Source organism: Rossellomorea vietnamensis, assembly GCF_001305855.1.
GTDB lineage: Bacteria > Bacillota > Bacilli > Bacillales > Bacillaceae_B > Rossellomorea > Rossellomorea vietnamensis_A.
Map to the genome: position 1 here is coordinate 1 of NZ_LIXZ01000014.1, position 57,671 is coordinate 57,671.

A 57,671-nucleotide genomic window follows, 5' to 3' on the forward strand; every position below is an offset into this window, starting at 1 on the left:
CGTTCTGCCCAAACACTAAAGAATTGGCAAAATGAAATATTGAATAGCTTTCGATATAACTATTCAAACGGGTTTTTAGAGGGCATAAACAACTTAACGAAAGTGATGAAACGAAACGCATTTGGCTTTAGAAGCTTTCTTCGTTTTCGAGCAAAGATTTTACTGACACATAAGTATAAAAGAATGGGCACGCATATTGGATAAGGGTGAAGCAAAACTCACTTCACCCCAACAATTGACGTTGAACCAAATATATCTTCAAGGAAATGGGATACTCCCTATCCTTGCAACTGATTCTATATAATATTCGACCATAGATATGGAGGCAATGATATGAAAAAATACAATATACCCGTAGAAGCTTCCTTGGAAGTGATCGGTGGCAAGTGGAAGGTCGTCATCCTCTGTCATTTGATCAAAAGCAAGCGGAGAACAAGTGAACTAAAACGTTTGATGCCTGGAATAACCCAGAAGATGTTGACCCAGCAATTGAGGGAACTTGAAGCAGATGGAGTCATAAACCGGATCATTTATAATCAGGTCCCTCCAAAGGTGGAGTACGAACTGACAGAATACGGATGGTCGTTAAAAGAGCCTCTCGATATGCTATGTGCATGGGGTGAACAGCATATCGAAAAGACCTATCCCGACAAAAGTGAAGTCCTCTTGGAAAGCGAATAAGTTTGAGCTGTACTTACAAAAAGAGTGGGCATCTATGCCCACTCTTTTTGTATTCGTTATTTTTCTAATTGACGCTGGACGGAAGAAAGCTTTCCTTCCATGGTCGTTTGCTTATCCCTGCGGTCATCAATTCTGATATTGGTTGCCACACGCTGGATCCCTTGTTGGAATGGGGATTCGTGAATGTCTTGTATCACTTGGAAAAGAACGGGCAGATCCCCTTCTATAATCGTATTCATGGGAGTAAGCTGGAAGCGGATCTTCCCTTCCTCTTCATATCCCTTAAGGATTCTATGCAGATCCGCAACATATGAACTCACACTGGGAGATTCCGTTCCGATTGGTATAACTGTTACATCGACTATCGCCATTACATATCTGCTCCTTCTTCTTTTAGTAGTTGAACGATACTGGAGTTCTTTAAATTGATTACTTTTTCAAGTTGATTTCCATATAAACACGATTCTCCATCAGGCGAACACTGTATAGGTTCTAAAGGAAGATCATCAAACAGGACCTCTTCCTGTCCGGAATTGGTGTCCCATCCTTTTAAAGAGAAGGTCCCCGCGTACGTATCAAAGGAACCCGGTTCATTGGCAACGAACGTAATCAATCGACCCGTCCCTTCTATCATATCATAATAAGGGATTAACCAATCAGAGTAACGGCTTAAGAGGTCTACTGTAAATTCCGACTGAATTTCTCCGGTAGGATGAATGAACTGATACGTAAACGGCCCTTTTTCTTCCCGTGAAAAGACCGATAACAGAGAATCGTTGAATTGATCGAAATGGATACTATCCTCCACGATCATTTCCTTTTCACCATCGAGGATATTTTGAGCTATCAGGGGAGCCGATACGCTCACTTCATCTTTACTCCAATCCTGATAAAGGACGGAGGATGCTGAATGCCACTGAACAAACGGCTGTTCTACATCAATGGGTTCCATGGTCCTGTCCCCGATATTCATTTCAAAGACCTGAAAGCTCCAATCTTCATTGAAAGTTGTCATTAACAATGTTTCATCATTGAATCGATTCCAGGAATAGGTCAAATCATAGGAAGGAACGTCCTTTTGAAATTGAACTTCCCCTGATTTATTGATGATCGTCAGCTGTGCTGAATAGGATGCCGGAGAGGAATGAATGAGTATTTTTTTCTTATCCGGTGAGAGGCTTGCGCTCACATAGGAGGGTTCTATATCATAAATTTTTTGATTGCTTCCGTCGTACACATTGTAGATATAGAAGGACGTCACACTATCCTCTTCCCGTACAGAAAGGATTTCTGAGTTTGAAAGCCAGCCGACATTTTCTATAAACCCTTCTGCAGGAAGGGTTTTCACCATCATTTCTTTTTTATGGGCCTTTTCTTTCTCTGAGGGGGAAGATTGTGTTTCTTCCGGCTGACATGCCGATAACCACACAATGCACATCATGAAAAATATCAACACGCTTATTTTTTTCTTTTTCATCCTCTTCCCCCTTCTCCTGTATTCCGTATTTATTAGTACGTTTCAAAGACAAAAATGTTTCAATAAGATTAAAAAACATTACAAAAATTCAAAAAAAGTGATGACCAGATGTTCATACACACATCTTTAGGGTCACCACGAGAGGTTGCTATTCATTAGGATGATGATTAATTTTACTCCTGATTTTCATTTTCTACAATAGATATTTATAGAACTTACCAAAAGATTTTTCGAGTATTTTCTTTATTCATACCACCGATAGATTGTTACGAGTAATATACCGAGTACGTCCTGATAGATTTCATCGAATTGTGATAGGGGCAAGGGGTTGATGCCTTTTCCTAATTCAAGGGTGAAGCCTGATCTCTTGAATTCTTTCACAAACCAATCTTTGTATCCAGCGTAACTATCAATGTAACGGACCGATCTATATCCGCTTACTCTGGTGAAATCCCTTGCAAGTTTGGCTGCTTCTGGAGGCTCCAATCCATCGTACCCCCAGTAAAACTCTTTCCCCTGGGTGTGCAGGGCAAGAAGTCGATCGAATTTTTCCTGCCGGGCAAGCTTAGCCATTGCGATGGTCTCAGGTTCTGAGAGTGGCTTATATCCTGGGAAATCTCTTGGAGCAGGTTCTTTCTCATCCTTTCTTTCCTGTTCGACTTCCCATTTGGCAGGAAACTGATTGTTCAGGTCCACCCCTCTAATATTGGCTTTCCAGCCGGTAAAGTCGGAACTTCCCCGATTGAGAGCGATCACTTCCGTCCGTTTATCACCCGGGGGACCGTTCAGAACAAGGTCCACTCCATCCGGATTCACCATGGGAACGAGTGACAACGTCACATCTCTATATATCGGCAGGGTTTGTATTCCCCTAATAAGCTGACTGTTGGTCAAAGAAAGTAAATAATCATTGATGAACTTCATGAGGACAGCTGTGGTGATCCACTCATTCGCATGGAAAGAAGCATTCATATGAACTTTCTTCTTTCCTGTTCCTATCCTTATTTCGATGAGATCTTTTCCACCTACACTTTCGCCTGTGGATCTTAATTTTATAAAAGGATAGATTTCTTTTAAACGTTGGACATCTCCCTCAAATCTTTGTGAACCGTATGCCTGTTTCCCATTGACGATGGGTGAGACCACCCTTGATGGAAGAAAGATAGTCGTTCCTACTTGTAATCCAGTGGGATTGACACCTTCGTTCAATAGAAGTAACGCATCGACACTGATGTTCCGGTTTTGGGCAAGGGACCAAAAAGAATCACCCTGTTTAATCGAATGACTTTCTATCCTGAATCCTGGAAGATGTATCTCTGTACCGATTTTCAATCTATTCGGATCAACGGAAGGATTTGAATCGATGAGCAACTGGATCGGGATATAAAACAGTTGGCTGTAGTACCACAGGGTATCGCCACTGCGTACTTTCACTTTCATGATGGAACCTCCCCATTCATATGTCCTTACTTACATGTATGAATGGTTCATAGATTCATGACAAAAAAAAGCTTGCGAAACCTTTCGCAAGCTTTTACTTTATGATTCATCGTCATCACGATATTCGGTTTCCCCATAAAAGCGGAGCAGATCTCCATAAATGATCTTATCGGAGTATTCCAGCTCATTATTAACACGCTCTTTAAATGGATCACAATACTTCATTTCGGTATTTTCTTCCGTTTCCTTACTCCAGCATTTTTCACCTGCATATACATAGTCTTTCGAGATGAACCGACCGTCACGGAGTATAGCCAGGTCTTCATGTTCTCCTGAGAATAGATCAGAACCAAATTGAATGTCCTTTTTGGTATCGATCCCGAGAAGATGCATGATGGTCGGCTTTAAGTCGATTTGTCCTGAAACCTTGGAAATCGTCTTTCCTTCCTTACCGGGAACGTGGATGATCAGTGGCACCTGTTGAAGCTGTGTGCTTACAAATGGTGTGATGTCCTTCCCGAGATATTGACTCATCGCTTTATTGTGATTCTCTGAAATCCCATAATGGTCTCCATACATTACGATGACGGAATTGTCATACAAACCGGACTCCTTTAAGTCGGCAATAAAGTTCTTCACCGCTTCATCCATGTAACGGACGGTTTGGAAATAACGATTCACCGTACCGTCATTTGAAGTGTAAGGGTCGATCAGCTTATCTTCTTCATCAAGCGTGAAAGGGTAATGGTTCGTTAATGTAATCATCTTCGTACTAAACGGTTGAGGCATTTGTTTCATATGCTCCACAGATTGCTCGAAGAACGGGATATCTTTCATCCCCCAGTTCACTGAGTTTTCTTCTGTCACATCATAATCAGGTAACGAATAATAACGGTCATATCCCAGTGAATCATACATGATGTCACGATTCCAGAAGCTTTTGTTGTTTGCGTGCATAGCCGATGTAAAATACCCGTTTTCTCCAAGTTTTTCCGTCATGGACTCAAATTCATTCCCTGAATGGGTAAAGAAGACCGCTCCACGGTTCAACGGATAAAGGGAGTTGTCCAGGATGAACTCGGAATCGGACGTCTTCCCTTGCTGAGTTTGATGGTAGAATTGATCAAAATAGTAGCTCTCCCCTATGAAATCATTAAGGAAAGGAGTGATTTCCTGGCCATTCACTTCACTGTTGATGACAAAATTCTGCAGTGACTCAAGGGACACGATGATTAAGTTCTTGCCTTTTGCTACCCCGAACATTTCCTTATCGGGCCGGGTGTAACCCGCTCTGACATAATTGTCGATATCCGCCAGTTCACTTCCATCCGCAAGGGCTCTCTGGGCGGAAGATTTGGATTGCAGGAAAAGATCATATACATGATAATTATACGTTCCGATATTCTTGACCAGCATTTCACGGTCAAATGTCCTGGTCAGAAGCTGAGGTCTTTCCGATTCTGCCAATCCCAGGTTAAAGAAAAACAATGCCGTTGCAACGAGGAAATAAGCGCGTCGATTGGCTTTCGAGTAGTTCTGTAAAGAAAACCAGGTGGGTTTCAACTTTATGATGAGAATTAATGCAATCACATCGGTGAAATAGAATAGATCCTTCCAGCCCATGATTGCACTGGCGCTCGTGCCCAGGTCAGAGAAATTGCTTGTTTGAAAGAGGACAGGCAATGTCAAAAAGTCATCGAAGAATCGATAAAACACTACGTTTCCGTACAGGATAAACGAGAGGACGAAGCTTGCAGTGATGATATACCGGGTCCGAAACTTATCCTTTTTAAAAAGCAAGCCCACTCCAAAGATGAATAGTAAGAAACTTACTGGGTTAATGAATAGAATCAGTTCCTGGAGAGCGTTTTCTATCTTTATATCAAAACTGGTTTTGTAGACAATATACGTTTTGATCCAAAGGAACAGTGCTGCGAGAAGGATAAGCGGTACCTTTGGTGCCTTCTTTATATTCATATAATCAACCTCCTTGCTACAAACGGTTCAAGCGTATGTAACAACTTTCATGATTTTAATAGAGAAAAATATGGTGATATCTTGATTCATCTTTATTCTTTATTTACAAAACGTCAAAGGTGGATACATAATGGGGGTGTATAATGGAAGGCCTTATTCTCTTACCCATACTATTAGACGAACGAAACCATTAAAAGTTTCAAAAATTTAGGATAAATTAAAAACGGTCCAATGGTCATTAGGTGTTTTAGACTACTATTTCATGTACAAAAAGAGAACCCTCCATAAAGGAAAGTTCTCTATCGAATATTACTTTAAGGTCAAATCATATTTTGTTCTTGACCAGCCAGGCCGCCCCGATCACACCGGCATCATTACCAAGTGTGGCAATACTTAAGCGTGTTGAAGTACGGACCGTCGGGAATGAAAACTGTTCGAAAAATTTAACGACCGGATTTAATAAGATGTCGCCCGCTTTAGAGACTCCCCCACCAATCACGATCTTTTCAGGGTTCAGCCCATTCCCGAGATTTGCAAGGGATAACCCGAGATAGAAGGCTAATTGATCAATGACTGCCAGGGCAATTCCATCCTGGTTTCTTGCTGCATCAAAGATATCTTTGGCGCTGATTGAGCCGTGTGAATCCCTCATGGACCGAAGAGTTGATTCTTCTCCTGTAGCATCGAGTTTTTCGTTTGCAAGGCGAACGACACCGGTCGCTGAGGCAACGGTCTCAAGACACCCTGTCTTCCCGCAATTACATTGATATCCGCCTTCGGGGACGACAGTGATATGGCCGATTTCACCGCCTGCCCCTTTCACCCCGTGAACGATATCGCCGTTTGTAATCACACCGCCGCCGACGCCCGTTCCTAATGTCACACATACGATATCCTTCGCCCCGTCTCCAGCACCCTTCCACATTTCACCGAGTGCCGCACAGTTTGCATCGTTGTCAATGACTGCATGCAACCCTGTTTCGACTTCAAGCAAATCTTTTAAAGGTGTATTATTCTCCCAGCCTAAATTGACCGCTTCATAAATGATTCCCTTAGCCGTATCGACGGGGCCCGGTGCACCCATTCCGATACCAACCAGTTTATCCTTGCTTTGATCCAATTCCTCGAGCTTTTGATCGATCGCTTTCGCAATATTCACAATGATATTTTTACCGTTATCCGATTTATCAGTGGGGATTTCCCATTTATGTAAGAGCTCACCGTATTTACTCAAGAATGCAATCTTTGTTGTCGTTCCACCTAAGTCGACTCCAACTAACCATTTTTCTGTCAATTTTATCACCTGTCCTGTTTTTCTTTTTCAATTTCTATTTCATGACGCAACAAAAATAAAGCGGTCTGAAAATCCCGGGTATCGATCAGTTGGGATTGATAGAGTTCCTTTAATTCGCCTTCCATCAGTTGCAGGTCGGAAAGACGATGCCCAACATATATAATCGTTCCATAACTTTTGAGTAGTTGTTGGATATCATAAATCGTTTTCATGCCAAACACCTGCTTTCTCTTCTTCCCTTTAAAGTATAAGTGAAAACCGCTTTCTTCTCAATCCTAAACAAACCAGTTCCAACACAAAACAAAAAGAGATTTCCTTAAAGGAATATCCAGTAAGAAAATCTCTTTTCTATCATTTCTAACGATCCGGATCTTTCGGATGCAGAAATCGCGGCCGCCTGTTCTTAAGGGGCATCGGGGAACGCAGGAATACATCCCTGAATGCCCGGAGATTGAATGGAATAAATGGCCACATATATGGAATGCCAAACGAGCTCATTCTTGAGAGCATGATGATCCACAAACATACACCAACTACAAATCCATAAACACCGAATAAAGCCGTGCATATCAATAGGAAGATCCTCACCAGGCGGTTAGCCAGGCTCATCTCATAACTCGGGGTGGAGAATGTTCCAATGGCAGCAATCGCCAGGTAAAGAATGACTTCATTGATGAACAGTCCGACTTCAACAGCAACCTGCCCGATCATCAACGCTGCAACGAGACCAAGGGCGGTTGCCAGGGAAGACGGGGTATGTATGGCGGCCATCCTTAAAATATCGATCCCCACTTCAATGATTAAGAATTGAAGGAATAACGGGACTTCCCCTACATCATTCGGACCAATATAAGCCATGGGTTCCGGCAGCAGCTCCGGGTGGATCGCAAATAAATAATATAGAGGCAGTAAAAAGATCGATGACCATACCGCAATGAACCTTACAAACCGCAGATAAGCCCCTACAGAAGGTTTATTCCTGTATTCCTCCGCATGCTGAAGATGATGCCAAAACGTGGTCGGTGTAATGAGGACACTGGGGGAACCATCCACCATGATGAGAACATGTCCCTCATACAGGTGGGATGCCGCAGTATCAGGTCTTTCCGTGTACCGGACCAGCGGATAGGGATTCCAATGCCGTCCCGCAATGTACTCTTCTAACGTTTTCTCCCCCATGGGAAGGCCGTCAGTATCGATCTTCGAGAGAGCATCCTTGATTTTATGCACCAACTTAGGGTCGGCAATGTCTTCAATATAACTGACAACGATATCCGTCTTGGATCTTCTGCCTATTTGCATGTATTCCATGCGAAGAGAGGGATCGCGCACCCTCCGTCTTGTCAATGCAGTGTTAAATACAATCGTCTCGACATATCCGTCCCTTGAACCCCTTACTACCCGTTCTAAATCAGGCTCCTGAGGCCCTCTGACAGGATACGTCCTTGCATCAATCATAATAACCTTGTCAATACCGTCCACGACAAGGGCTGTCGGACCTGCCAATACTAAATCGATCACCTGATTCAAGTCATCTACTTGTTCAATCTCTATATAAGGAATATACGTCTTTAAAAGCTTTTCTAAAGTATCCTCTTCCAATTGTTCAGAACTGAGTCCAGATAAGAGCTTCATCAGATAATGCATAATATCATCTTTAACGAAGCCATCCACTAAAAACATGGCCATTTTTCTTTCTGCATACTCCAGATCCAATTGAATGACATCAAAGCTCTTGTCCACTGCTAAGGTATCCCTTAAATAATTGGTGTTTTCTTCAATCTGAGTAGAGACAGGCTTTTTCTTTTCATTCGACATTAGCCTTCACTCCCAATACCTTTACATGAATTTCCATCTTTACCATCCTAGACAAAGAAGCCCGAAATCATACATCCTATCATATTCAATTCCATCGATTCATACTATGTAGAAAATGGACAAACCACTGGAGTGAACAAAATGAAGGATAGGCTGAAAGAAGCAATGCCATTTATGGTGCTCATGTGTGTAGTGGCCATGGGCATTCAATTTATTTACAAGCCGCAAACCCGGGAGAGCATTATTTTCTTTCCCATTAATGAAAACGTATCTTATGAATCGGCCACTACGCTTCTGATGCTTGAACCTGAAAAGAAAAATGATCATTATGAAGTGAATTGGAAGGTATCTTCAAAACTTGATGTTCCCGCTTATTTACGTCAGGATGTCGGTTTTTTATATATGAACGGGAGATTGAAAGGGCGGATGAATGAATGGGAACAAGATACAGATCAGATTGTGGAGGAATCGACCATAAAGGGGAAAGAGAGCAGTATTCTCCAAGCAGTAACTTTTCACTATGCTGAAATACATGAATCAGACACAGAGTTCACCAGTGCCCAAAAAATGACCGAAGATACGCTGTACGTGATCGATTCCAATTTCAGCCCATTAAATGCCTTCAGGCAACCGGGGACCGACACAGAAAAAGAATGGAAGAACATATTGGACAAAGTGACGTCCCAACAACTCGATTATTTATGGGAAAAGGCCATCTCCACCATGGGCATCAAGGTCGATGAATACACCCCCATCCCACTGACCAGCCTCCCGATGTTTGATGAGCGTCCCTTGGAAGGCTACACCAGACAGGAATGGGACCGTCTGATCGGAAATCTATGGGAAGGATTATATAAAAACTATTATCTAGGGATTAAAAAAGAGGACGGCTCTGTGGTGGAATCCATCGACAGTGCCATTCCTCTACTATTAGTAAAAAAAGATAAAAAGGAAGTCCTTGTGCTGCTCGTTGATCAATACGGGGAAGCGTCCTTACTCAGACAGCTGATATCTTAATTGTTCCCTTGCAACTTTTTATAAAGTTTCTCATAATTTTCATCCTGCCTATTTAATTCATAGGCTTTTTTTGCATGGATGAGAGCTTCTTCCCTTTCCCCGTTATCGATCAGAATCAACGCAAGATTGTAATGGGCTTCATGAAATCGATCATCTTCCTTTATTGCGGCCGTCAAATGTTTCTTCGCCGGTTCTAATTTATTCTGCTTTATTTCAGCATATGAAAGGTAGAAATAGGTTTGTGCGTTCGGAGATCCTTCTTCTACCACAGGGGTAAGAATATCCACGACTTCCTCCCACTCCTGGTTCGATATTTTTTCCTGGGCGACTCCATTTGCCGTATCGACGTTCCAGGAGGTTGAGTCCCCACCGATTCCATACCACACCAATGTACCTGCAACAAGAATGCTCCCAAGAAGAAACAGGAGCTGACGCACCGGCCGGTTGGCGTTTGGCAGACTGACGATCCCTGCAGCAAGAAAACCTCCAATAAGACCCCCGATATGGCCGGCGTTGTCGATGCCGGGAAGGCTGAATCCCAGGACCAGATTCAATAAGATGACCGCAATGATATTGGTGCCCATGGTGCGGAAGAAAACATTTGGATGTAATACCCCAAAGTACAGGAGAGCACCGAAACAACCAAAGATCGCCCCACTTGCTCCTGCTGAAAGATTGGAGGTAAACAGGAAGCTTGCAAGCGTCCCTGCGACTCCCGACAGCATATAAATGAGAACGAACCTGATGCGTCCGAACATTTTCTCTACTGCCATTCCGAGATAATAAAGGGCCAGTGTGTTCATCAAGAGATGAAGTAATCCTATATGCAGGAAAATCGGTGTGACGAGTCGCCACCACTCTCCTTCTATCATAAGAGGATTATATTTTGCACCGAATTGAATGAGCGTCGCGGGATCCTTACTCCCTCCATTCATTTCAAGAATAAGGAACATGATCACCTGAACCGCAATAAAGAGATAAGTAAAAAACGGCTTCCCTCTTTCAAATAACTGTCTCTCTTTCTGAATTTGCTTAGAGGAAGATGTCATGGTCATATTTTTGATCCAATTCACATTGGCTTCCAACACTTCAGGGGGAAGCTCCCATTCCCCGTCATTGAAAAGTGGATCGGTTCTAAGCTTCTCCACACTTTCATCACCATGAAGCAGAATAGGCTGGATGGTCGTTTTATGACGGTTCACCGTGTCGAGGAATAGACCTGGATCCCCATCGACAGGTGGAAAAGTAGATATGTAGAGATTCTTTATGTGAAGCTGTCTTTTCCTCAGGGATTTCCTGATTTTTTCTCCATTCATGGAGGTCACTTCCAAATCCCTCTTGACCCAGTTACCCCAATCCAAGTCCTTTCGAACGATTCGGACGATGCTTCCTTCTTTCATGCCTGAATTCTCCAACCATATTTCATCCTGGTCGGGGGAAAGGTTCAGGATCCGATAGTGTTTATATTCCACTAAATAGTGGGCTACTTTCCAAAATAAATAATGATATCGTAAATCCACATCATCCACTACTTTCTTTTTACTCTTTTAACCTACCGAAATCATATAAAAATAACGTGCCTCCCCCTACTATACCGAACCTGTTTTTAATGTGTAAACAAAAAAGGCTGCAGGATGGGGTATGGCCCCCCTGCAGCCTTTTTTTGATCAAGAGCGGAATGCGCCTTGAATGAATTTAGAGCGGATACCGGGTATACCCATGGCCGCTCTTACGGCAAATTTGCGAAGTACAAAATTCCCTAATAACAAGTTTAATAAACGATATCGATTCGGAACCAGAAAAAGAACCAAACCGCCGAGCACTAACCATTTTGTCCATCCGTTCATCATGATCCCTCCTGATTATAGTGTGGATCATAACCGATTAGCTTATCCCATAAATTTATCTAAACCTGGTATTTTTTTGCCTGCTACCGATATAGGAGAAGGAGGATCACTCCCGACATTAAGCTTGAAAGGGCATTGACCAGTTCATTATTCATCCAGTAGCCCTTCGTTCTTTCGGTTTGCTGTCCGCAGTGGACAGTGGATTCCGTCTCTATTCCGCACACTCGGCACTTGTAATCCAATTGTACATATGCACCCAGTAATGTATCCAGGAGATTTCCAAGGAACCCGGAAAGTGTGATCACTATAAAGAGCGTGGTATCCATACCATCCAGCATGACCAGGGCTGCCAGTGCGATAAAGGCTGCCCCCAGGACCGCCGCTACGGTACCGGCGGGAGAGACGGCTCCCGAGGTGCCTTTCGGGACTCTCCGGAACGACCTTACGGAAAATGGATGTTTCCGACTCAAAGGACCAATTTCAGAAGCCCAGGTATCTGAATTCGCCCCTGCAACCGATGCAACAAAAGCAAATGTCCACACGTTTTCACCCGTCAAGCTGAACAACAGGGCGAATAGTGCTGCAGGCCCCCCGTTTGCCAATACTTGCTGCCAATCCCGTGTGGACGTCTTAGCAAGCCGGTCCAGGGTCCCGATCTTATCCTTCTTAAATAGATGAGACCATATACTAGATGATAGGAAGAATGCCCCCAATACAAACAAGCCCCGGAAACCAAAAGCAATACCGATGAAAAGACCGACCAACATCGCCATCCAAGCCCCTGATATACTTAAATTCTTTGTCCTCCATCCTCCAATCGCGATGGCGAGGATAAAGAGAAGAAGCGGAAATAATTCAATCTTCACAATCGATCCTTCTCATTTCCGTCAGTATGGTAGAGACCTGCATATCGAAGGATTCAATCGGCAAGTATTCGACCATTTGTTCTTCAAAGGCAAGGGACATGGAAGTTCCTGAATAACCTGAAAGCAGCCGGTCATAATATCCACCACCAAATCCAAGACGGTAACCGGCGGTTGTATAAGATAACCCCGGTACGATCATCAATTCAATGGATTCGTTATGTACAGCAACGGATTTCGCCGGGTCCGGTTCATATAAATTAAAATAAGATTGTTCCAACTGATGAAAATCAGTCAGTTTATAAAAAAACAACTGGCGGGTCTCCGGGAGGCACTTTGGCACGACGACCGTCTTTCCCTCTTCCCAGCCTCTCTTAATGATATTCCAAGTATCAAGTTCCGGAGGCTTTGAAACGGTGACAGATACCGTGCTGCTTTGCTTCCACTCGGGAGACTCAAAAAGGCGCTGTTCTATTTCGAAACATTTTTGTTGAAATGAAATATGACCAATGGATTTTAATACTTGCAGCTGAGATTTACGCTTTTCCTTTTTAGACATATGATCCCTCCATGCTTACTATCCTGCAATTATTTTAATGGATTTCCCGCATAAATGCGACAGACATTACACCACTATTCGGAAAAGGCATTACTATTCAACATAAATCAGAGCCAAATAAAGCATAAAAAAAAGCAGCGGATAAAATCCGGCTGCTTATTTCGTTTCGCGGTGAAGAGTCACACGCTTTAATTTCGGGCAATATTTTTTTAGCTCTAAACGGTCTGGGTTGTTACGCTTGTTCTTAGTAGTAATATAGTTACGCTCACCAGTTTCTGTGCAAGCTAAAGTAATGTTTACACGCATTATAATTTCCCTCCAAACATATACATCTTCTACTATTCATACGACTTTTATATAATATCACTTTTCCCCGGGAAATGCTAGTCCGTTTTTTATTCTATCACTTAAATTTGCAATGTCTTCTTCCATCCCACCTTCAATGGCATATACTTTCCCCTGTTTCACTTCGAAGGGCTTGAAAGAGAAATCCAGCATATATACCATCATATTGAGGCCATTGGTTATGGGATAGTAGTATAAGCTGCCATTCGTTAAGGATTTCTTCCAAAGTTTGAGCCCCTTCAGATTAAGAGGGTAGATGGTTTTCTTTACAGATTCGGCACAGGAAACAATATTGGTGATGGCAACCCGCCTTCGGCTGTAATTCCAGAATGTATCCTCAGACAGGGACAGGACGCCTACTCCATCTTCCTTGCAGGCGAGCCACTCGATGAGAAAGAATACTTTTAGCCGGCAGGTTTCTTTTGACGTATTCTCCATTTCGAATACATAAGATTCACCCCAACCCTCAACCTCTTCCTTCACACTTACTTTAATATCCGTAAGGGAAGAACATTTTTCAGAGTGGATGGGCGTATACTCATTTTTCTTATTCCAGGCTATTCCTTCAATATGAAACGTTCGATTCGGGTTCTCCCTCATTAGCCTCTACACCTTTTGCCAGATTTTTATTTTCTTGCCATAATATCTTGCAAACTCCCTCGCCAGATTTCTTCTGTCCGCATTGGAATAAATGATGAATCCTCTTTTTGGATCACTAATGATTTTCGTCCTGCCTCCATCCCTATGGTCAAATACGATTTCTTTCTGACTTGAAGAAGATGGGACCGTCTCAAGCAGTTTTGCAAGCACCATCGGTTTCTTCCCATTCGGACAGGCTACCTGCAGTCGGGTGATGAAAGGCTCCCTTAAGTCATTTGAACGGTGTAAGCCTTTCTTCAAAGAGGGAGGAGAGAAGTGTCCCCTCATTAGATCGTCCCTGGCACACTTATATTCTTCCGGGTTACCGATATCTCTCCAATAGGCACTGGTCTTGAACACGTATACCTCTTCATTATTCAACAGGAGCCGGGGAATGAAATCCTGGCCGAAATCTTTTGCCCCAATGTGGGCATACCGGTCCAAGAGCCGGGGATCAAGCATATATACACCTGTGTTGACTTCATTTCCCACCCACTCTTCGGGCTTTTCGATAAAATCGACTAATTTGCGGGTTTCGTCCGTATGACAGATTCCATATTCTTTTGGATTCGCCACTTCCTTTGACACTACGGTCATGACCGCTCTTTTCTCATAATGAAATTCAATGACCTTATCGATGGGGATATTGGTAAACGCATCTCCGCTAAGAACGAGGAACGGTTCTCGCAGCCTGTGCCGTGCGAGGAAGATGCCACCCGCTGTTCCGAGCGGGGATCGTTCCTCAAGATAGGTGATATTCACATTGAACCGTTTCCCATTTCCGAAGTAGTCTTTAATGGTCTCACTTTTATAACAAGTCGTAATCAAAATATCTCTTATTCCATAAGAACTTAGAAGGTTAATGCTATATTCAAGTATTGGCTTATTCAGAATCGGGACCATAGGCTTTGCAATCGACATCGTATAGGGTCTTAATCGCTTCCCTTCTCCCCCTGCCAATATAACCGCCTTCATCTTTTTATACCCTCCACTTTCGATTGAAGAAGCACATCGTCATATACATGAATGGTCTGGTCTGCGATCCGGTCCCAGCTAAACATGGACTTTGCCATTTTAAAGCCCAGTTCACCCAGCTGTTCCGATTTATGGGGATCTTCGATTAATGAAATCAATTGAGCATAGAGACTGTGTTCCTGATTGGGTTCAAATAATAAACCGGTTTGTTCGTGTTTCACAATGGACTTTAGCCCGCCGGTATTGGAAGCGACCACGCCTTTCCGGAAGGCCATCGCCTCCAGGGCAACGATCCCAAACGGTTCGTATAAGCTTGGGAAGATGACGGCCAGACAATTCTTCAAATAGTCATTTCGTTCTCTATCCGAAATGTATCCGACGAATGAAACGATATCAGAAAGCTGCTCCTCGATAACCGTCTTTCGGTATTGCTCGAGCATCGGACCCTTCCCTGCTATGACAAATGAGATATGATAACCCTTTTCCTTTAACCGGGAAGCTACGCGGATGATGGTATCAAACCCTTTCTCATGAACCATCCTTCCGATTGAAAAAAAGTAAGGCGTCGATGGTTGAGAAAAGTCATATGGGGAAGACTGGTCCAGTTTCTCCAGTTCCACACCGTTTGGTATGACAGCGATTGGTGCTTCTATCGTGAATAAGCTCTTGATTTCATCTTTCATATGCTCACTGCAAACAATGAGATGATCAGAGGCACCGATGAGCAGCTGTTCTTCCCCATGGATCTTGTGTTGCAAATCGGTATATATCCCTTGATTCCTGCCATGTTCGGTAGCATGGATCGTTGTAATAAGAGGGAGCGAGTAATAGTCTTTCAGCTTCATCGCTGATGTCGATACGATCCAATCATGGGCATGGATATGTGTGATTCTTTCATCTCGTATCAAGTCATGGGCGTACTGAATGAAGGACTGATTCAAATCAAATACCCATTTAAAGAAATCTTCTTCATATGGATGCAAAGGATGCACCCGGTGAATCGTGACACCTTCCATTTTCTCAAGGGGAAGTGCATCATTTGCCTTGGTGGTAAGAACATGCACATGCTTCCCTTTTTTCACAAGATTATTGGCTAAATCATACACATGTCTCGATAATCCACCCACGATATTGGGCGGATACTCCCAGGAAAGGATGAGCACTGAATCATCCTTCTCTTCCACGCTACCCTTCATTCCAATCGAGAGCTTCTCAAGAATGTCGTCAGATGGAAAAGGGATCATACTTTTGCGATGAAGAAGGAGATGACCATCCTTATGCCCATCCATGACTTGGTGGAGCAACAGGTCGAAATGAACCGTGGACAATCCATTTTCATCTTTAAACCCTTCCATGCTTGATACCCATTCCCTTATAATCTGAAAGGTCCACTCTGTTTCGGCTGACAATGTCACCATATTCTCCAACTGCTCTTCCATGCGGTGAATCAACCGAATATTCCGAATGGCTGAATCGGACATGATCGGGATTTGCTTCACCATTCCCAGATACCCGAAGCCCACCCTTGATAGAGCGGTAGGTTCTTCCATCATGACGTCCATTGTATGACTGGCATTTCCTCTATCCAGTTCCATTAATGCATCATAGTCTGATTGGTCCTTAACGTATACGATTGAAAGGGGTTGATCGCTTTTTTCCCGGGAGTCAATGCCCTCCGCAACGGGAATGAGTTTCAACCCTCTCGGCGTCCTGCTTACACTTCTGTTCTGTTCCTTTTCACTATGTTCATAAGAAAAGGACGAAATGAATGTATACTCAATGCCTTGCTGAGTGAGATATAGATCAATCCCCGGTACATACGCGGCTTGAGGTAACCAGAACGACTTAGGGATCATTTGGAAGTATTGCTTGTATAATAATGTACTCATCCGAACCTGGGCTTCAATCGCACGTGGAGTCCTGTAATGGGTCAATGGAAAAGGACTTACCGCTGTAGGGATGACGGTTGCTTTTCTTTTCACTGTAAGATGTTTGTAGACTTGTACGAGATTCATGTCATAGGTTGACCACTGTGAATAGATGAGCTGCCACTTATGTTTATCATGAGAGCCTGCTTGCAGGAGGTTGCTTTGAATGATAGCGTTCGCCCTCTCTTTAAACTCATCATTCATAAAAAGTGAGAAAAGGAGAGGATTCAACACGACAGGAATGGGACCACCTTCATTCCGATCAAGGAAATCGATCAATTCACCATTCTCTATAAGTAATGCGGTAAGCAAATCTTCCCGTTCAAACACTTGAGAATATGAACATTCATTACATGTTGGATACACGATGATTTCTGAAAGAGCCTTCATGCGTTTTCCTCCCCGTTCATGACATAATACGAATACGTGCTCACATGCTCCACCCACTTGGGTTCCTTGATTAACCCCTGCTCGTATTCCATCAACTCTTTCATACTGTGCGCCTCCTGATGATGAGAGGTCCTTGGTGTATGAATGACATTTGAACGAGTGAAGGCAACAAAATCACCTGATGGTAACCGCAAACCGATTTCCACGCAGTAGCTTCTGTTTTCCTTTAATCCGTTCACAAACCAATCCGTTTCTGTAAATGGGACATACGAATCCGAATGGTGATGTTGATTATGGCCATTAAACGAAATAGAGGTAATATCATATAATCGAAGAACATACGGCTGGGGGTCGGAGTTCATCTTAAAATGAGCTTTCACATACCGGATCCATTCCTGGGAAATGTTCCAGTAACAATAGATCCTCGACGAAGTAGAAAACGTAATCGATAACTCGGTGGCTCTCGAATTTTTTGATCTGTGCTTAGGCATCTTCCTGCCAAAAGCAGCTCTTCCTACCCGTTTCTTCGGTGTTTCCGGTTTAATCATTTCAACGTCTGCTGGATGCGGACTTTTTTCCAAAGCTTTCTGGTACTTCACCCATTGATACTGAACCTTGCCCACGGTTGTATTCAGTTCTTTGGCAATCTTCCTGAATGATACACCTTGTTCCTTTAACTTGATTATTTCTGTGATCAAAACCATTCCTCCTAAAACGAAGCTTTTATTATATGAATTCAATCTAAATATTATGACAATTAATCTTAAATTTATCGTAACACCGTATTGAAAAACCTACAATGAACGCATTTTGTCGTATCTTGTTACACATGATGGCAATAGGATTAAACGTGCATTTTTTTTATGATTTAGTATGCTGAAATGATAATAAAGCGATTACATTTCCATAACGACATTTTTCTTTGTTGATCTGGTCACGGCATTCGACAAAATATTGGTTTATCACACACATTTATCCACGTATCATATAGAGTTGGGACATGATCTGTGCTATAAATAAAGTAGAATAATACATCTTGGGGTGATAAAGTGACTTACCTATTCATTGGATTAGTAAGCTTCTCTATCCTATTACTTGTCATTTCGTTTTTCCAACGGGATCGGTATCGCGATATAGAAAAAGACATGGAAGAATTATCGATGAATGTTCTGCAGGAGCATTATAAATTGAAGAAGCGAATAAGCGTTTTGGAAGAAGAGCTCATGTTGGATGGCGATATGACTATTCACAAGAGTCCAATTAACGCAATCATTAAGAATCAAGTCCTGTCTCTTTATAAGCAGGGAGTCAATGTAGATCAGATTACAAAGCAATCCACTCTTTCTAAACAAGAGGTCCTATCCATCATTAATGAATCCTAACATTCATTTTCTTTAAGTGTTTTAACAGGAACGGCTTACGCCATTTGGAGTAAGCCGCTTTTTTACATTTTAAATGTCTTAACCAGGCCTGAAAGCTGATCCGCTTTTTGCATCAGGTCATCGGATTGAACATATAAAGTTTCAATTAAACCGTTTTGTTCCTGCACAGAGGAATTAATGGTAATCGTGCCATTGTTGAACTCTTTCCCTACAGATGACACACTTTGAAACGCTACGTGAATATGCCCCTTATACTCTTTCAACAAATCAAGACTACTGGAGATTTCAGTAATATTCACAACCATACCTGAAACCTGCTTTTTCATTTCTTTAAAATTATCTCCTGTCGTTTGTATATAATCCTTTCCGATTCCAAGCTCCTTATAACCGTCTTTTAACGAACTGGATACTTCACCGGATATATGTTGAACGTTTTTGACGCTATGATTTATTTCAACCAGGGAAGTATCAACGTCCTGAGCCAGTTTCCGAACCTCGTTGGCTACAACAGAGAACCCCTTCCCCGCTTCCCCGGCCCTTGCAGCCTCTATTGAAGCATTTAACGAAAGCAAATTGGTCTGATCGGCTATTTTCTTTATACTTTCAGTCAAATTACTGATGTCGGTTGCACTGTTCTCCAATCGATCAAGGAGATCGTAGGTTTTCTTTATTTTTTCATAGACCATTTCAATCTGATTTGTAGAAGCAATCATCGATTTGTATCCTTTCACTGTGGTCCCTTGCATAGATGATGAGAGTTCCAACAGGGATTTTCCATTGATTTCTACTTGGGTGACCTGATCATCAAAGGTCTGGTACTGATTATTAAGTTCCCCCGCTGCTGCAACCTGATCTTCAGAGCTACTTGATAAACGATACATAGAGTCTGCAACCTGATGACTCGAGGAATTGATTGAATCCGTCAGATGTTTAATATGCTGACTATTGCTCTGGACAGTATATGAACTGTCTTTAATCGCTACGACCAACTCTCTTAAACGTTCCACCATATGCCTGATGGAGAAGTTTAACTGACCAATTTCATCTTTTCTTCTGGTCGGCGGAACAGAAAGGGTCAAATCCCCATGTGCTACAGCTTTTGTCACCGTTAGGATTTTACCGATGCTCCTGTTTATCTTGTTTGAAACAAGGTTTACTATCAATCCACTTATGAGCAAAGAAAGGATCACAAAACCAATTAACCAAAAAAAGAGTGTGTTCATATTTTTTTCTGTTGTTTTCAAGACAGAATCTTGTTGTTGGAGGGTTCGCTCTCTTATTTCTAATAATAGTCGGTTATTTTCGTCTCTCAGAACACTTATTTGTCTTCTGGCATCCGTATAGAGATCTTCATCTAAGCGAACAACGGCGGGGGCAATTTCTTTAATGAAAAGCTCATCGATTTTCTTGTTATTTCGAGAAAAAGTCTCTATCATCCCTTGATCCTTTTCGTCGAGGCCTTTTAGTATTTCATCAGTGTTACTGTTCAGCTCACCTCTTAATTTTCGATATTCTTTCACATCCTCATCATTTAAAAATGTTATGTAATCTGCAATCCGTATGTCTTTCGCATTAATTAGTCTGCTTAGTTCGGTGATTTCTACGGAATGCTCACCTGTATCTTTCATAAATCGCATATCCTGCATCAAATGATTCAAACTGAATAATGCCAATCCGACACATGAAATAAATAAAACTGCATTCAAAAGGAACGTATAGGCCAGTTTATTTTTAATAGAATGCTTAAAAGACATCTTCGAAAAAATTTTATTGCTGTTAAAGCAGTTTATAAAAGACCATATATTTTTTCTCATGGAAAAGGGTTTGGTTTTCATTATATCCTCCTGTATGTAAAACTTTGTGCCTATTAAGAATATGTACCAAAATACCCATTTTTTCTATACTTTCACTGTTATCTTAATATAATCTTTACAAAACACATCCGAAATCCCAGGATAAAAAAAAAGCGCCCCTTCGTCAGAAGGAACGCTTTTCACTTAGTTATTCAAATCAAACCGCTCACCGGTCACTAAGAAGATGACATTTTCACAAATATTCGTCACATGATCCGCTACGCGTTCAATGTATCTGCACGTAAACGCCAGCTGGGTGATCTGACTGATTTCATCTGGATAGTTCGGGATATACGTCATCAGTTCTTTTACAAGTTGACCGTATAGTTCATCTACTTCATCATCACGATCAGCCACTTTTTTCGCCAAGGAAGCATCCTCTGTATAGAAAGCCGTCAGCGCTTCTTCGAGCATTTCTTCAGCAATCGAGAGCATTCTCGGAATTTCTTCAATCGGCTTGATCAATTTCTGGTTCCCGATATGCAGGGTAGACTTCGCGATATTCGTCGCCATATCCCCGATCCGTTCAATTTCAGAACAGATCCTTAATGCAGAAATGATTTTCCGCAAGTCCGTAGCGACGGGAGATTCTTTCGCAATGAGAATGATGGCCAGATTATTGATTTCATTATCATATTGATTGATGATATGATCTTTTTTGATGATTTCCTCTGCTTTTTTAATGTCTTGTGTCTTCAAGGCTACGACGGACTCTTTTAAAGATGCTTTAGCAAGATCCGCCATATCGAAAAGTTTGTCTTTTAACTCTTTTAAATTATTATCGAAATTTCTTCTTATCGCCATACTTATTCCCCTTTGCTAAGTAATGATGAAGAACCTTTTTTCTCAAAGTGCACTTTATCCAAATCGTCCCGACACATAGTCTTCCGTTCTTTTGTCACTAGGATTAGAAAATATTTTATCCGTTTCGTCCAGTTCAATCAAGTCCCCTAATAGGAAAAAGGCTGTTTTATCAGAAACCCTTGCTGCCTGCTGCATATTATGAGTGACAATGACAATCGTATATTCTTTCTTGAGCTCACTGATCAGCTCTTCGATTTTGACAGTGGAAATGGGATCGAGAGCTGACGTCGGTTCGTCCATCAGAAGGATTTCAGGTTTTGTCGCAAGTGCCCTGGCAATGCACAAACGCTGTTGCTGACCACCCGAAAGTCCCATTGCGGGAGCATCCAATCGATCCTTTACTTCGTCCCATAACGCAACACTCTTTAACGTGGATTCGACAATCTCATCAAGCTCTTTCTTCTTTTTGACACCATGCACTTTCGGTCCGAACGTAATGTTGTTATAAATGCTTTGAGGAAATGGATTTCCTTTTTGGAACACCATCCCCACTTTTCTTCTCAATTCAACTAAATCGATCTTGTCTGAAAGAATATTCGTTCCGTCATAATTGATTTCTCCGGACATTTTAATCCCTGGAACCGAACGGTTCATCAGGTTCAATGTTTTTACGAATGTGGATTTTCCGCATCCTGATGGTCCAATGATCGCTGTAACCTCTTTATCATAAATGGGAAATGTAATGTTTTTTAACGCATAGTTATTTCCATACCATAAATTTAAGTCGTTTACGTTAAATGCCGTTTTTTTCGTTGTAGCTACTGACACGTGAAACCCCTCCAACTAATTGATCAACTGAAACGCCCTGAAATATAGTCTTCCGTTCTCTTTTCCGATGGATTTGTGAAGATTTTCTCTGTCTGGTCAAACTCCACTAAATCTCCATTATAAAAGAATGCCGTCTTGTCAGAAACACGGGAAGCCTGCCCCATGTTATGAGTCACAACCACAATCGTGTACTCTTTCTTTAAATCGGTGATCAATTCTTCAATCTTTGCGTTTGAAATCGGGTCCAGTGCTGAGGACGGTTCATCCAATAGCATGACAGTCGGTTTCATGGCAATGGTCCGTGCAATACATAAACGCTGCTGCTGCCCGCCGGATAGTGACAATGCTGAAGTATGAAGACGGTCTTTCACTTCATCCCAAAGTGCCGCTTTCGTTAAGCTTTCTTCTACAAGTTCATTCAGCACGCTTTTCTTTTTGATTCCGGTAAATTTCAGTGCATGTACAATATTTTCATAAATGGACTTACTGAATGGATTCGGTTTTTGGAAAACCATCCCGATTTCTTTTCGAAGGGCCACGACATCAATGTTCTTACCGAGAAGATTCACATCTTCATACATGATTTTCCCTTCTGCACGGGCGATTGGTACTAAATCATTCATCCGATTAATCGTTCGTAAAAAGGTTGATTTTCCACAACCTGAAGGACCAATTAAAGCTGTTACTGCATTTTTTTCGATTTCCATATTTATATTCTTAACTGCATGATTATCACCGTAATAGAAGTCCAAATTCTGAACATCAATGATGGTCTCTCTTTTGATTTGTTCAGCCACTCCTGAAGAGCGCTCCTGTCTATTTTCTAATTGAACCGACATGTACTATCACACCTTCTATTATTTTGTCGCTGTCATTTTATTATGAATGTAGCTTCCGATGAATCGTGCACCCAGATTGAAAATCAAGACACATAGGATCAGAACTGCTGATGCACCGGCTGCTTTTTCGTCTACATCGGGAATCAACCCTTGGGTATTGACTGACCAGATGTGAACGGCAAGGGTTTCAGCCGGTCTGAAAAGATTCAAAGGTGATGTAGGCGAAACTGGATTCCAATCCATATAGTTCAATCTCGGAGTCGATAGGCCGGCTGTGAACAATAAGGCAGCAGCCTCACCGAATACACGGCCCGATGCCAGGATGGCCCCTGTCAAAATGGATGGGAATGCACCAGGGATGAGCACGGTTTTAACTGTATGCCAATTGGTGATCCCAAGCGCAAGGCTCGCTTCTTTCAACTCACGTGGGACGCCTCTGATGGCATCTTCACTAACACGAACCAATACAGGAAGATTAAATACTGTAAGTGCCAGGGCTCCACCTATGATGGTATATCCCCAACCCGTTGTATTTACGAACACCAATAGTCCAAACATTCCGATGACGATAGATGGTAATGAGGCCAATACTTCAATACAAGAACGGATGGTATTCGTAATCTTACCTGGCTTTGCGTATTCAGCCATGTAGATGCCTCCGCCGACACCTAGAGGAACCGTTATGATCATTGTGATGATCAGGATATAGAAGGAATTGAATAATTGATCACGAATTCCTCCTCCGGCACGGACTGCACTGGATGGAGTGGTCAGAAAATCCCACGTTACATACGGGAGACCCTTCACTAAAATATATGAAAATAGAGCCACTAAAAGTGCGATAATGACTGTTGCGATTCCAATGAACACGCCAGTGGCGATCTTGTCTGCTCTCTTACTATTCATTAGACTTTCCTCCTCGATGATAAGTAGCGGATTAATAAGATAAATATGAATGACATGATTAATAGAATGAGGCCCATCGACCAGAGCGTATTGTTCTCTACGCTTCCATAAGTGGTATGTCCCATATTTAACGTTATGATCGTTGTCAATGTTGCCGACGCATCTACTATACTTTGAGGAAGATCTCTTGTATTCCCTATGACCATCTGAACAGCCAATGCTTCACCAAATGCTCTCGCCATACCGAGTACGACTGCTGTCAATAATGTTGGCAATGCGGCAGGGATTAATACTTTTCTAATCGTTTGCCATCTTGTTGCCCCTAAAGCATATGATCCATCGCGAAGGCTTTTTGGCAATGAACTCATGGCGTCTGTGGCAATGGTTGTGATAGTAGGCAGGATCATCACGGATAAAACGATCATTCCCGCCAATAATGAAAATCCGATTCCGGATGTATGGTTACGTATGAATGGAACCAATACTGTAAGCCCTATAAATCCATAAACAACGGAAGGAATCCCTACAAGGAGTTCTACAATAGGCTGCATGATTTTCCTTCCCCATGACGGAGCAATGTCCGTCATAAAGATAGCCGCTCCGATACCAAGCGGTGCTGCAATTAAAGCAGAAAGAATCGTAACCGCAAAGGACCCGAAAATGAACGGAAGAGCACCATACAACGGGTTCTCCCCTGTAGGACTCCAATCTGGACTGGTTAAGAACTCAATTGGACTTACACCATTTTTAATAAATGACTGCAACCCCTTCGATGTTAAGAAAATGGTGATTGATAGTGTTGCCACAATCATGATGACTGCACTTAGCGTCACTAAAAATCTTCCCTTAAATTCACCGTTCATCCAAGATCTATTACTTTTGATCAGCCTCTTTGAGGCAGGTAGCTTGTTTTCCATATCCATAAACACCCCTAAATACGAGATAATAGGGTAAATGCCCTTACGCATCTACCCTATCAATTTATTTAATTGCCTCATCTTTACTTCTTCGTTTGTTTCCCTTCTGCGTCACGTTCTACTTCCATTTTTGTAGCAGCGATGTAACCTTGATCCTTGAGTAAACCATTTTGAACATCTTCACTCATCATGTAATCAAGGAATGTTTTAGCCAAACCATCCGGTTCACCTTTTGTATAAGAATGTTCATAAGCCCAAATTGGGAAGTCACCTTTTTGTACATTTTCATCTGTTGCTTTTACACCATCAACTGCAAGTGGAGTCACGCTGTCATCTGTGAAGTAAGAGAAAGCAAGGTAGCCGATTGCTCCGTCTGTTTCACTGATGATTTTTTTAACTGTATTTGAAGAATCTTCTGTAATTCCTTCTGCAGGTGTTTCTCCATCAAGTCCATATTTAACGAATGTTGCACGAGTACCAGAAGAGTCAGGACGGTTTACAAGAGTGATCTTTTGATCTTTACCACCAAGCTCTTTCCAATTCTTGATTTCACCAGTGAATACTTTTTTAAGATCTTCTTTAGAAATGTCTTCGATACCAACATCAGGATTAACTGCAGCGGTCATACCTACAACCGCTACTTTATGGTCAACTAACTCGTCCGCCGGAATTCCTTCTTTTTCTTCAGCGAAAACGTCCGAGTTACCGATTTGAACTGATCCTTCAGAAACTTGGGATAATCCTGTACCAGATCCTCCAGCATTCACTTGAATGTCTGCATCCGGATTTTCTGCCATGAATTCTTCAGCTGCTGCTGCAACAAGTGGTTGCATTGCAGAAGAACCTGAAACTACGATTGAACCTGAAGCTGTTTCTGAACCTTCTTTATCATCTCCAGCATTTTCATCTGCGCTTCCGTTTCCACAAGCAGCTGCAAATGCAACCAGCATTGCGATGATTAAAAGCAAACCGTATTTCTTGAAGTTCTTCATTCTTTTATTCCCCCTAAGATATTGGTTGTTTTGTCCTACGAGTACTAGATTAATAGATGAGTGTTAATGGTGTTTTAATCGTTTGTAAAGGTTTTGTAAATTCGACATTTCCCTTCATGATTCCGCGGTTCATAAAAGCCTAAAACCCTTATTAACACTAGTATTGTGTAATGATCCGTGAATTATGTAAGATCATCAAAAAATATCTTTTTTTGATGAATTTAGTATGCCGATTTATGGACCGACGTTATTATTACCAATAAAAAAGCTGATTCAAGGAACAAATTTCCCATGAATCAGCTAATACATCAGTTATTCTCTTCTCTTTCCTCTTGCATCTGCTCTTCTGCCTCTTCAGCGTTCTCCACCTTTTTGTTCACTGAAGTGGGATCTTTCACTTCTTCTGCACGTTTCTTCTTTAATTCGAAGTACTTATCCATCACCCGTCTGGAGATATACTTATTCACGTAAGGATCGGCCACTCCGCTTGCCTGGATATGAGATGCAGGAACCACAGTGGCATACGCCACCTCGGGATTATCGTAAGGCGCATATCCAATCAACGTGGTGTTATAGCTCAGTTCCCCGTCGATATATGTCTCGGCTGTACCGGATTTACCCGCTGCATTATATGGGGCGTCATGAAATATATAACCCGTTCCTTCAGGGTTATGGTAAACGCGATAGAAACCTTTTTGGACATGATCGATCTGTTTCTGCGTTGCGTCGATGCGATTCAGTACATTCGTTTCTTTCTCGAACAGGATAGGACCCAGGCTTTCCTTTTCATTCGTCGGTTCTCTTATTTCCTTCATAATGTGAGGCTGTACACGGTAACCGTCGTTCGCGATGGTGGAAACATATTGTGCCAACTGCATGGTTGTGTACGTATCAAACTGACCAATTGCCAAGTCGAGTAAGAAACCAGGGTCTGTCTTGGTTCCTGTCAGACCGGCCGATTCGCCGGGCAGGTCGATGCCTGTCGGGACTCCTAAACCAAATTGAGCATAGTGATTTCTGAACACATCGAACGCTTCTGGGTTGTTCACAATCGGCTCATTCGGTACATACCGGCCACCCGCAATTTTCAAGGCAACCTTCCACATGTAGGCATTGGAGGACTTCTCCAATGCATATAAATCGGTCATCGGGATTTGCTGGTATTTATTGAACCAGGATGTTTTCGGGTTAGTCCCTTTGATTCTTAACGGTTCATCAATCAGAACCTCACCCGGCGTCAATTTACCGGTCATATATCCCGTTAATACGGTTGCACCTTTTACCACTGAACCTACTTCATAAGAAGAAGTGAAGGTTCCTAGAGCGGCATCGCGCATTTCGTATTTACCCGTTTCAGGATTCTTGACATATTGTTTACCTGCCATAGCCAGTATCTCACCTGTATTCGGATCGATCATGACGACATAAGCACGATCCAGGTCAGGTGATGCGTCGCGATGGACAATTTGTTTGCTTAATTCTTCTTCGATGATTTTTTCGATTTCACGCTGGAGTTCCATATCGATGGTCAGGACAATATCTTTGCCTCGCTGTCCTTGTTGAACAAGGACGGATTCGAGTACACTGCCACCCTTTGTGACGTTCTTGATTTGTTCCTTCTGACCTTGAAGAACATCTTCATATTCGAGTTCTACATAGCTCTTGCCAACACGATCATTTCGGTTGTAATCCCGGGCTAGATAGGAATCCACCAGATTCTTTGGCAAACCTTCCCTTGAAGAGGAAACGTTCCCTAAAATGGTGCGTAACGTATCATCAAATACATAGGAACGCTTCCAGTCTGTTGTCGTATTGACACCTGGAAGTTCACTCAGATGCTCACTGACGGTTGCGAATTCCTCGGGAGTGACCCCTTCATTCTTCACAATCTGTGGATTCAGCGCATATCCACTGGAGAATTCACGATAAATGGCGATGATCTCCAGGTCATTTTCAGTAAGTGAATCAAGTTCTTTGTCGGTTATCCGGTCGAGTCTCATTTGATACACTTTTTTATTCACTTCATCTTCAGACAGTTCTTCATTGTTTTGAAGCTTTTGGACTTCTTCGTCCGAGACTTTTGCATCGGCTGCTTCCTGATGCTTGATGATCCAATAATCCTTTTTATCCCGCTCAGTCACATCCCCTGTATCTTTTTCGATGAACCGGGAAAGCCTGGACGCGACATCGATCATTTCATCGATCTTCGTATTGTTTGCCCGTGTATACGTGATGGCATTGAGCGGAATATTATCGACGATCACATTCCCGTACCGGTCATACATTTTCCCTCGCGGCACACCTGTATTGACCACGACGTCTTCCGTTCTTTCCACTTCTTTTTTATAGCTCTCCCCATTCACGATCTGAACAAGTCCAAGTCTAAGTACAAGAAGGGAAAATAATAAGAACACGGCAAAAAACAGCAAATTCATCCTGACGGGAACATGCGTCTTCCTTTTTCTCTTATTTTTTTTCAAGTCTTCCAACCCTTCCTCTATGTAAAAATCTCTCTAGGCTCTGTTATGTTCCTGGTTGACTGGACATCTAACAAGGAGGGAACAGAATCATCTTTATCCTCTCCCCTTATTTTATAGAAAATTTCAAGGATAATCTAGCCATAAGTAAAGAGAGGAAATCTTTCCCTCTCTTTGTATTAAGTCCCTTATAAAGGCAACACAACTTTCCGTACAAATAAATAAATCAGGGTGTGTCCTGCCCCAAGTATCAATAGGAGGATCGGAATGCTCACTTCCTGATCAAAGAAAGTCACCGCTACGATAAAAGCCAGAACAGAGACGATCCTTCCCAGATTCAAGAAGATTTCTCTAACCACAATGTACTCGATCCTCATTTCAGCTGCATTCCATCCCGTACCGATCACATCATATGTCATAGAGATATAAGGAACCAGCAGGATGGGATAAGCAATGGCGATGATTCCTGCATAAAGCAATAATTTTGTATACGTGACATCAAACACAATCAGGAATATGGCCAGGTAAAGAAGGATTCCACCGATTAGGATGGCACGTTTTCTCAGGTTTTTCTTTATGACCCGGGAAGCGACATAATAACCTACAAAGGCAATGCCAGAGTTGATCAAGCCAAAGGTACCGATGGCAAATTCACTTCCCGTACTGATGAAGACAAACACCGAAATAATAAAGATAAAGGTTCCTTCCCTCAGCCCCTGAAAAAAATGGGCATTGGTGATGAAGCGCCAATTATGATTGTGCTTTCTTTCCTCCAGGATCCTTAGGAATAGATAGCGTCCGGATGCCGGCCTCCTCTTAAGAAAGAAGCTCATAATAACAGCGATGAAAAAAAGCAAAAGAGAGATTCCAAATACAATGGTATAACCCTTAAACGAAGCAAACCTTGAAATGATGAAACCGGCGAGGATCGGTCCGATCATTCCCCCGGCTGAAGTCAGGGTACCAAGGAAGCCGTTGAAGAAATCCCTAGTTTCCGGTTCGGTGATTTCGAAAGTCAACACATTGAAAGCTAACCAATAGAAACCATACCCGATCCCGAGTAACGCTCCCAACACGACAAGATAATCTTCTGCCGATTCTCCGAATGCCAATACGGATATGTAAAAGAGAGCCAAAAAAATAACACCGAAGCGTAATACAATCACCCGGTCCACTTTCTTTGCCAACCTTCCAGCTAAAATAAATGTCAGGGGCTGAAAGATGACAACGGTTAAATTATAGACACCCAAATCAATGAATTCACCTGACTGTTTCCATAAGTATATGTTCACAAATGTGTTTGATAGGGCAATACTCAAGGAGTATAATCCCCCGATCAACAGGAGCAAAGTCAGATCTTTCGTTAAATCAATGTCACCTAATATCTTTTTAAAGCTGCTCATGTGGAAAACTCCCCTTTAACGTACCCCTATCTTGTGAAAAAGGGAAGAAACTTATACAAAAAAAAGGGAGGTTCCTAAAAAGAACCTCCCTTCTCTTATTAATAAAATTACTTAGCAGCTGAATAACGCTTAGCTACTTCATCCCAGTTTACAACGTTCCAGAATGAACTGATGTAATCAGGACGACGGTTTTGATAGTTCAGGTAGTAAGCATGTTCCCAAACATCAAGACCTAATACAGGAGTTTTCCCTTCCATTAAAGGACTGTCCTGGTTTGGTGTACTTGTTACTTCTAATTCACCGTTGTTTACTACAAGCCAAGCCCAGCCTGAGCCAAAGCGTGTTGCAGCGGCATTTGCGAATTCTTCTTTAAATGAATCGAAGCTTCCGAATTTTGAAGAGATGGCATCTGCCAGCTCTCCAGACGGAGCGCCTCCACCATTCGGTGATAATACCGTCCAGAATAGAGAGTGATTAGCGTGACCGCCACCATTATTGCGAACTGCAGTACGAGCACCTTCAGGAACAGCGTCTAAGTTAGAAACAAGATCTTCAATGGATTTGCTTAATAAATCGTCGTGTCCTTGAAGTGCATCATTTACTTTCGTCACGTATGCGTTATGGTGTTTTGTGTGATGAATGTTCATTGTTTCCTTGTCGATATGAGGTTCAAGAGCATCATATGCGTAAGGTAATTGCGGTAATTCGTAAGCCATTATAAATTCCTCCCTATGTATAGTTTCCTGAATAGCTATATTCAGGCCGTTTCAGTATAAGATTACCAAAACTACTATATCTGTTCAAATATTTTGCCTTCAATCTTTGACTTTTTTCTTACAAGAATAAAATACCCTATTTTCTGATGACTAGTCATTTGAATATTTTTTGTGATTTTTCTGATTAGCGGGGAGTCTGAAAATAGCGGATTAAATGACCCAAAAGAAATAGATGACCATAACAACTTGTATGAATCCTTTGGTGAATACGCTTGAGATGAATCCTACTACTGATCCTATCCCCACTTTTATGGCTGACTTCAGGTTGGTGCGATGAACGACCCACTCCCCCATGATGGCGCCAAGGAAAGGTCCGATCAATATTCCTATGACCGGGATGACGAATGGACCAACGAGCAGTCCGATGGTACTTCCCCAAATACCTGCCTTCGTACCACCGAATTTTTTGACTCCGATCAGGTTCGCCATATAATCGGCTCCGAATAATAGGGCTACAAACAGGATCTGCACCGTCCAGAACAGCCAGCTAAAAGGTTCAAAGCTGAAAAACACCCCGTACAACAGGAAGCTGCCCACTAAAAAGACGACACTAGGCAAAATCGGGTACACAAGTCCAACAAAAGATAAAATTATGAGTATAATAATGATGCTCCAATAAACAATCTCCACATGTCAACACCTCACTTTATTTAAGAGTATAAAAAAACTGACCCCTTTGACAAATATCAAAGAGGTCAGTTTGCCTTGTATATATTATTCCACTCCCAATACTGCTTCAGCAATATTGACGGCATGATCTCCTATACGCTCTAAATTACTGATGATATCTACATATACGATACCAGCTTGTCCCGAACATTTCCCTTCGTTCAGACGCAGGATATGCTGTTTGCGGAGCTTACGTTCCATCTTATCGATCTGATCTTCTTTCTCAGCCACTTCTCTTGCAATTTCAGTGTCGTTCAAGTCCAAAGATTTGATCGCTTTTTCAACCGTTTCGATTGTCAGATTGAACATGACTTCAAGATCGGACATGGCATCATCGGTGATTTTCACTTTGTTGGCTTGTTGGTATTCAATTAACTCAACAATGTTTTCAAAATGATCACCCACGCGTTCGATGTCCCGAACCGTATCCATCAGGATCGAATGACGCTCAGATTCAGATTCCGAAAGGGAAGCAGACGATAGGTCGACAAGATAATTCGTGATTTTCTTATCAAGATTATTGATGGCACCTTCTATTTGATAAGCTGCTTCTGAATTCTTCGAGCTCTTTGTCTTTAAAAACTCATTTGTTTCCTGTAATCCTTTAACGGCAAACGTCCCCATGCGGAGAACTTCTTCTTTCGCCTGACCCAACGCGATGGATGGCGATTGTTCGATGAATACAGGATCCAGGTGTTTAGAGTTATAATCAACGATAGCGTCCTGACCCGGAATCAACTTCGTTACAATCAGCGCCAATACGGCAATAAACGGAAATTGAATAATGGTATTCGTTATATTAAAAGTACCATGGGCAAATGCAATGGTCATTGGCTCATTCAGGTTGAATGTTGATTGAAGGAACACGATGAACTTTGTGAAAAACGGCAAGATGATCAAGAATATCGTTGAGCCGATTAAATTAAAGAGCACATGTACCGCCGCGGCACGCCTGGCAGCGACTGATGCACCAAGTGCAGCCAATACCGCCGTGATGGTTGTACCAATGTTATCCCCGAATAAAATCGGCAGTCCCGCCTGTAAGTCAACCAGGTTGGAACTGTACAGCTCCTGAAGGATACCGATCGTTGCAGATGAACTCTGTACGACCACGGTGAACAATGTACCGACCACGACTCCAAGAATCGGATTATCACTCATGCTGACGGTCAAATCATGAAACGCTTCCAGTGAGCGAAGAGGTTTCATTCCTCCGCCCATCAGTTCAAGCCCATAGAATAAGGCACCGAAACCAAAGATCATCTGTCCAAGATTATGGACTTTTTTATTCTTAAAGAAGAATAACAAGATGGTACCAACGGCAATAATCGGAAGGGCATACTCCCCAACGTCAACACCGATGATGAAGGCTGTCACCGTCGTCCCGATATTGGCACCCATGATGACACCGATTGCTTGTCTGAGGGTCATGAAACCGGCACTTACCAGTCCGACAACGATGACCGTCGTACCACTACTGGACTGGATCAGGACTGTAACAAAAACACCTGCCAACACTCCCATGAACGGATTGGTCGTGAACTTATCAAGGATTTCCTTGAGGCGTTCACCCGCTGACTTCTGAAGGCCATCCCCCATATACTTTATCCCAAAGAGGAAAATACCTAGTCCTCCAAAGAACTGAAACAACATTTCCTGCCAATTTAATTCCATTTTTTCAACCCCTACATATATTTTCGACATTAAACAACAAAAACCCCATATCATTTTTAATATATTACAGAGCATACGTAAATACTTTTTACCCCAAATTTACAATAGGTTAATAAAAGTCGACTTTTATGACATTTATATTACAAACGATACTAATTCTAAATTATTCTCTAAGTCCTTACTTGATGAAGCCTGACGACAAGCTTAAAATAGATAGGGTATGCACGAAAGGAGAAAAAAAACGAAATGAATGTATTTCAGCAATTGTATAAAAGTATCTATTCCCCAAAAGATATTGCAAAATTCCGTTTCCAGGGAATCGGTAAGACGATCCGTTTCATTTTTTTGCTTGCTCTTATATCCATCATTCCTGTGGCCGTACAATTTGTATCGTTCGCAACCAGTGCCCTTGATACGTTAAGGGATTCCCTGGATAAGGAACTGCCATCGTTTTCGATCGAGAATGGCACTTTATCTTCTGACCAGTCTGCACCCGTGACCCTCGAGAAAGAAGGTGTGACCATCGTCTTAGATGATACGGGTCAAGTGAAAGAAGGGAACCTTGACAGGAATGAAGATACGGTTGCTTTCCTTAAGAATGACTTCGTGGTCATTAGCCAGGGACATGCTCAGTCCTCATCTTATACATTGTTTGGTGATAGCACTGTCACAGAGGATAAGTTACTCGACATCCTGAATTCACTCAAAGATCTGAAATGGATATTGATCCCCGTGGCTTTAAGCATTCTTTATGTGTTCACCTCCGGAATGACATTCTTAAAAGTAACCATTTTCGCCATTATCGGTGTTACCTTTGCCAATGTTCTTAAACGAAATCTACCATACCGCCAAAGCTTTCGGATCACTGCGTATGCGGCTACGGTTTCTACCGTATTTTTTACCCTAATGGAATTATTACAAACCCGGATTCCCGCTGCTCCAATATTGGACTGGTTTGTCATCACCGTCATCTTATATTTAGTAGTGAAAGAAATCCCTCAAAGGAAAATACGCCATTAAACAAAGTCCCCGTTTCCACTTGACGGGGACTTTGTTAATGTTCTATTAGACTTTCAGTACGGACCTCCCCTTTTGTCCGTATAGAAAGAAAAGCAAATAGCAGGATATTTAACAACGTGAATCCAAATGCGATGATATACATTTGTGTTGGATCCTGCCTCCACACCCCAAAGGCAACCGGGCCCAATGCCACACCGCTGAATCTTACAGCACCATAAAGACTCACAATCATCCCCCTTTCTTGTTCAGATACGCTTCCAGTTATGAAAGTATTGATGACAGGGAGCATTAACCCTAATCCCCCAAAGCTTATGGTTAGAAAAAACATGAGTGATCCCAATGAAGAAAAGAAAATCAATAATCCTAAAGGGATGCTCATCGTGATCAGTCCACATTTCAAATAGGTCCAACCCAAACCTTCATCGGTCTTCAACCTTTTTCCGCACCAATACGAACTGATCGTCATCGCCCCAAGGGGGAAAATGAACGAAAATCCTTTGAAAAACCCATCAATATGAAAAGTATTTTCAATATGGTAGGAAAGATAGAAGAGAATGCCGAATAATAAAAATAAGCCAATTCCCCCGATTACATAGAGGGGGATCAGCAGCCTTCCCTTTGACAAAAACACGGCGGAAAAAGCTTTCACATCCAATTTTCTAACACTTTTTTCTGAATCAACTGTATGTCTCAGACCGACTAAGATCACTAAAGAAATCACAGGGAATACCCAAAAAGACTGGTCCCAAAGAACAAGTTGGGCGAGGGTGGCACCAATTAGTGGAGCTGCCACTTTGCCGATACCATTGAAAACCTCCAATGAACCAAGCATCCTTGAGCGCTCCTCCCCTTGATAAAGATCACCGATCAATGCCATAGCGAGGGGCATCGTCCCTGCTGCTCCAACACCTTGCAGTCCTCTGCCGATCATAAAGAGGCTAATGACCCCACCGTTAAAGATACACAGTATACTTCCAAGAATCATGATCCATAAGGAAATGCTGATTAACCGTTTACGCCCATAGCGATCAGACAATACCCCTGCAAAGGGTATCACCACAGCTGCAGGTATTGTAAATGAACTTAAAATAAATCCCGACCATCTGTCCCCTAAATGCAAATCTGCTTCAATATTAGGAAGAATGGGAATCAACATGGAATTTCCCAGTACCATCAGTATGGGCAGTAATCCGATCACTAATGGGAGAAGTTTCTCTCTCATATCTTACAACTCCTTCATTGATCCATTCAGACATCAAACTAATCGGGAGGAAATATAGATGAAAAGAATGGCAATTTTCTTTGGTATTATCATTCTTCTATACAGTGTTTATTATGATTTAAATAAGGGTACCTTACGTCTCTTGTATAAAGAAGCGACCGTCACCGCCTCTGAGCCCCGGGTGAATGGGAATCAAAGGGAACTTTCAGAAGAACCTGCTAACAGAGGAGAAGATCCCTCCTCCCTTTCTTACGTGGAAATGGAAGTGAAGCCGGGCGATACCGTATTGAGCCTTGTGGAAGATCTTCTGGATGGATCCATCCCCGTTTCCATCGAGAGGGTGATCACCGACTTTGAAGAATTGAATGATGTCCCCCCGGCCAAGATCCAAATAGGGAAAACCTATAAAATACCGAATTATCAATGACTCGGCCATGTAATAAACACCTATTTCTTGTCATTTCACACAAAACACTGTTACAATAGCTTCGTATTACTTATAATGAAACTTTGAGAACCTTTCTAAAGGAGCGAATTACACTTGAGTGAAATTATACATCGTACAAAAACACGTCCTGTCAAAGTAGGAAATTTAACGATCGGCGGTAATAACGAAGTGGTGATCCAAAGTATGACCACGACCAAAACGCATGATGTTGAAGCAACGGTTAAAGAAATCCACCGTCTGGAAGAAGCAGGGTGCCAGGTCGTACGTGTCGCATGCCCGGATGAACGTGCAGCCGACGCCATTGCTCATATTAAGAAGCAAATCAATATCCCACTTGTTGTCGATATACATTTTGACTATAAATTAGCCCTGAAAGCCATTGAAGGCGGAGCTGATAAAATCCGGATCAACCCTGGGAATATCGGCCGCCGTGAAAAAGTCGAGGCAGTAGTCAAGGCAGCAAAAGAAAAGGGCATCCCGATTCGAATCGGTGTGAACGCAGGGAGCCTGGAAAGAAAAATCCTTGAGAAATACGGATACCCGACAGCTGATGGAATGGTGGAAAGTGCCCTTCATCATATTAAAATCCTTGAAGACCTTGATTTCCATGACATCATCGTTTCCATGAAGGCTTCTGATGTGAATTTAGCCATCGAGGCTTACACGAAAGCTGCAAAAGCTTTCGACTACCCGCTTCACCTCGGGATCACTGAGTCAGGTACTCTGTTTGCAGGTACCGTTAAAAGTGCCGCTGGTCTTGGAGCCATCCTAAGTCTTGGGATCGGTAACACGGTCCGGATTTCCTTGAGTGCGGACCCCGTTGAAGAAGTGAAAGTGGCAAGAGAATTATTGAAGTCATTCGGTTTGGCAGCCAATGCAGCTACACTGATTTCGTGCCCGACTTGCGGTCGTATTGAAATCGACTTGATTTCAATTGCCAATGAGGTGGAGGAATACATCTCCACGATTAAAGCACCAATCAAGGTTGCTGTCCTTGGATGTGCAGTGAATGGACCTGGTGAAGCCAGAGAGGCTGACATCGGCATTGCCGGTGCCCGGGGGGAAGGACTCCTATTCCGTAAAGGAAAAACGGTCCGTAAAGTACCTGAAGAGACAATGGTGGAAGAACTGAAGAAAGAAATTGACAAGATTGCTGAAGAATACTTCGCAAAGCAGGAAGCTGAAAAGAAAGAGCAGGAACAAGTCTAATCCTGTGAATGAAAGAGGACTGATCAATGATCAGTCCTCTTTTTTTGGTTTCCTGAAACGCTCCCAATTTCAAGAAAAACGATTTAGTTTAAAAGAACGGCAGTACAAATAATCCTACGATTATCGATACGGCCCCAATTCCGATTGCCCAGGCACCGAGCATCTCTGCTCCCCTGCGCCTTGCCACAAACCCAAGGACAATCCCCGCTGCCCCCATGATGACCGGGAGAATAAATAAGGAAAGAATGGATAGTGCAAGCGCAGAGTATCCTAACACACGACCTGATGTTGTCGCATCTTCTGCGGCATCATCTTCAAAGTCGCGGCTCACATTCATTGGAGCAGCAATTTCTGCTGCTGTTTCTTCACGGTAATCATCTCTACTCACATCTGTTTCCGGATTGTCGTAATACACGTCGATATCTTGAAGATTTCGATCAACGCTGTTTAATTCGCGTCGTTCATCACTCATACAGCAATCCCTCACTTTCTGTGTTTGGGAGCCTTCTTATTGTGTGTCAGTTCAGCTATTTTACTATGCTAATCTTTGTCATTTTTGTTATCTGTGCGATTGCGCTCATCGCCTTTAAATGAATAATTATTTTCGAGGTTATTTCAATACGGTGAATGTGATAAACTTGAAGGAGTTTTTATAAAGGGGAGTATGATAAAGAATGAAACGTTTTGGAATCGATATTGATGGGACAGTCACGTCACCAGAATCTTTACTGCCTCACATAAATGATCACTTTCAATTGAATTTAACCTTACAGGACATCACCCAATACGAACTGACAAAGGTCTTGGACATATCACCTGAAACCTTTGGAAAATGGTTTAAAGAAGCTGAACCACTCATCTACAAAGAATCTCCCCTTGCTCCCGGCGCAAAAACGATCCTGGATCAATGGAAAGAGAAGCACGAGCTTTATTTTATCAGTGCGAGAAGAACCGACCTATTCGAGATTACGAAGAAATGGTTCGATGCACAGGACCTTATGTATCATCATATCGAATTAATCGGATCCCACGATAAAATATCCACTGCTAAAAAACATGCAGTCGACATTTTCTTCGAAGATAAACACGATAATGCAGTGGCCATATCCGAAGAGTTATCCATCCCGGTTTTGTTATTTAACACGCCTTATAATCAAAAACCGATCCCTGATGGAGTCATTCGCGTGAATGATTGGAAAGAAGCAGATTCCTGGGTACAGCACTGGCTGCAGCAACAACGTTAATCATAGAAAAAAGCCTCATTCAGAGGCTTTTTTCTATACCTTTTTAAACAAGGATTTAAATCGTTCAACGCGCTTTCGATTCACTTTGAAATCATAATATCCCAGGCGTGATCCCGACTTGAAATGCAATAGATGGGTCTTCTCATCAATATAAAGCTCCAGGTCATCTTTGAATTTCATCCATTTGGAAGTGAAGACGGCATGCACATAATGCGTCCCTTCTTCCTTGATTTCCACATGATCAAACTGATCCAGCGTCTGGTGTATCCTTGCTTTCGCATCTTCCACTTCCCCGCTTATGGGAAGCGGCGCAATCCGGTGATATGACGTAAGATCTATCGTACTCACGCAATTTTTCTTATTTGTTGGACAATGTGTGAAAGGTACCGATTCCATGGCTACATCTCCTCTATATCGCTTCTATATACCTATTTTTCCCCTCCTTTACACAAGGTTAAACACATGAAGCCATAAGAAAGAAAAAAGGGACCCTCAGGGGGATCCCTATTGACACTGCGGACACTTACCATAAATTTCAAATTTATGTCCTGATATATCATAGCCGGTTTCAGCTAAATTTTCTTTCAACGCTTCCATTGGACACGTATGAATTTCTTTCGTTTTCCCACAATCCATACAAATGAAGTGATGATGATGATGATGACTTTCACACGTAATACGGAAATGCCTTTCACTGGATAACTCCGTTTCTTCCAGTATCCCCAGGTCTACGAAAAGGCTTAAATTACGATAAATGGTATCAAAGCTCAGACCGGGATAATCGGCTTTCATATACTCAAGCACGTCTCTGGCCGTTAAATATTTATTCGAGCTTGAAAACAACTCAATTAATTGCTGCCGTTTCCCCGTATGCTTATACCCTTTTGCTTTTAACAGATCCATCGCTTCAGTTACATTCACTTTCTACACCTCACCTTTTGAAGAATGACCGGACGACCTCAATTTCTTGATGAGGATCGTCAAGAGGAGTATCAGGATGGCCGTCATGACGATCGTTCCCCCGGGAGCAAGATTCAAATAGAAGGCGCTCACTAATCCGACAATGACAGAAATTTCCCCGAATAAAAGGGAGTATCCGATCGTCTGTTTAAAGCCGTTCGCGATCCTGATACTTGCGGCAACCGGTAATGTCATTAGAGATGAGACCAGGAGAATTCCCACAATGCGCATGGAGGCCGCAATCACAAGGGCGACCATGATCATAAAGATAAAGTGAATCGCCTTCGCAGGGATCCCGGATGCCTTTGCATGATCCTCATCAAATGATAACAGGAACAGCTCTTTATACAATAAGAAAATCACTCCGATGACAAGGACACTGATCCCGCCAATCAGATACAGATCCCCCCTGCTGACTGCGCTGACACTCCCAAATAAGTAACTGAATAAATCAGTGTTGAAACCATCTGCGAGTGAAATGAATATGACACCTATCCCGATTCCCCCGGACAGGATGATCGGAATCGCAAGCTCCTGATAATGTTTGTATACCATTCTTAATCGTTCTATGAATAAGGATCCTATTACGGAGAATGCCATTCCAAAGTAAAGGGGATTCAAACCTGAAAACCCGGGCACCATTTTACTTAAGTACAGACTTGCCGCAATGCCTGATAGCGTCACGTGGCTCAAGGCATCGGCAATCAGGGATAATCTCCTTACCACGATGAATGCCCCCAATAACGGAGCAATGATCCCGATAAGGATTCCTGTCAGAAATGCATTTTGTAAAAATTCATATTGAAAAATAGCTTGAAGCATTTTCTTCCCTCCGATCGATCATGAATGGTGATGTTCATGCTCATGATTCAAAAAATGTACATCATGACCATAAAAAGAGGAAAGCTGATTTTCTTTGAGCTTTTCAAACTCTTCTGTTTTGCCATGGAAATGTAAATGTTTATTTAAGCAGGCAACATGTGTGACTTTATTAGAGATCGACCCGATGTCATGGGTGACCAGCACAAGTGTGATACCTAAATCTTTGTTCAATTTTTCTAACATATCGTAGAAGTTTTGGACGTTACGGCTGTCGACTCCCACTGTCGGTTCATCGAGGATCAATACATCCGGATGACTCACGAGGGCCCTTGCGATGAAGACCCTCTGCTGCTGACCTCCTGATAATTCCCCGATATTCCGTTTCGCGAACTCACCCATGCCGACTGATTCGATCGCTTTATTCACATCTTGCTTATATGCTGATGAAACCCGCTTGAACAATCCGGCCTTTTTCGCAAGTCCACTGGCCACCACTTCGTATACGGTAGCCGGAAAACCTGAGTTGAAGCTGTTGGCCTTTTGCGATACGAAGCCGATGCGGTCCCATTGTTTAAACTTTTGCTGCGGGATCCCAAACAGCTCAATATTCCCCTGCTTCACCCGGAGCAGGCCAAGGACAAGCTTCAGTAAGGTGGATTTCCCTGAACCGTTCGGCCCGACGATTCCGAGAAAAGCTCCTCTTGGTATGCTCAGATTAATATCTTCAAGTACTCTTTCACGCTCATAGCGGAAATTTACATCTTCTATTTTTATAACTGGATTTGTCATATCCATCTTTATCAACTCTCTTTATAAGAATCATTACGATTTAAAAGTACATAGGGTAGTATACAGGATGCATCATCAATTGTAAATGATTCCGTTCTTCATTTAAAAAGGACCGCCCTCTTGTTTGGGCAGTCCTGAAATTTCTTAATGGGGGGGTATTACAGATCAATGAATGGCCGATTTGAAACGTGCACCTTTTGTTTCCTGGGTGCTCATGATGGTAATGAATGCATTCGGATCGACGTCAGACACGATTGACTTTAACTTTGTGACTTCAAGGCGGGTGACCACGACGTATATCACTTCTTTGTCATTATCCGTATATCCGCCACGACCCTTTAACATGGTCGTTCCCCTGCCGAGCCTCTGCAGGATTGCATCGGATACCTCAAGGTAATAATCAGAAACGATAATGACCGCTTTCGTCTCGTCCATCCCCTGAATGACCGTATCAATCGTCTTGAATGCGATATAGTACGTCATGACCGAATACATCGCTTCTTCGATTCCGAAGACGAATGCTGCCCAGCCAAAAATGAAAATATTCATGAACATCACAAACTCACCCACGGAAAACGGCAGTTTCTTCGTCAGGAGGATCCCGAGGATCTCGGTACCGTCCAGCGACCCTCCGTGGCGGATGACAAGTCCCACACCCACTCCGAGAATCAGACCACCGAACACGGTTGCCAATATCTCTTCGGTTACGAATGGATCAATATGGTGAAGGAAACTCTCTATAACCGCCAATGCAATGACTGCAAACAGTGATGACACAACAAACGTCTTCCCGATCTGTTTGTAGCCGGAATACATAAATGGAAGATTCAACAGGACCAGTAGGGTTGAAAAATTGAGAAACGGGATGGAATCGGAAACCAAATAATCCAGGATCAGTGAAATACCGATGATCCCTCCATCAATAATAGTATTGGGTACGAGAAACAGTTCGATCGAAACAGCGGCGAGTCCCGCTCCGATCGTGATGAAAAACAAACGATAAATAAAATGAAGAGGACTTTCCTTCTTATGTACTCTTTGAGTCATCGTTAATTCCTTTCCTTTTACTTATTTTCTAATAAAAGTGTCACTTTCTTGATATGAGATACATATGTATCATTTGAGGAGTGATAAACATGAAGCTATTACAAAATGTGATTAATCACAAGATCAACAATATTACAAATGATGAGTTATTAAAGTATGCAAAACAATATAATATTTCTCTCACGTCCCAGCAGGCAACAAGCATCGTCGCAAGTGTGAAAGGAAAAAACATCAATATCTTCGATGATACGAAGAGAAGCAAATTGGTTAAGGATCTGGCCAAGATCATCGGTCCAAGGAAAGCCAAGGAAATCAACCAGCTCTTTTTGCAGCTCATCCGATAATAAAAATAAAGAAAGAGGAGGCGTCTCAAGACATGACCTCCTCCAATCTTTACTGGTTCTCTATTTTCGTCAGTACCTCTTCATCAAAAGTTTGATTACGAAGCATTTCGATTTCAAACTTATAAGGAGGCTTTTTATTTTTCTTATCTTCCCCTACATATGGTGTTTCCAATATCTTAGGGATATCCTTTAGCTGTGGATGATGCACTATATAATTCAGTGCCTTGAATCCGATATGTCCGAATCCCAGATTTTCATGTCGATCCTTTGCCGCCCCTCGTTCATTCTTACTATCATTTATGTGAAGAACTTTTAAGCGGTCGATGCCGACGATTTTATCGAATTCTTCCAATACCCCATCGAAATCTTCTACGATATTATATCCAGCATCATGTGTATGACATGTATCAAAGCAAACCGAAAGGCGATCATTCAACTCGACACCGTTGATGATCTGAGCCAATTCCTCAAACGACCTTCCACATTCAGAGCCTTTTCCCGCCATTGTCTCAAGGGCAATTTGAACTTTATGATCCTTGGTCAATACTTCATTCAGGCCTTCAATGATCTTGGCGATTCCCTTATCTGCTCCCGCACCGACATGGGCACCCGGGTGAAGTACGATCTGTCCTGCCCCAAGAGCTTCCGTACGCTCCATTTCAGAACGGAGGAAATTGACACCGAGTTCAAATGTAGCCGGGTTGGTCGTGTTTCCGATGTTGATGATATAAGGAGCATGCACGACGATGTCCTCTATGCCATTTTCTTTCATATGAGCAAGACCTGCTTCGATATTCAGGTCTTCTATTTTTTTCCTTCTCGTGTTCTGAGGTGCACCTGTATAAATCATAAAGGTATTCGCACCATACGAAACGGCTTCTTCACTTGAAGCGAGTAACATATTCTTTCCACTCATGGAAACATGGGATCCAATCTTAACCATTCTTCTCAACTCCTAAGAAAATCTCTCTTTATTGTATCGAATGTGTACAAATGAATCACGTTCAAACACTTATTTGTTTCTGTTTTTTATTCTTCTTTCCCGCTTCTTGATTTGATCCATTTTGTATTTCATTTTCTTTTTATATCCCGGTTTAACAGCCTTCGGTTTACGGACTAACGATTTCGCCTTTTCATCGATTTCGTCCACGTTCGATTTTTGACGGTTTTTACGCTTGTTCAGAGGAGGCAGCTCGGACCATTCACCTTTTTTAATGTCCCGATGGGAAAAGCTGATTCCCAGCTTCTCCAAACGATTCAGCGCATCTTCATCCGAAGGCGTATAAATGGTGTAGGCAATACCGCTGTTCCCCGCACGTGCTGTACGGCCAGAGCGATGAATATAAAAATCCAGATCCTGAGGCAGTTCATAGTTGATGATATGGCTGACCCCTTCGATATCGATCCCTCTGGCTGCAAGGTCTGTAGCCACAATGTATTGATAATCAAGGTTTCGTATTTGTTTCATCATTTTCTTACGCTCACGTGGAGAAAGATCACCGTGAATTCGGCCGACCTTTAAACCTTTGGCAATCAGGCCATCGGCTACTTCATCCGCCTTTTGCTTCGTGTTCGTGAACACAATCCCTAAGTAAGGATTTATCTCCACTAAAATATTGTAAAGGAGATTCGTTTTATCCCGGCTCTTCAAAGGTACGATCACGTGCTCAATATTTTTTGCCGACAGCTGTTCAGGCTCAACATGGGCATACTGGGGATTTTCCATATACTTTTTAAGAAACGGCTTCAGTTTCTCAGGGATCGTGGCAGAAAACACTAACATCTGTAGTTTTTCAGGCATCTTCGCAGCAATTTGATCCACATCTTCAATGAAGCCCATATCAAGCATCAAATCAGCTTCATCAATTACAAGAAGCTTCGCTGTATGGACGAATAGCGCCTGGTCCTTCACCAAGTCATTGATCCGTCCCGGCGTGCCGACAACGATATGCGGCTGATGTTTTAACTTCTCGATCGTTCTCTGCTTGTCCGTTCCCCCGATATAGCAACGGGATACGATCTCAGTGCCCTTTGTAATCTTAAGTACTTCCTGATAGATCTGTTGTGCCAGTTCACGGGTAGGTGCAGTGATGACAGCTTGAACCTGTTCAGAAGCTGCATCTACCTTTTCGATGATCGGTAATAGATACGAGTGGGTTTTTCCCGTTCCCGTTTGAGATTGGCCGATCGCACTCTGTCCTTTTAAGATCAGAGGGATCATTTTCTTCTGAATTTCAGTTGGTTCATAGAAACCCAGTTCTTCTACAGCTTCATTGATGAAAGACTGAAATCCAAATTGCAGAAATAAATTCTTTTTCATTGAGTACATCTCCTTTTATCGTCATATCCTTTTATCTACGCTGTCATCGGGATGGATGTCAGGTGCCGTTCACATCATCACCACAGATTTATATAAAATGTACGAATCACTTTTCAGTTGTCAGTGATTTTATTTTAACGTTAGCAAGCGTCATATTTAAAGAACATCTAATCATTATAATCAATTTTCAGCAAAACATCTAGGTCAACTTGATTTTATTTCAGATGATATTGTCACAATACCCTTTTTTGACCTGTTGCATACTCTATAGTGACAACGAATTTATTGAAATGAAAGGAGGCTGTCATTATGCCGCCTAGAAGAATGAGAAATCAAGGTCAGGATATGCGAAATCCTTTCGGAATGAGACAGCGCCAGGGTAACGGATTCGGGTTACAGCAAGCCGGGAGAAATACTTTCGGGTTGGGACAACGGCAAGGTAACGGGTTCGGATTGCAGCAATCTGGCAGGAATCAATTCGGGATGGGACAGTCACAGCCCCCGCCTTTTCAATTTGGAAGGCAAAATCCAAATCAAGGCTTTAATATGGGAATGAATCAAAGAGGCAGAGGCAGAGGACAAGGCAAAGGGCTGCTTTCGAAGTTCCTGAAAAAAGGGGAAAATCGCAATGCCGGCGGTGGCGGACTTTTAGAACAGTTTACGAGGTCTTCTGCAGGTGAAGCGGGATTTGAACGATCACCGCAGGCAGCGGGCGGAATCATCCAATCTCTCTTGAATCCCGGCAATGTCAATTCCTTTCTGTCTAACACTCAACAAATGCTACAGACTGCACAACAACTGGGTCCGATGTTTCAGCAATACGGTCCAATGGTCAAAAATATCCCATCTCTTTGGAAGCTGTACCGCGGGTTTAAGGATATGTCTGCTGAAACGCCTGATGAACCATCTGTAGAGATACAAAGTGACGAAAGCGACAACATCCCTGAAACAGAAACCCCTGTGAAGAAAAAAAAGAAAAAGAAACCCTCAGTAAAAATTACTGAAGAAGAAGATTGGGAAGAAGAGGCACCGTCTAAATCACAATCAAAACCAAAACTATATATATAAAAGCCGCATCCCTAAAGGTATTAACTCACCTGACAGGGATTATTTTTTTGAGTTGCTATCCAAGGGTCCAAAGCTTGTATATCATGTAAAAATGCCCTTTCACTTCGTTCTCTTTGTCAGACTGACCTTTCTCCTTTATAATGAAGACAAAACACACTCTCTTGTAGGAGGATATTTATAGATGGATATTATTAAGATTACTCCGAGAGGCTATTGTTATGGTGTGGTAGATGCAATGGTCATTGCCAGAAATGCCGCACTAGACAAATCGCTTCCTCGTCCAATTTATATTCTGGGGATGATCGTCCATAACAAACATGTAACGGATGCGTTTGAAGAAGACGGAATCATCACTCTCGATGGCAGCAACAGAAAAGAAATCATTGAACAGGTCAATGAAGGAACGGTGATCTTCACAGCTCACGGGGTATCCCCTGAAGTGAAGGAAATCGCAAAGCAAAAAGGACTTGTCACCCTGGATGCAACATGTCCAGACGTCACGAAGACTCATGACCTGATCCGGGCAAAAGAAGCTGAAGGCTATGATGTCATTTATATCGGGAAAAAGGGACACCCTGAACCTGAAGGGGCTGTCGGGGTCGCACCCGATATCGTTCACCTTGTAGAAACGGCGGAGGATGTCGAAAAGCTATCCATTGACAATGAGAAAATCATCGTGACGAACCAAACGACCATGAGTCAGTGGGATGTACTCGATACAATGGACAAAGTGAAGGAGATGTATCCTCATGTCGAGCTGCACAAGGAGATCTGCCTTGCGACACAAGTCCGACAGGAAGCAGTGGCGGAGCAGGCAGGAGATGCCGATGTTCTCATCGTCGTCGGTGATCCGAAGAGTAATAACTCCAACCGCCTTGCCCAAGTCTCGAAGGATATCGCAGGTACTCCCGCACACCGTATTTCAGACATCAGTGAACTCGACATAGAGTGGATCAAAGATGCGGGTGTCGTCGCTGTCACAGCCGGTGCGTCCACTCCAACGCCGATTGTCAAGGAAGTCATTAAATTCCTTGAAGCCTTTGACCCAAATGATGAAACCACTTGGACAAGAGAGCGCAATGTTCCTTTAAACAAAATACTCCCTAAAGTCCGAAAAGCGAAAATGGGAACAAAATAAGAATGTTGAAAGGCCCCCTGCTATTTTGCAGAGGGCCTTTATTATTACATATACGTAAAGGGGTTCGTTTCCGCCTTCGAAGCAAAGATATTCACAATATACCCTTTTTCCGAGCATCTTTTGGCCAAATGAGCGGCTACACCATCTTTCATCACTTTTTCAATATGATGACCTGCATCTACGACATTTAGCCCCATCATCATGGCGTCATGAGCCGTATGATAATAGATATCTCCGGAGACGAATACATCAGCACCCTGTCTCTTGGCTTTTCCGATGAACTTATTTCCATCCCCGCCGAGTACCGCCACTTTCTTCACCTTCGCTTCGCCGTCCCCAATCAACCTGATTCCATCCATGCCTAATGTTTTCTTCACAAACAGTGCAAAGTCCTTCAGGCTCATTTCCTCTCTTAAATCTCCTATCCGGCCGAGCCCAAGGGCTTTAGACCCGTTCTCAAGGGAGTAGATATCATAGGCGATCTCTTCGTATGGATGATGGGTAAACATCGCTTTCAATACCTTTTTCTCCAGGGAAACAGGATACACCGTCTCCACCTTTTCTTCTGAAACCTCTTCAAGTGCGCCCTGCTTCCCGATATGAGGATTGGTCCCATCCCCGGGCAGGAATCTCCCTTGTCCTTCGGAGGAGAAACTGCAGTGGGAATAGTTTCCGACATGTCCGGCTCCGGCTTTCCCTAAAGCCCCCCTCAGTTCCCCTGCATGTTCTTTCGGCACATATACCGCCAGTTTACGGAGTTCTTCCTGATAGGTAGGTACGAGTACAGAAGGATCCTGTAACTGGAGCTTAGCTGCGAGCAGATCATTCACACCGCCTACTGCCACATCCAGATTGGTATGGGCAGCATACACAGCAATATCGTGTTTGATCAGCTTTTCAATCATTCTTCCCTGATACGAATCAGTTTGCAAAGATTTTAGTGGTCGAAATAATGGCGGATGATGGGCAATGATCAATTTGACATTATTCTTGATCGCTTCATCCACGACATTTTCCAAGACGTCCAAGGTGATCATTACATTTTCGACCTTCTCATTCAGCTTACCGATTTGAAGTCCGATGGGATCTCCGCTTTCAGCCAGATATTTTGGGGAGAATTCTTCAAAAAGCTGAATCATTTCATGGCCGTTTACTGTTTTCATGTGATAAGGACCTCCTCAACCATTTTGATTTTGTGCAGAAGCTCATTTTTACGCGCTTCCAACTCTACGGTCTGCTCTGCCTTTTTCATGTTATTCACGATATTCTTCCACTGACGGAGTTCCTGATTCCATTTTTTAATGAATGCATCATTCCGATCTTTCATCAAGAACGGCCCGAGCAGCAGTTCTTTTTCAAGTTCTTTGGAATAGTGAGTGTGTGGATTTCCTTTTTCCGCTATCAAAATTTCATATAGCTTATCATCTTCTTCAAGAATTTCCTCACCGATCAAATCCCATCCATTGTCCATCAGCCACGTCCTGATCGATTTCGCACTCACATTGGGCTGGAGGATCAGTCTTGTACCGTCCGCAAGCTTGTCCTTGCCTTCCTCCAAAATCGATGCAATTAATGCACCACCCATTCCCGCAATCGTAATACAATTTACTTCGCCGGGAGATACGACTTCTAAGCCATTGCCCAGTCTCACTTCTACTTCCCGGGTCAGCCCAGCATCTTCCACTTGTTTTTTCGCAGAAAGGTAAGGTCCTTTTACCACCTCACCGGCGATCGCTTGTGAAGCGATGCCTTTATTGACTGCATAGCAGGGAAGGTAGGCATGATCTGAACCGATATCGGCAATTTTAGATTGTTCTGGTATGTATGAAACAACTGTTTCAAGTCGTTTTGATAATTGTTGAATATTCATTCGTTCACCTTTACTCATTTTTATTGGTCCTGCTTATCTGATACTCATTCTAACCAACTTTTCCATATAAAAAAAGCCCTTTGCCCAAAGACAAAGAACCTTTTTCATTCATTCATTATTTAAGTGATTTGATCCAGTCTGCCATTGCATCAAGATTTTCATCTGCTACAAGACCAGCCGGCATGATGCCTCCACCATTTTTGATTCTATCTTTGATCTCGTCTTTTGACAGCTTCGTTCCTTTAAGAGCAGGACCCGCGCCACCTTCATAGTTCCCACCATGACAAGATACACAAGACTCCTTGTACTTAGCTTCCGGATCGAACTCCCCGCTTGAAGCTTCTTCGCCTTCTTTGCCGGCAGTCTCACCATGCTTTTCATCCTTCGCTTTTTCATCGGCATTGTTAAGGCCTTCAATCGATAAGAAGAAAACAAGACCAATTCCAAGGGCCATGATCAGTACGAATGGAATGATTGGATTACGATTCATGAATTTAACCTCCTTTATGTACAACATCCAAAAAATAGTGCTCTTTTCAACACTTTTTATTTTACTGTAAAAACCGACAAAGTAAAAGTACTATCAATTAACTTTTCCATCTTTCTCACAAATTAGACACATTTCCTTCTTTTTTCCTGTTTTCATCTTCCATTTCTACGGACGAACGAATCCCTTAAGGAAAAAACAGGTGAGCCCTACCGGCCCCCAGTGGACCGACAGAGCTCACTCTTCCTCATTTAGGACTTGACCCCTATTGGCAGCCAATCAACCTTGATATAACCATTCTCTGTACTTCTGATGTCCCTTCTCCGATTTCAAGGAGTTTCGCGTCACGTAAGTAGCGCTCGACATGATATTCTTTCATGTAACCGTATCCGCCATGAATCTGAATCGCTTCGTCGGCTACTTCCATACTGATCTCCGAAGCATATAACTTACACATTGAAGCCTCTTTGGAAAATGGTCTTCCCTGATCCTTTAACCAGGCTGCTTTATGGACCATGTTCCTAGCGAGCTCGATCTTCATTGCCATGTCAGCCAGCTTAAATTGTGTAACTTGAAATTGAGATAACGTTTTACCGAATTGTTTTCTTTCTTTCGCATATTGAAGAGCCTTGTCAAAAGCAGCCTGAGCCACACCGACGGCCATTGCCCCTATTCCGATCCTGCCCCCATCCAAGGTTACGAGGAACTGCTTGAAGCCTTCCCCTTGCTTCCCTAAAAGGTTTTCCTTCGGGACTTCCACGTCCTCAAGGACCAGCTCAGTTGTATTGGAGGAATGAAGCCCCATTTTTTCATAATTATCAATGACCGTAAAACCTTTGGCCTTGGTAGGTACGATGATCGCACTAATCTCTTTATCACCATTGTTCCTGCCTGTAATCGCCGTCAGCGCGAGATGATTCGCATAACTTGCATTGGTGATATAACATTTATTACCGTTGATGACCCATTTATCCCCTTTATCTTCAGCAGTGGTTTGGGTTCCCCCCGCATCTGAACCGGCATTGGGTTCAGTCAGGCCGAAAGCCCCAAATGATTCCCCTGTACAGATCGGCGTTAAGTATTCCTGTTTCTGCTCGTGTGTACCAAATAAATTGATCGGGGCGCCTCCCAGTGAAATATGGGCAGAGTACGTGATCCCCGTTGAAGCACATGCACGGCTGAGTTCTTCCGTTACGATGGCAAAGCTTACCGTATCCGCTCCGGCTCCACCATATTCTTCCGGAAAGGGAAGTCCCATCATCCCCAGATCAGAAAGTTTCTTGAAAATTTCTTTTGGAAATTCCTTTGTGCGGTCGCGGTCCAAAGCACCAGGCGCCACTTCTTCATCAGCGAATTCCCTGATCGTTTTCTTAATCATTGTTTGCTCTTGTGTTAAGTCGAAATTCATCTTTATCCCCCTTGTCTAACTTTGATGACTGAAAGCCACAGACTTCTACAGTACATAGAGCTCTTTCAATCATAGTCATACGATTCTATGAATGCGCTCTCATTCCTATTATAAGAGGGTATCGTGAATTTTCTCAACTTTAAAAAACTTTTAAATTTTCAGAAGTTATAGTAATATATAAATTCCTACAAGGAACGCTCCCACACATCCCGCCAGCGTGAAATAATTCATCTTCCATTTCACCCCTGCACCTATCCAAATAAAACAGTTCAGAAATAAGGTTATGTATAATTGCGAAGTGTTCTCTTCAAAGATCTCCCCCGTTATTTTTATGGAGGAAAGAAGCAGGATGCACGCAGCTGACGTATAGAGAAGCAAAGGTGAGAATTGTTTCTTAGTATAATAAATTCCTACACCCATTAATAATCCGACAAAACTTGCCAAAATCGCTGTTTGCAAAACGATTGACAATTCAGTAAAATAAATGACAAATAATGAAATTACTATTGAAGAAATGGAAATCAGGAATTCTTTTAGGAAGGGTTTTTTCTGAGGTTCCGCAGTTTGACTGGCATTGATCCCTGCTCCTTCTGTATACAGCGCAAGAAGAAAGTCACAATATTGTTCAGGCAGCATCTTCGTTTGCTTCCAAAGGAGAATTTCATGGATAATGGTTTCTGTTTTTGAATCCTTTATTCTGGTCACTTTTGTCACACCTTTTTTATTGCATCCTTTAGCTCTATTCGGCAACGTTCATAAAAAACCCTTTAAATCGGACAAAAAAACTGCCTCTATGCACAATAGAGGCAGTAAAGAGTGGTTCTATTCCAAAAAGTCTTTCAAGCGTTTGCTTCTGCTTGGATGGCGCAGTTTTCGAAGGGCTTTTGCTTCGATTTGACGAATACGTTCCCGGGTAACACCAAACACTTTACCCACTTCTTCCAATGTACGGGTTCTGCCGTCATCCAGACCAAAACGTAACCGTAGAACATTTTCTTCCCGGTCTGTAAGAGTATCCAGGACATCTTCAAGCTGTTCTTTCAACAGTTCATAAGCTGCATGTTCTGAAGGAGATTGAGCTTCTGCATCCTCGATGAAGTCTCCAAGGTGAGAATCGTCTTCTTCACCAATCGGTGTCTCAAGGGATACAGGTTCTTGAGCGATCTTGAGAATTTCACGAACCTTTTCTGGAGTCAGGTCCATTTCTTCAGCAATTTCTTCCGGTGCGGGTTCACGGCCCAGATCTTGAAGCAACTGTCTTTGGACGCGAATCAGCTTATTAATGGTCTCAACCATATGAACCGGGATACGTATCGTTCTTGCCTGGTCAGCAATGGCACGGGTGATGGCTTGTCGAATCCACCAAGTGGCATACGTACTGAATTTGTACCCTTTCCGGTAATCAAACTTTTCCACTGCTTTAATAAGACCCATGTTTCCTTCCTGGATAAGATCCAAAAAGAGCATCCCGCGGCCAACATAGCGTTTTGCGATACTGACAACGAGTCTCAGGTTCGCTTCGGCCAGACGTCGTTTTGCTTCCTCATCACCATCTTCAATTCTCTTGGCAAGATTGATCTCTTCCTCTGCAGAAAGTAAATCGACTCTACCAATTTCTTTCAGGTACATACGTACAGGATCATTTATCTTAACCCCGGGAGGAACACTTAAATCATTGAGATTAAACTCTTCTTCCTCTTCCTTCTCTAACTCCGTGGCACCTGGATCATCATCTTCGTCACTTTCATTAACGATTTCCACATCCTGTTCACCTAAGTGTGCATAGAATTCGTCCATTTGATCGGAATCCAATTCGAAGCCGGATAATTTATCTGCAATATCTTCGTATGTGAGGACTCCTCTTTTCTTACCTTGGTTAACTAAAAATTCTTTCACCTGATCAACAGTTAATTCTGACGCTATTTGTTTGGAACGCGCTGACTTTTCAGCCATTTGTTCCCCTCCTTCCAACTTCCTTACAAAACTTTATAGAGACTTACGCAGCTGTAAGATTTCCATTGCGATTTGTGCTTCCTGCCTGTAATCCTTTAGTCTTTCCGCTTCTTTTCTTTCCACTTCTTTTTCTTTTATTCTCAACATCTTTTGATGTTTTAACACCTGGTTAACGTAATCTGTCAATTCCTGATCCGTACTTTCTTCACTTATGGACATCATTTCGATTTCCGTCACGATCCTTCTGAGCCTTTCATCAGGAAGATACCCGATGAACGCACTGGCACTTGGAGGCAGACCTTCTTCATAATAACCCAATAAATAAGTAATAATAGCCTGATGCTCATCGATATTGAGGTTCGTGCCTGCAAGCCACCCCTGAATCTTATAAGCGATAGTCGGATCCTTCAGCATGTAGGCAATCAACCTTCGCTCAGCGGTTTGGTATGCCGGCAGCAGCCTGGACTGCGTGGGCTGTTTGAAATTCCCTTGCATACCGACCTGTTTAGGTGGTTTAGCAACGCGATTTTCCGGACCTTGCAATTCAGACAGCTGTTGTTGAAGAGCCTCTAACGATAGTTCGAACTCATCAGCCAGGTATCTTAAATAATAATCCTTTTCAACCGCTTTACTTAATTGAGTAATTTCCTTAAGTATGTCTTCTATATACTTAAGGCGATCTCCTTCATCATTTAAGTTTTTATTCAGTTTATAATACCGAAGCTTAAAAGCCATGAACGTCAAACTTACCCCTATTACATCCTGTTGGAATCTTTCTGAACCATATTTGGTGATGTAGTCATCAGGGTCTAATTGTTCGGGAATTACGGCTACGCGTATGTCCAACTGATGTTTGTGAAGAAGCTTCCCGGCTCTGAATGCAGCTTCCACTCCGGCAGAGTCACCATCGTAACAAATGATGATGGAATCCGTTAATCGCTTTAATAGGCCTATTTGCTGTTCCGTCAATGAAGTACCCATGGTGGCTACTCCGTTTTCAACCCCGGCTTCGCTTGCTGAAATAACATCGGCAAAGCCTTCAAATAATATCGCCTGCTGTTTTCTTCTAATCATTGCTCGTGCATCATGATAATGATAAAGGATGCTGCTTTTATTGAAGATCTTTGTTTCTGGACTGTTTAAGTATTTAGGCTGGTCATTCGCATCGATCGTCCTGCCTGAAAATGCAACAGTATTCCCTTTTGTATCCACAATCGGAAACATGATTCTTCCCCTGAAGCGATCGAGGAATGAATCGTCCCTTTCCCTTCTCACGAGTAAACCAGCAGCTTCCATCAGTTCAAGGGAGTAACCCCTCTTCTCCAGAAACTTGACCGTGAAATCCCAACTCGGGAGCGACCAACCTATCTGGAATTTCGTGATACTTTCCGTTGTAAAGCCCCTTGCCAGTAAATATTCCAGTGCTTCCTGACCTTCCTTTGTATTTAGAAGGAGATGATGGTAAAATTTACTTAATAAGCTGTGAGCTTCCATCATTTGCTTCTCGTCCTCTTGAGGAGGAAGCGGTTGATCAGAAGAAGGGGTTTGAATGGCAATTTCTTCTCCGACTCTTGATCCCAGCTTTTGAGCCGCCTCGAGAAAGCTGAGGCCGTCTACATCCATGAGAAACGTAAATGCGTTTCCTCCTGCACCACACCCAAAGCAATGAAAGATTTGTTTGTCGGGAGAAACAGAAAAAGATGGAGTATTTTCTCCATGGAACGGACATAAACCAAAATAATTCCTGCCCTGCTTTTTCAGTTGTACATAATCACTGACAACATCGACGATATCGGTTGACGATAAAATTTTATTTAACTTATCCTCAGGGATTCTTTCAGACATACTCTATCACCTGTTTTTATTTACCCTCTTAATCCATTCTGTACTTATTGCGATTCTCCTGCAATTTCCGACAAGATTTTATCGAAGGACGTACAAAATGTTTCTCTGTCTTCATTTGTAAAAGGCTTGGGACCTTTACCATAGTTGCCTCTCCTGCGTTCTTTGGCTGCGACATACCGATAATCGAGTGCCGTGACAATACTCTCTTCCCTGTAGGCTTTTCCCCTGGGAGAGATGGCATAAACTTTTTTCGGTAATACCAGACTTGCAAGCCCTATGTCCTGTGTCACCAGGACGTCTCCTGCCTTGACATGATTCATGATGTATAAGTCTGCCGCTTCTTTCGAACTATCCACATATACCCATTCACCTTCATCCGGTGTGTTCTTTCTGTGGGCATGGGAAGCAACAAAAATGATGTTAAAGCCATAACCTCTTGTTATTTTAATGATTTCCTGTTTTACCGGGCAAGCATCCGCGTCTACATATACGGTAGGGTTATGATCGCTAATACTAACTATTCTACATCACTCCGCATTATCCTTCTCTCTTTTTAGAACTTTCCCAGAGATTTGATTGAAATTGTCGAATTTTAATTCAGACGAGACTTGACATATCACAATAATTAGTTTATTCCTTAAGAGTTTAGTCTAAACCTATTTTAAATATTTTTATCACAATTTTTTATTATAGTATAATCGGACAAGTTTGACCACTATAAAAACTTAATTCCTTTAAGGTTTTTGTTATCATTTAAAAATCACCAAAAAAAAAGAATGATTCCCTTTCCATATTAGGGGAATCACCCTTTCAACACGAAAAATGTGTCCGCCGATCAATCGTTGGCTTTTTGGTAAATGTTTGTGATGACATTGGCTGTTTCTTCGACGGCTTTGTTGGTTACGTCGATGACGTGACATCCGATGCGGTCCGTAATTTTTTCAAAATACGTCAGTTCATCTTCTATACGTTTTATATTTGCGTAGCTCGCCTGATCGTTCAGTCCGAGAGACTTTAATCTTTCCCTGCGGATCGTATTCAGCTTCTCCGGGCTTATTTTTAATCCGAAGCATTTCTTCGGTGAAACCATAAATAATTCTTCCGGGGGATCTACTTCCGGGACAAGCGGAACATTCGCCACTTTGATCCTTTTAAGTGCAAGGTATTGCGACAGCGGGGTCTTTGACGTCCTGGACACTCCGACAAGTACAATATCCGCCCTGAGGATGCCCCGCGGGTCACGCCCATCATCGTATTTGACGGCAAATTCAATGGCTTCCACCTTCTTGAAGTAGTCGTCATCAAGCTTTCTGACAGTCCCGGGTTCAAACAACGGTTCCCTTTGGTAGGAAGATTGAAATTTGTCCATCAGCGGACCGATGATATCAAATGCATAGAGCTCTTCCTTTTCAGATTGTTCTTTGATGTATGCACGCATATCCGGTTTTACAAGGGTATACACAATCAACCCCTGATTGAGCTTCGCCAAGGAAATCACTTCATCGATATGTTCGGTGTCCTCTATATACGGAAAGCGTTTAATGACCGTATTGGAACCATTGAATTGGCTAATCGCCGCTTTTGTGACTAATTCGGCAGTCTCCCCCACCGAGTCGGATACAACATAGATGATCGGTTCTTTCACGATCGTTCACCACCTTCTAGTATTCATCTGCCAACGCAACAAATGCTTTTGTTATATTGGTCTTCGTAATCCTGCCTATGACTTCTAAATCACCGTTTTCGGTCTTTTTGATGACGGGTACAGAGTCAATTTGCTTATGAATCAAGTCCTTCGCCACTCCGATCAGCTGGTCATCTTTTTCACAAACCGTGATATTGGGCATCCTTGTCATAATAATATTCACCGGCAACGTACTGAGTTCCTGCTTCCCGATACTCGCTCTTAAAAGATCTTTACGGGAGAGGACACCCACTAAGTATGTATTGGCATCCACGACAAACAATGTTCCCACATCTTCCAGAAACATAGTTACGATGGCATCATACACGGAAACATTTTCATTCACCACAACGGGGATCGATTGATAATCCTTGACGAATATTTTGTTCAGGTTCTCCGTCAGCAGCTGTGTACCTGTTTTCCCTGTATAGAAATACCCCACCCTTGGACGGGCATCCAAGTAACCTGCCATGGTCAGGATCGCAAGGTCGGGTCTCAGAGTCGCCCTGGTTAAATTTAATTGATCCGCTATATGTTCACCAGTGATTGGCCCATTGTCTTTTACTATTTGCAGAATATGTTCTTGACGCTTATTAAGTTCGATTGTTACTCACCACCTAACGGTCAAACGATTTATGTTATACTTTATATTAAATATTATATACTATTTAACCGAAATGAAAAGAGCATATTATCATCCATTTGTGACAACCTATAGCTGAATTTCACTTTACAAAGAGTATCTTCTTTTGAATAAAACTTCAAATCTTTTCTCCTCTCTAAATCATTAGTTGTTTTTATTTCTTTATCATGATAAAATGTCTTCATCTTATAACCAATAAAGCTATGATGGATCAATAATCCTTGCTGACAGATAAGCGACTGGGGACAGTGAAAGCCCAGAAGGCATGGAGACGGCAATCCGGAGCTATTTACCGATTAAAAGTGGGTATACTTGTATGTATATCAACTAGGGTGGAACCGCGAGTAACAAGCTCGTCCCTAGGCCTCAAGCGCCTAAGGACGAGCTTTTTTATTTACATAAATGATAAAAAGGAGTGACTTATATGTCAATGGAACAAGTAGTCAACTTAGCAAAGCACAGAGGATTTGTCTTCCCCGGTTCTGAAATTTACGGAGGACTTGCCAACACATGGGATTACGGCCCGCTTGGTGTAGAGTTAAAAAACAATATTAAAAAAGCTTGGTGGAAAAAATTCGTACAGGAATCCCCTTATAATGTAGGCCTTGATGCAAGTATCCTGATGAATCCCCAAACATGGGTAGCTTCCGGACACGTTGGAAACTTCAATGATCCGATGATCGACTGTAAGCAATGTAAAACTCGTCACCGCGCAGACAAAATCATCGAAAACGCTCTGGAAGCAAAAGGTATCGAAATGATCGTCGATGGTCTTTCTTTCGAGAAAATGGAAGAAATCATCAAAGAGCATGATATTGCGTGTCCTGATTGCGGGAGCCATGATTTCACGGGTATCCGCCAATTTGATCTTATGTTCAAAACCCATCAGGGAGTAACGGAATCTTCTACAAATGAAATTTATTTACGTCCTGAAACTGCACAGGGAATCTTTGTAAACTTCAAAAACGTTCAGCGATCCATGCGTAAGAAGATGCCTTTCGGTATTGCTCAAGTAGGTAAAAGCTTCCGAAATGAAATCACTCCTGGTAATTTCACATTCAGAACCCGTGAATTCGAACAGATGGAATTGGAATTCTTCTGCAAACCTGGTGAAGACCTTGAGTGGTTCTCATACTGGCGCGAATTCTGTAAAAACTGGTTACTGAATCTTGGAATGAGCGAAGATAACATGAGACTGCGTGATCATGATCAAGATGAATTATCCCATTACAGCAACGCGACAACGGATATCGAATACAAATTCCCGTTTGGCTGGGGTGAGCTTTGGGGTGTGGCAGATCGTACAGACTTCGACCTGAAGCGTCATATGGAACACTCGAATGAGGACTTCCACTACATGGATCCACAAACGAATGAAAA

Annotated in this window: 59 protein-coding genes (1 of these 59 running past the window's edge); 12 read left to right on the forward strand and 47 right to left on the reverse strand. The window is 42.5% G+C overall.

The window, feature by feature from the left end; genetic code table 11:
- On the forward strand, window positions 1-204 hold a 204-nt coding region (locus tag AM506_RS15635), incomplete at its 5' end, for a transposase (protein WP_160316886.1).
- A 129-nt stretch (window positions 205-333) separates the two neighbouring features.
- Entirely contained in the window at window positions 334-681 is a 348-nt protein-coding gene (locus tag AM506_RS15640; RefSeq protein ID WP_060673426.1) for a winged helix-turn-helix transcriptional regulator, read from the forward strand.
- Window positions 682-737: 56 nt separating this feature from the next.
- Here the strand turns inward: AM506_RS15640 and AM506_RS15645 are convergent, their stop codons facing one another.
- The 7 genes from AM506_RS15645 to AM506_RS15675 all read right to left on the reverse strand — a co-directional run bounded on the left by AM506_RS15645 (window position 738) and on the right by AM506_RS15675 (window position 8,687).
- Window positions 738-1,052: an MTH1187 family thiamine-binding protein gene (locus AM506_RS15645; RefSeq protein WP_060673427.1), complete on the reverse strand. Its 315-nt coding sequence runs from the start codon at window positions 1,050-1,052 to the stop codon at window positions 738-740.
- Window positions 1,052-2,158, reverse strand: coding sequence for a hypothetical protein (locus tag AM506_RS15650; protein ID WP_060673428.1), 1,107 nt, complete (start codon window positions 2,156-2,158; stop codon window positions 1,052-1,054). Before AM506_RS15650 ends, AM506_RS15645 begins: the two co-directional genes overlap by 1 nt.
- A gap of 243 nt (window positions 2,159-2,401) precedes the next feature.
- The gene (locus AM506_RS15655; protein ID WP_060673429.1) at window positions 2,402-3,598 is read right to left on the reverse strand and encodes a M14 family metallopeptidase; all 1,197 of its coding nucleotides are present in this window, start codon (window positions 3,596-3,598) and stop codon (window positions 2,402-2,404) included.
- Window positions 3,599-3,697: 99 nt separating this feature from the next.
- Window positions 3,698-5,575, reverse strand: a complete 1,878-nt coding sequence (locus AM506_RS15660) for an LTA synthase family protein (RefSeq protein ID WP_060673430.1) — start codon at window positions 5,573-5,575, stop codon at window positions 3,698-3,700.
- Window positions 5,576-5,900: 325 nt separating this feature from the next.
- Entirely contained in the window at window positions 5,901-6,869 is a 969-nt protein-coding gene (locus AM506_RS15665; RefSeq protein ID WP_060673431.1) for an ROK family glucokinase, read from the reverse strand.
- Window positions 6,870-6,874: 5 nt separating this feature from the next.
- Window positions 6,875-7,081, reverse strand: coding sequence for a YqgQ family protein (locus AM506_RS15670; RefSeq protein ID WP_060673432.1), 207 nt, complete (start codon window positions 7,079-7,081; stop codon window positions 6,875-6,877).
- Between the two features lie 145 nt (window positions 7,082-7,226).
- On the reverse strand, window positions 7,227-8,687 hold the full coding sequence (locus AM506_RS15675) for a spore germination protein (protein ID WP_060673433.1): 1,461 nt from the start codon (window positions 8,685-8,687) through the stop codon (window positions 7,227-7,229).
- A 141-nt stretch (window positions 8,688-8,828) separates the two neighbouring features.
- Between AM506_RS15675 and AM506_RS15680 the strand changes: the two genes are divergently transcribed.
- The gene (locus AM506_RS15680; RefSeq protein WP_060673434.1) at window positions 8,829-9,704 is read left to right on the forward strand and encodes a hypothetical protein; all 876 of its coding nucleotides are present in this window, start codon (window positions 8,829-8,831) and stop codon (window positions 9,702-9,704) included.
- Here the strand turns inward: AM506_RS15680 and AM506_RS15685 are convergent.
- The 9 genes from AM506_RS15685 to AM506_RS15720 all read right to left on the reverse strand — a co-directional run bounded on the left by AM506_RS15685 (window position 9,701) and on the right by AM506_RS15720 (window position 17,948).
- The gene (locus tag AM506_RS15685) at window positions 9,701-11,224 is read right to left on the reverse strand and encodes a rhomboid family intramembrane serine protease (protein ID WP_082386403.1); all 1,524 of its coding nucleotides are present in this window, start codon (window positions 11,222-11,224) and stop codon (window positions 9,701-9,703) included. The genes AM506_RS15680 and AM506_RS15685 overlap by 4 nt on opposite strands.
- Before the next feature lie 147 nt (window positions 11,225-11,371).
- The gene (locus AM506_RS15690) at window positions 11,372-11,551 is read right to left on the reverse strand and encodes a hypothetical protein (RefSeq protein WP_060673436.1); all 180 of its coding nucleotides are present in this window, start codon (window positions 11,549-11,551) and stop codon (window positions 11,372-11,374) included.
- A gap of 83 nt (window positions 11,552-11,634) precedes the next feature.
- Window positions 11,635-12,417: a DUF92 domain-containing protein gene (locus tag AM506_RS15695; RefSeq protein ID WP_060673437.1), complete on the reverse strand. Its 783-nt coding sequence runs from the start codon at window positions 12,415-12,417 to the stop codon at window positions 11,635-11,637.
- Window positions 12,407-12,973: a 5-formyltetrahydrofolate cyclo-ligase gene (locus AM506_RS15700; RefSeq protein ID WP_060673438.1), complete on the reverse strand. Its 567-nt coding sequence runs from the start codon at window positions 12,971-12,973 to the stop codon at window positions 12,407-12,409. The genes AM506_RS15695 and AM506_RS15700 overlap by 11 nt, the downstream gene beginning before the upstream one ends.
- A 156-nt stretch (window positions 12,974-13,129) precedes the next feature.
- On the reverse strand, window positions 13,130-13,279 hold the full coding sequence (gene rpmG / locus AM506_RS22240) for a 50S ribosomal protein L33 (protein WP_064091498.1): 150 nt from the start codon (window positions 13,277-13,279) through the stop codon (window positions 13,130-13,132).
- A gap of 57 nt (window positions 13,280-13,336) precedes the next feature.
- Complete coding sequence (locus tag AM506_RS15705) at window positions 13,337-13,918, reverse strand: hypothetical protein (protein ID WP_060673439.1); 582 nt, start codon at window positions 13,916-13,918, stop codon at window positions 13,337-13,339.
- A 6-nt stretch (window positions 13,919-13,924) separates the two neighbouring features.
- Window positions 13,925-14,932 (reverse strand): nucleotidyltransferase family protein, encoded by a 1,008-nt coding sequence (locus tag AM506_RS15710; protein WP_060673440.1) that lies wholly within the window; start codon window positions 14,930-14,932, stop codon window positions 13,925-13,927.
- A complete protein-coding gene (locus AM506_RS15715) occupies window positions 14,929-17,250 on the reverse strand; it encodes a glycosyltransferase (RefSeq protein ID WP_060673441.1) in 2,322 nt (773 codons plus the stop codon). The genes AM506_RS15710 and AM506_RS15715 overlap by 4 nt, the downstream gene beginning before the upstream one ends.
- Window positions 17,247-17,948, reverse strand: coding sequence for a DUF4912 domain-containing protein (locus AM506_RS15720; RefSeq protein ID WP_060673442.1), 702 nt, complete (start codon window positions 17,946-17,948; stop codon window positions 17,247-17,249). The genes AM506_RS15715 and AM506_RS15720 overlap by 4 nt, the downstream gene beginning before the upstream one ends.
- Before the next feature lie 351 nt (window positions 17,949-18,299).
- Here AM506_RS15720 and AM506_RS15725 point away from each other — a divergent pair, with 351 nt between their 5' ends.
- A complete protein-coding gene (locus AM506_RS15725) occupies window positions 18,300-18,632 on the forward strand; it encodes a hypothetical protein (RefSeq protein WP_060673443.1) in 333 nt (110 codons plus the stop codon).
- A gap of 62 nt (window positions 18,633-18,694) precedes the next feature.
- Here AM506_RS15725 and AM506_RS15730 read toward each other — a convergent pair whose 3' ends face one another.
- From AM506_RS15730 to AM506_RS15785, 12 genes are all read right to left on the reverse strand, one after another.
- Window positions 18,695-20,260 (reverse strand): methyl-accepting chemotaxis protein, encoded by a 1,566-nt coding sequence (locus AM506_RS15730; RefSeq protein WP_160316887.1) that lies wholly within the window; start codon window positions 20,258-20,260, stop codon window positions 18,695-18,697.
- 369 nt (window positions 20,261-20,629) lie between these two features.
- Window positions 20,630-21,289: a phosphate signaling complex protein PhoU gene (phoU, locus tag AM506_RS15735; RefSeq protein ID WP_060673445.1), complete on the reverse strand. Its 660-nt coding sequence runs from the start codon at window positions 21,287-21,289 to the stop codon at window positions 20,630-20,632.
- A gap of 54 nt (window positions 21,290-21,343) precedes the next feature.
- Window positions 21,344-22,117, reverse strand: coding sequence for a phosphate ABC transporter ATP-binding protein PstB (gene pstB, locus AM506_RS15740; protein ID WP_060673446.1), 774 nt, complete (start codon window positions 22,115-22,117; stop codon window positions 21,344-21,346).
- A gap of 23 nt (window positions 22,118-22,140) precedes the next feature.
- Window positions 22,141-22,956 carry a phosphate ABC transporter ATP-binding protein PstB gene (gene pstB, locus AM506_RS15745; RefSeq protein WP_060673447.1) on the reverse strand — a complete coding sequence of 272 codons (816 nt, stop codon included), beginning with the start codon at window positions 22,954-22,956 and terminating at the stop codon, window positions 22,141-22,143.
- An 18-nt stretch (window positions 22,957-22,974) separates the two neighbouring features.
- Entirely contained in the window at window positions 22,975-23,862 is an 888-nt protein-coding gene (pstA, locus tag AM506_RS15750; RefSeq protein WP_060673448.1) for a phosphate ABC transporter permease PstA, read from the reverse strand.
- Window positions 23,862-24,779: a phosphate ABC transporter permease subunit PstC gene (pstC, locus tag AM506_RS15755; RefSeq protein ID WP_082386404.1), complete on the reverse strand. Its 918-nt coding sequence runs from the start codon at window positions 24,777-24,779 to the stop codon at window positions 23,862-23,864. Before pstC ends, pstA begins: the two co-directional genes overlap by 1 nt.
- 83 nt (window positions 24,780-24,862) lie before the next feature.
- Entirely contained in the window at window positions 24,863-25,771 is a 909-nt protein-coding gene (locus tag AM506_RS15760; RefSeq protein WP_060673450.1) for a phosphate ABC transporter substrate-binding protein, read from the reverse strand.
- 308 nt (window positions 25,772-26,079) lie between these two features.
- A complete protein-coding gene (locus AM506_RS15765; protein WP_440480356.1) occupies window positions 26,080-28,272 on the reverse strand; it encodes a peptidoglycan D,D-transpeptidase FtsI family protein in 2,193 nt (730 codons plus the stop codon).
- A gap of 164 nt (window positions 28,273-28,436) precedes the next feature.
- Window positions 28,437-29,651 (reverse strand): MFS transporter, encoded by a 1,215-nt coding sequence (locus AM506_RS15770; protein ID WP_060673451.1) that lies wholly within the window; start codon window positions 29,649-29,651, stop codon window positions 28,437-28,439.
- A 107-nt stretch (window positions 29,652-29,758) separates the two neighbouring features.
- Window positions 29,759-30,367, reverse strand: a complete 609-nt coding sequence (locus tag AM506_RS15775; protein ID WP_034757581.1) for a superoxide dismutase — start codon at window positions 30,365-30,367, stop codon at window positions 29,759-29,761.
- Between the two features lie 210 nt (window positions 30,368-30,577).
- Window positions 30,578-31,057, reverse strand: coding sequence for a DUF456 domain-containing protein (locus AM506_RS15780; protein ID WP_060673452.1), 480 nt, complete (start codon window positions 31,055-31,057; stop codon window positions 30,578-30,580).
- An 84-nt stretch (window positions 31,058-31,141) separates the two neighbouring features.
- Window positions 31,142-32,770 (reverse strand): Na/Pi cotransporter family protein, encoded by a 1,629-nt coding sequence (locus AM506_RS15785; RefSeq protein ID WP_060673453.1) that lies wholly within the window; start codon window positions 32,768-32,770, stop codon window positions 31,142-31,144.
- Window positions 32,771-33,016: 246 nt separating this feature from the next.
- On the opposite strand from AM506_RS15785, the gene AM506_RS15790 reads away from it, so the two are divergent.
- A complete protein-coding gene (locus tag AM506_RS15790) occupies window positions 33,017-33,790 on the forward strand; it encodes a DUF1189 domain-containing protein (protein WP_060673454.1) in 774 nt (257 codons plus the stop codon).
- A gap of 34 nt (window positions 33,791-33,824) precedes the next feature.
- Here AM506_RS15790 and AM506_RS15795 read toward each other — a convergent pair whose 3' ends face one another.
- Window positions 33,825-35,012: an MFS transporter gene (locus AM506_RS15795; protein ID WP_060673455.1), complete on the reverse strand. Its 1,188-nt coding sequence runs from the start codon at window positions 35,010-35,012 to the stop codon at window positions 33,825-33,827.
- 58 nt (window positions 35,013-35,070) lie between these two features.
- On the opposite strand from AM506_RS15795, the gene AM506_RS15800 reads away from it, so the two are divergent.
- Entirely contained in the window at window positions 35,071-35,439 is a 369-nt protein-coding gene (locus AM506_RS15800) for a hypothetical protein (RefSeq protein WP_060673456.1), read from the forward strand.
- Between the two features lie 123 nt (window positions 35,440-35,562).
- Entirely contained in the window at window positions 35,563-36,669 is a 1,107-nt protein-coding gene (gene ispG / locus AM506_RS15805) for a flavodoxin-dependent (E)-4-hydroxy-3-methylbut-2-enyl-diphosphate synthase (RefSeq protein WP_152968614.1), read from the forward strand.
- Window positions 36,670-36,757: 88 nt separating this feature from the next.
- Here ispG and AM506_RS15810 read toward each other — a convergent pair whose 3' ends face one another.
- Complete coding sequence (locus AM506_RS15810; protein ID WP_034757567.1) at window positions 36,758-37,141, reverse strand: DUF4190 domain-containing protein; 384 nt, start codon at window positions 37,139-37,141, stop codon at window positions 36,758-36,760.
- A 202-nt stretch (window positions 37,142-37,343) separates the two neighbouring features.
- Between AM506_RS15810 and AM506_RS15815 the strand changes: the two genes are divergently transcribed.
- Window positions 37,344-37,913, forward strand: coding sequence for a hypothetical protein (locus tag AM506_RS15815; RefSeq protein WP_060673458.1), 570 nt, complete (start codon window positions 37,344-37,346; stop codon window positions 37,911-37,913).
- 33 nt (window positions 37,914-37,946) lie between these two features.
- Here the strand turns inward: AM506_RS15815 and AM506_RS15820 are convergent, their stop codons facing one another.
- The 5 genes from AM506_RS15820 to AM506_RS15840 all read right to left on the reverse strand — a co-directional run bounded on the left by AM506_RS15820 (window position 37,947) and on the right by AM506_RS15840 (window position 41,531).
- Window positions 37,947-38,309: a DUF1499 domain-containing protein gene (locus AM506_RS15820; RefSeq protein ID WP_060673459.1), complete on the reverse strand. Its 363-nt coding sequence runs from the start codon at window positions 38,307-38,309 to the stop codon at window positions 37,947-37,949.
- Window positions 38,310-38,417: 108 nt separating this feature from the next.
- On the reverse strand, window positions 38,418-38,834 hold the full coding sequence (locus tag AM506_RS15825; RefSeq protein ID WP_060673460.1) for a Fur family transcriptional regulator: 417 nt from the start codon (window positions 38,832-38,834) through the stop codon (window positions 38,418-38,420).
- A gap of 3 nt (window positions 38,835-38,837) precedes the next feature.
- On the reverse strand, window positions 38,838-39,695 hold the full coding sequence (locus AM506_RS15830) for a metal ABC transporter permease (RefSeq protein WP_060673461.1): 858 nt from the start codon (window positions 39,693-39,695) through the stop codon (window positions 38,838-38,840).
- 18 nt (window positions 39,696-39,713) lie between these two features.
- Window positions 39,714-40,490, reverse strand: coding sequence for a metal ABC transporter ATP-binding protein (locus AM506_RS15835; protein ID WP_060673462.1), 777 nt, complete (start codon window positions 40,488-40,490; stop codon window positions 39,714-39,716).
- A 159-nt stretch (window positions 40,491-40,649) separates the two neighbouring features.
- The gene (locus tag AM506_RS15840) at window positions 40,650-41,531 is read right to left on the reverse strand and encodes a YitT family protein (RefSeq protein ID WP_060673463.1); all 882 of its coding nucleotides are present in this window, start codon (window positions 41,529-41,531) and stop codon (window positions 40,650-40,652) included.
- An 89-nt stretch (window positions 41,532-41,620) separates the two neighbouring features.
- Between AM506_RS15840 and AM506_RS15845 the strand changes: the two genes are divergently transcribed.
- A complete protein-coding gene (locus AM506_RS15845; protein ID WP_060673464.1) occupies window positions 41,621-41,875 on the forward strand; it encodes a DUF2624 domain-containing protein in 255 nt (84 codons plus the stop codon).
- A 49-nt stretch (window positions 41,876-41,924) separates the two neighbouring features.
- Here AM506_RS15845 and AM506_RS15850 read toward each other — a convergent pair whose 3' ends face one another.
- Together AM506_RS15850 and AM506_RS15855 are read right to left on the reverse strand one after the other, a co-directional pair.
- Window positions 41,925-42,818, reverse strand: coding sequence for a deoxyribonuclease IV (locus AM506_RS15850; RefSeq protein WP_060673465.1), 894 nt, complete (start codon window positions 42,816-42,818; stop codon window positions 41,925-41,927).
- Between the two features lie 69 nt (window positions 42,819-42,887).
- Window positions 42,888-44,195, reverse strand: a complete 1,308-nt coding sequence (locus AM506_RS15855; protein WP_060673466.1) for a DEAD/DEAH box helicase — start codon at window positions 44,193-44,195, stop codon at window positions 42,888-42,890.
- 309 nt (window positions 44,196-44,504) lie between these two features.
- Between AM506_RS15855 and vrrA the strand changes: the two genes are divergently transcribed.
- Together vrrA and AM506_RS15865 are read left to right on the forward strand one after the other, a co-directional pair.
- Window positions 44,505-45,263 (forward strand): VrrA/YqfQ family protein, encoded by a 759-nt coding sequence (gene vrrA / locus AM506_RS15860; protein ID WP_060673467.1) that lies wholly within the window; start codon window positions 44,505-44,507, stop codon window positions 45,261-45,263.
- 181 nt (window positions 45,264-45,444) lie between these two features.
- Window positions 45,445-46,401, forward strand: coding sequence for a 4-hydroxy-3-methylbut-2-enyl diphosphate reductase (locus AM506_RS15865; protein WP_060673468.1), 957 nt, complete (start codon window positions 45,445-45,447; stop codon window positions 46,399-46,401).
- 44 nt (window positions 46,402-46,445) lie between these two features.
- On the opposite strand, the gene AM506_RS15870 is transcribed toward AM506_RS15865, so the two are convergent.
- The 10 genes from AM506_RS15870 to AM506_RS15915 form a co-directional block, all read right to left on the reverse strand.
- Window positions 46,446-47,564 (reverse strand): Nif3-like dinuclear metal center hexameric protein, encoded by a 1,119-nt coding sequence (locus tag AM506_RS15870; protein ID WP_060673469.1) that lies wholly within the window; start codon window positions 47,562-47,564, stop codon window positions 46,446-46,448.
- Window positions 47,561-48,271: a tRNA (adenine(22)-N(1))-methyltransferase gene (locus AM506_RS15875; protein ID WP_060673511.1), complete on the reverse strand. Its 711-nt coding sequence runs from the start codon at window positions 48,269-48,271 to the stop codon at window positions 47,561-47,563. The genes AM506_RS15870 and AM506_RS15875 overlap by 4 nt, the downstream gene beginning before the upstream one ends.
- A gap of 115 nt (window positions 48,272-48,386) precedes the next feature.
- A complete protein-coding gene (gene cccA, locus AM506_RS15880; protein WP_034757540.1) occupies window positions 48,387-48,761 on the reverse strand; it encodes a cytochrome c550 in 375 nt (124 codons plus the stop codon).
- Between the two features lie 262 nt (window positions 48,762-49,023).
- Window positions 49,024-50,166, reverse strand: a complete 1,143-nt coding sequence (locus tag AM506_RS15885) for an acyl-CoA dehydrogenase family protein (RefSeq protein WP_060673470.1) — start codon at window positions 50,164-50,166, stop codon at window positions 49,024-49,026.
- Between the two features lie 165 nt (window positions 50,167-50,331).
- Complete coding sequence (locus AM506_RS15890; protein WP_060673471.1) at window positions 50,332-50,871, reverse strand: hypothetical protein; 540 nt, start codon at window positions 50,869-50,871, stop codon at window positions 50,332-50,334.
- Window positions 50,872-50,988: 117 nt separating this feature from the next.
- Window positions 50,989-52,119: an RNA polymerase sigma factor RpoD gene (rpoD, locus tag AM506_RS15895; protein ID WP_060673472.1), complete on the reverse strand. Its 1,131-nt coding sequence runs from the start codon at window positions 52,117-52,119 to the stop codon at window positions 50,989-50,991.
- A 33-nt stretch (window positions 52,120-52,152) separates the two neighbouring features.
- Window positions 52,153-53,964, reverse strand: a complete 1,812-nt coding sequence (gene dnaG, locus AM506_RS15900; RefSeq protein ID WP_060673473.1) for a DNA primase — start codon at window positions 53,962-53,964, stop codon at window positions 52,153-52,155.
- 44 nt (window positions 53,965-54,008) lie between these two features.
- Window positions 54,009-54,476 carry a YaiI/YqxD family protein gene (locus AM506_RS15905; protein WP_235576130.1) on the reverse strand — a complete coding sequence of 156 codons (468 nt, stop codon included), beginning with the start codon at window positions 54,474-54,476 and terminating at the stop codon, window positions 54,009-54,011.
- A gap of 323 nt (window positions 54,477-54,799) precedes the next feature.
- Entirely contained in the window at window positions 54,800-55,612 is an 813-nt protein-coding gene (locus tag AM506_RS15910) for a pyruvate, water dikinase regulatory protein (RefSeq protein ID WP_060673474.1), read from the reverse strand.
- 13 nt (window positions 55,613-55,625) lie between these two features.
- Window positions 55,626-56,252: a helix-turn-helix transcriptional regulator gene (locus tag AM506_RS15915; protein ID WP_060673475.1), complete on the reverse strand. Its 627-nt coding sequence runs from the start codon at window positions 56,250-56,252 to the stop codon at window positions 55,626-55,628.
- A 463-nt stretch (window positions 56,253-56,715) separates the two neighbouring features.
- On the opposite strand from AM506_RS15915, the gene AM506_RS15920 reads away from it, so the two are divergent.
- On the forward strand, window positions 56,716-57,671 hold the 5' portion of the coding sequence (locus tag AM506_RS15920) for a glycine--tRNA ligase (RefSeq protein WP_060673476.1). It continues 418 nt past the right edge of the window; only the first 956 of its 1,374 coding nucleotides appear in the window; it begins with the start codon at window positions 56,716-56,718; the stop codon falls past the right edge of the window.

Bases quoted from the DNA above. Each gene is read 5' to 3' on its own strand.
- AM506_RS15640 (WP_060673426.1), top strand. From the start codon at position 334: ATGAAAAAATACAATATACCCGTAGAAGCTTCCTTGGAAGTGATCGGT.
- AM506_RS15645 (WP_060673427.1), bottom strand. From the start codon at position 1,052: ATGGCGATAGTCGATGTAACAGTTATACCAATCGGAACGGAATCTCCC.
- AM506_RS15650 (WP_060673428.1), bottom strand. From the start codon at position 2,158: ATGAAAAAGAAAAAAATAAGCGTGTTGATATTTTTCATGATGTGCATT.
- AM506_RS15655 (WP_060673429.1), bottom strand. From the start codon at position 3,598: ATGAAAGTGAAAGTACGCAGTGGCGATACCCTGTGGTACTACAGCCAA.
- AM506_RS15660 (WP_060673430.1), bottom strand. From the start codon at position 5,575: ATGAATATAAAGAAGGCACCAAAGGTACCGCTTATCCTTCTCGCAGCA.
- AM506_RS15670 (WP_060673432.1), bottom strand. From the start codon at position 7,081: ATGAAAACGATTTATGATATCCAACAACTACTCAAAAGTTATGGAACG.
- AM506_RS15675 (WP_060673433.1), bottom strand. From the start codon at position 8,687: ATGTCGAATGAAAAGAAAAAGCCTGTCTCTACTCAGATTGAAGAAAAC.
- AM506_RS15680 (WP_060673434.1), top strand. From the start codon at position 8,829: ATGAAGGATAGGCTGAAAGAAGCAATGCCATTTATGGTGCTCATGTGT.
- AM506_RS15690 (WP_060673436.1), bottom strand. From the start codon at position 11,551: ATGAACGGATGGACAAAATGGTTAGTGCTCGGCGGTTTGGTTCTTTTT.
- AM506_RS15700 (WP_060673438.1), bottom strand. From the start codon at position 12,973: ATGTCTAAAAAGGAAAAGCGTAAATCTCAGCTGCAAGTATTAAAATCC.
- rpmG (WP_064091498.1), bottom strand. From the start codon at position 13,279: ATGCGTGTAAACATTACTTTAGCTTGCACAGAAACTGGTGAGCGTAAC.
- AM506_RS15705 (WP_060673439.1), bottom strand. From the start codon at position 13,918: ATGAGGGAGAACCCGAATCGAACGTTTCATATTGAAGGAATAGCCTGG.
- AM506_RS15710 (WP_060673440.1), bottom strand. From the start codon at position 14,932: ATGAAGGCGGTTATATTGGCAGGGGGAGAAGGGAAGCGATTAAGACCC.
- AM506_RS15715 (WP_060673441.1), bottom strand. From the start codon at position 17,250: ATGAAGGCTCTTTCAGAAATCATCGTGTATCCAACATGTAATGAATGT.
- AM506_RS15730 (WP_160316887.1), bottom strand. From the start codon at position 20,260: ATGAAAGATACAGGTGAGCATTCCGTAGAAATCACCGAACTAAGCAGA.
- phoU (WP_060673445.1), bottom strand. From the start codon at position 21,289: ATGGCGATAAGAAGAAATTTCGATAATAATTTAAAAGAGTTAAAAGAC.
- pstB (WP_060673447.1), bottom strand. From the start codon at position 22,956: ATGTCGGTTCAATTAGAAAATAGACAGGAGCGCTCTTCAGGAGTGGCT.
- pstA (WP_060673448.1), bottom strand. From the start codon at position 23,862: ATGAATAGTAAGAGAGCAGACAAGATCGCCACTGGCGTGTTCATTGGA.
- pstC (WP_082386404.1), bottom strand. From the start codon at position 24,779: ATGGAAAACAAGCTACCTGCCTCAAAGAGGCTGATCAAAAGTAATAGA.
- AM506_RS15760 (WP_060673450.1), bottom strand. From the start codon at position 25,771: ATGAAGAACTTCAAGAAATACGGTTTGCTTTTAATCATCGCAATGCTG.
- AM506_RS15770 (WP_060673451.1), bottom strand. From the start codon at position 29,651: ATGAGCAGCTTTAAAAAGATATTAGGTGACATTGATTTAACGAAAGAT.
- AM506_RS15775 (WP_034757581.1), bottom strand. From the start codon at position 30,367: ATGGCTTACGAATTACCGCAATTACCTTACGCATATGATGCTCTTGAA.
- AM506_RS15785 (WP_060673453.1), bottom strand. From the start codon at position 32,770: ATGGAATTAAATTGGCAGGAAATGTTGTTTCAGTTCTTTGGAGGACTA.
- AM506_RS15790 (WP_060673454.1), top strand. From the start codon at position 33,017: ATGAATGTATTTCAGCAATTGTATAAAAGTATCTATTCCCCAAAAGAT.
- AM506_RS15795 (WP_060673455.1), bottom strand. From the start codon at position 35,012: ATGAGAGAGAAACTTCTCCCATTAGTGATCGGATTACTGCCCATACTG.
- AM506_RS15800 (WP_060673456.1), top strand. From the start codon at position 35,071: ATGAAAAGAATGGCAATTTTCTTTGGTATTATCATTCTTCTATACAGT.
- AM506_RS15810 (WP_034757567.1), bottom strand. From the start codon at position 37,141: ATGAGTGATGAACGACGCGAATTAAACAGCGTTGATCGAAATCTTCAA.
- AM506_RS15815 (WP_060673458.1), top strand. From the start codon at position 37,344: ATGAAACGTTTTGGAATCGATATTGATGGGACAGTCACGTCACCAGAA.
- AM506_RS15820 (WP_060673459.1), bottom strand. From the start codon at position 38,309: ATGGAATCGGTACCTTTCACACATTGTCCAACAAATAAGAAAAATTGC.
- AM506_RS15830 (WP_060673461.1), bottom strand. From the start codon at position 39,695: ATGCTTCAAGCTATTTTTCAATATGAATTTTTACAAAATGCATTTCTG.
- AM506_RS15835 (WP_060673462.1), bottom strand. From the start codon at position 40,490: ATGGATATGACAAATCCAGTTATAAAAATAGAAGATGTAAATTTCCGC.
- AM506_RS15840 (WP_060673463.1), bottom strand. From the start codon at position 41,531: ATGACTCAAAGAGTACATAAGAAGGAAAGTCCTCTTCATTTTATTTAT.
- AM506_RS15845 (WP_060673464.1), top strand. From the start codon at position 41,621: ATGAAGCTATTACAAAATGTGATTAATCACAAGATCAACAATATTACA.
- AM506_RS15850 (WP_060673465.1), bottom strand. From the start codon at position 42,818: ATGGTTAAGATTGGATCCCATGTTTCCATGAGTGGAAAGAATATGTTA.
- AM506_RS15855 (WP_060673466.1), bottom strand. From the start codon at position 44,195: ATGAAAAAGAATTTATTTCTGCAATTTGGATTTCAGTCTTTCATCAAT.
- vrrA (WP_060673467.1), top strand. From the start codon at position 44,505: ATGCCGCCTAGAAGAATGAGAAATCAAGGTCAGGATATGCGAAATCCT.
- AM506_RS15865 (WP_060673468.1), top strand. From the start codon at position 45,445: ATGGATATTATTAAGATTACTCCGAGAGGCTATTGTTATGGTGTGGTA.
- AM506_RS15870 (WP_060673469.1), bottom strand. From the start codon at position 47,564: ATGAAAACAGTAAACGGCCATGAAATGATTCAGCTTTTTGAAGAATTC.
- AM506_RS15875 (WP_060673511.1), bottom strand. From the start codon at position 48,271: ATGAATATTCAACAATTATCAAAACGACTTGAAACAGTTGTTTCATAC.
- cccA (WP_034757540.1), bottom strand. From the start codon at position 48,761: ATGAATCGTAATCCAATCATTCCATTCGTACTGATCATGGCCCTTGGA.
- AM506_RS15885 (WP_060673470.1), bottom strand. From the start codon at position 50,166: ATGAATTTCGACTTAACACAAGAGCAAACAATGATTAAGAAAACGATC.
- rpoD (WP_060673472.1), bottom strand. From the start codon at position 52,119: ATGGCTGAAAAGTCAGCGCGTTCCAAACAAATAGCGTCAGAATTAACT.
- dnaG (WP_060673473.1), bottom strand. From the start codon at position 53,964: ATGTCTGAAAGAATCCCTGAGGATAAGTTAAATAAAATTTTATCGTCA.